Consider the following 57671-nt stretch of genomic DNA (forward strand, 5'->3'; position numbering starts at 1 on the left):
AATTGAACACGTAATGCATCAGACAAGTCATCTGCACCATCTTCAAGTTCAGCAAGTGCCGCTTCCAGTTCAGCATAATGTGAATTGATGATTTCATTTTCTTGCAGTTTCGCCGCATTGGCTTTTACAAATGCCTTGAAGTCCGCCAGACGTTCTTTGAATTTCTTCGGTGCATCAATCACCGGAAGAATTGCAGTAATGGTTTCGTTGGCATCAAGCGGTAACAGGTTCACCATTGGGCGACCTTTAGCACCACGCGACGCTTGCGGCACTTCAAATACTTTCAGACGATAGACTTTACCGACATCGGTAAAGCAAAGTACCATTGCATGGTTCGAAGTCACAATCAGATGCTGGATGTAATCATCTTCTTTCATTGAAGTTGCAGACTTACCACGACCACCACGACGCTGTGCAGCGTAATCAGAAAGTGGTTGAGTTTTCGCATAACCGGTTTTAGAAACGGTCAATACTACTTGCTCTTCAGGAATCAAATCTTCGCGTGAGAAATCGATACGTGATTCAACAATCGCGGTACGACGCGCATCGCCATATTGTTGCAGAATTAAAGCCAATTCTTCTTTAATCACTGCCATCAATAAGTTGAAATCGTTCAGAATTGCAGTTAATTCAGCAATTTGACCCAGGATTTCAGAATATTCAGCATGTAACTTGTCTTGTTCCAGACCAGTTAAGCGGTGTAAACGTAGTTCAAGAATTGCACCAACCTGTGCTGGAGATAAACGGTAAACATTACCATCTAAACCGAATCGACGGTTTGGATCTTCACCTTCAATCTCATCAGGACGTACAGAAACCGAACCCGCTTTTTCCAGTAATGCAACTACGCCACCCGCAGCCCATTCACCCGCCTGTAAACGCTCGCGCGCTTCGCCCGGGTTAGCAGAGGTCTTGATGGTTTCAATAATCGCATCGATGTTTGCGAGTGCAACGGTCAAGCCTTCCAGGATATGGCCACGTTCACGCGCTTTACGCAATTCAAACATGGTACGGCGAGTCACCACTTCTTGGCGGTGACGGATGAACGCAGCAATGATGTCTTTCAGGTTCATCAACTTCGGCTGGCCGTTGTCCAGGCAGACCATGTTGATGCTGAATGAATTTTCTAACTGGGTATTCAGGAACAGGTTATTGACAATCACTTCGGCGTTTTCACCACGCTTCAGGTCAATGGCGATACGCATCCCTTCTTTGTCCGACTCGTCACGAAGCTCAGAAATCCCTTCCAGTTTCTTCTCTTTGACTAATTCAGCAATACGTTCAATGGTTTTTGCTTTATTGACCTGATAAGGAATTTCAGTGAATACGATGGTGTTACGGCCAGTCTTCTGATCTTCTTCAATGTGATATTTACCACGAATATAAAGACGACCTTTACCGGTACGGTAAGCATCGACAATGCCGGATTTACCGTAAATGATACCGCCTGTAGGGAAATCTGGACCAGAGATATGTTCCATCAAGCCTTCAATGGAAATACTCGGGTTTTCCGCATAGGCCAAACATGCATTGATCACTTCGGTCATGTTGTGTGGCGCCATATTGGTCGCCATACCTACCGCAATACCGGTTACACCGTTAATCAGCAAGTTAGGAACACGTGTCGGCATGACTTGTGGAATGCGTTCAGAACCGTCGTAGTTGTCTTCCCACTCGACTGTGTCTTTTTCCAGATCGGCCAAAAGCTCATGGGTCAGCTTACGCATACGCACTTCGGTATAACGCATTGCTGCTGCACTATCGCCATCAACAGAACCGAAGTTACCTTGACCATCTACCAGTTGATAACGCAGGCTGAAGTCTTGTGCCATACGAACAATGGTTTCATAAACAGCAGAGTCACCATGTGGGTGATATTTACCGATCACGTCACCGACGACACGGGCTGACTTTTTGTATGCTTTATTGTAGTCATTGCCCAATTCGTGCATAGCGAAAAGCACACGACGATGAACAGGCTTTAAGCCATCTCTCACGTCAGGTAATGCACGAGAAACAATAACACTCATGGCATAGTCGAGATATGAGCTTTTGAGTTCATCCTCAATGGCAATCGGTCGGATTTCCGATACGCTCATGCATACTCCTTATTACAAACAACCGTTCAGACTGTTCGTTTTATATAATCAATCTAGCAAAAAATTAACTCAAAATAAGCTGAGTTAAAATCTAAATACAGCCGTAAATTATAGCATAAATTCTGTTGTTTTTGTGCCATATCTCTTATCTTAATCTTGTTAATTTTCTATAATTTATCGTTTATTTTTTAGGCACTTTCATTTATCGGGATTTTATGTGACTTCGTTCATTTTATTCAGTGTCTAGCTGCAAATTTTGCTGCTAAATGTTCAGGCAGCTTATTCAGTTAAAATGGTCTTTTTACCTTTAAACAAAAATATAAATCGATTAAATACAGGCTCTCCCCTAGCTACACAAATACATTAAACCTGTATCACCTTGTACCACCATAAAAGATGTACATTCGTTTGCTGCACCTACAATGCTATCTATTGAGTCAGAATAGCCACATTCTCCCCCTAGAAATAGATGAGCTACGAACATCTAGGCTAGGCATAAAAAAACGCTCCTTGCGGAGCGTTTTTTGAAGCATGTAGTGCTGAATTAGATTTTAGAAACCAATTCCGGAACTACAGTGTTCAAGTCACCTACTAACCAGTAGTCAGCTACTGCGTTAATTGGCGCTTCTTCATCTTTGTTGATCGCAACGATCACTTTAGACTCTTTCATACCCGCCAAGTGCTGGATTGCACCAGAAATACCAACAGCGATGTATAGCTCAGGCGCAACGATTTTACCCGTTTGACCGACTTGCATGTCGTTAGGAACGAAGCCGGCATCAACTGCAGCACGTGAAGCACCTTGAGCAGCGCCAAGTTTATCCGCTAATGGATCCAGGATTTTGTGATAGTTTTCACCTGAACCCACACCACGACCACCAGAAACTACGATGCGTGCAGCGGTTAATTCTGGACGTTCAGATTTCACAATTTCTTCTGAGATGAATTTAGAAAGACCCGCATCGCCAGTAGACGCAGCAGCTTCAACGCTAGCCGCACCACCCTCACTTGCTACAGCATCAAATGCCGTACCACGAACAGTCGCAACAACGATAGATTCACCTGATTCTACAGTTGCAATTGCGTTACCTGCATAGATTGGACGTTTGAAAGTTTTAGGACCTTCAACAGCGATAATGTCAGTGATCATGCTCACATCAAGAAGCGCAGCTGCACGTGGCAGAATGTTTTTACCCGTTGTGGTAGAAGCAGCAAGGATATGGGTATAGCCTTTGCCCAATTCAGCAACAAGTTTAGCCACATTTTCAGCCAACTGGTTTGCATAAGCAGCGTCGTCAGCAAGTAATACTTTGCTTACACCTGCAACTTTAGCTGCCTGGTCAGCAACAGCTTGCGCGTTCGAGCCAGCTACCAATACAGTGATATCACCACCGATTTTTTGCGCCGCAGCAACAACGTTTAAAGTAGCAGCGTTTAATGCTTTGTTGTCGTGCTCAGCGATAACTAAAATACTCATGATTTTTATCCCTCTGTATTAGATCACTTTCGCTTCATTTTTCAATTTTTCTACAAGCTCGTCTACAGACTTCACTTGTACGCCCGCTTTACGTTCAGCAGGAGCTTCAACTTTCACTGTTTTCAGTTTAGTTGTCGCAGTTACACCGAAATCTGCAGGAGACTTGATATCCAGCGGTTTTTTACGCGCTTTCATGATGTTTGGCAGAGCTGCATAACGTGGCTCGTTCAAACGTAAGTCAGTGGTGATAATTGCTGGAAGTGCAAGTTCAACAGTTTGTAGGCCACCGTCGATTTCACGAGTGACTTGTACTTTGTCGCCTTCAACTTTCACTTCAGAAGCGAATGTACCTTGACCTGCGCCAAGTAGAGCACCAAGCATCTGACCAACCTGGTTAGAGTCGTCATCAATGGCCTGTTTACCAAGAAGGATTAATTGTGGTTGTTCAGCGTCAACAACACCTTTCAGGATTTTAGCCACTTCCAAAGCACCGAGCTGGCTGTCATCAGCTTCAACCAGGATACCGCGGTCAGCACCAAGTGCCATTGAAGAACGGATTTGTTCTTGCGCTTCTTTAGGACCGATAGCAACAACAACGATTTCTGAAACAGTTCCTTTTTCTTTTAAACGAACCGCTTCTTCCACTGCGATTTCACAGAATGGGTTAATTGACATTTTAACGTTTGTTAAGTCAACACCACTGTTGTCCGGTTTAACGCGAACTTTAACGTTGGCATCAACCACACGTTTTACAGCAACAAGAGCCTTCATGTAATCCTCGGCTGTTTTAGCAAATGTAAATATTGAGAAAAGTTATAATAACTCTTCACTTAAATTTTTTTAGGTGCCCTATCTTGCAATGTGTACGGCATTTGGGTCAAGTCACAATTATCGAAACAGCTGTAAAAAAGCATCATTTTCCTTGAACTTGGCGTTCATATTTTTTTCACACACTTTTATTAAGATGAAATTCCTGAATATTTATTTATTTTTTAACCATTGATTTTTATTATTTTTTTATCTGATTAACTTCATCAAAAGTTCTGATTTAATACTTCTTTTCGATCAGTTTCTGGTAGGTCTGGCACACATTGCTGACAGAACAACCAAAGTAATGAATTGTCATTTAAGACAGATTCCGCTAAATTTTTCAGTCTGTCTGCCCTAAAATCGACCTCTTTTTCAAGTTAAAGATGTAACAAATTACTTTATTACGGCTAAATACCCTTACATACAGGCAAGCATGCCATAACAGCATACTTGTTTGACATTTATCAGTTCATGATCAGCCAGGTTGCAGCCAGCATTAACAAGCCGCCTGAAGCGCCATCAATCCATTTCTGTTTACGCTCATCAATATGGGTTTTTTGGGTCACTTTGGCAAAAATCACACTCAAACTGCCATATACCACAAAGATGAGTCCAATAAAGATCAAAGACAGAATTAAACCCTGATTCACCATGTTCCCAGCTTTATCAATAAATTGCGGTAAAATTGCAAAATAGATCAGCATACCTTTGGGGTTCAATAGCGCAGTAAAGAAACCTTTTTTAATGGGATTGGATGATGATTTTCTCTCGATAATGAATTTATTGTGACTGAACACCGACTTAATCAAACTCGCAGACAGAAACAATAGATAAGCGATCCCGAGCCAGCGAATGCTTTCAAATAACACCGGGAACGAGACTATAAGGGCTGCAATGCCCAAAGCCATCAAAACAGAATGGACCAAATAGCCCAGGCAAATCCCTACAGTTGCCAGCATGCCTGCTTTTGCATCTTTCCCCATCACTTGAGACAGGATAAACAGCATATCTGGTCCAGGGGTGAAAATAAGCGGAATAACCGTTAAGGCAAACAGTACCAATACAGACATTTTCTTTTCCCTTTCCATGTCTTGAAAGTGAAAATCAGTATCGAACAAATAGTACAAAATAGGATTTCAAATATTCTATAATTATGATTATCTTTCGAATTATATTCTAATGTATGAAACTATATTCCAAATCTGTTTTAGTGAAACTGGATCGCATTGATAAAAATATCATTCGTGCCTTGCAGAATAATGGCCGTATGCAAAATAACGATCTGGCCCGCGAAATTGGACTGTCGCCATCATCGTGTCTGCGTCGGGTGAAATTACTGGAAGAAGCAGGCGTAATTCAAAATTACACCACAGTGGTAGACCCGCAAAAAGTTGGCTTGCAGCTGATTTTGTTTTCACGCATCTGGCTGGTAGGTCAGGATGCCGAGACGATTGACTGCTTTATTGAAGCGATGAAAGAACTTCCTCAAGTGATGGAATGCTATATTATTTTGGGGGAATGTGATGCCATGCTGAAAGTGGTCGTACCCGATCTGGAAAGTTACCGTAAATTTCAGTCGGCGCATCTCACCAAGAAAAACGGCATAACCAGTGTAAAAACGGATTTACCCAGTCAGATTATTAAACAGAGTTTCCAGTTACCGTTAGATAATCTTTAGGCACGTTCATAATTTTTCAGTATGTTAAAAATTGCCGTGCAAATAAATCTGTTATTGCTTAGATTGAAAATTGAAGTGCAGCAACAAGAACTTACTTAGCTTTGAGCTTGATAACCTTATAAAACTTTAGGGCTACATCAATGATATCGCATGAAATCAGGTAGCCCTTGATCAAGTCTGCAAATTAAAAGGCTGCTTATACAGGCTGACTTTGTAAAAAGTCACGATGGATGTGGCTTAAATCAATTAAATCATAAGCCTGAAGATTAAATATTTTCCAGACTGCTAAAAAGTCTTCTTTTAAATCTACATTTGATGTGGCAATGGGACGTTCCTGCCATTGCAGGTCTGAAATCCACAGATAGGTTTGTTGGGTCACATCATTAATGGCCTGTACCTTACCTTCTGAATTGATGCCCTGGACATGCGCACCTGCAGGTAAAACCGGTTCGATATTAGGCAAACTTATTTCGACAAAATGTTTAACTTGACGAAGGCCATAACCTGCAAAAATTTCTTTTTGCGCAGCCGTTAACTGGTCATATTTCTCTAAAATATCTGCAATCATTGTTTCGCCTATCATTTTCCTTTCCAATATTTAACTGACCAGTAGTGAAAGCATACATAATTTCATCGCTATACATGATTCATGCGATTCACTGTATGGTTAGAGGTGATTCTTATACCTTATAAATTGACTTTTTATTATCCGACAATAGTTCAAAATGTCATCTTTATGCACTGATATTTTTTCATACGCTTATTTAACTTTAATGAACTCCGGTGACTGCTGCTAAAATAATTAAGCAAAGTCCAAGCCAGATTGATTCAAATTTTAACATTATTACGGTTTTTTAACCTGTGCTCGCGGATGTGCCTGATCGTACACCTGAGCCAAATGATCAAAATCAACATGGGTATATATTTGCGTGGTGGTTAAATTGCTATGTCCCAGCATTTCCTGTACCGCACGTAAATCCCGGCTGTTGGATAGCATATGACTGGCAAAGCAATGACGTAACAAATGTGGATGCAAATCAACATTCACCCCGGCACGCAGGGCTTGCAGTTTCACCCGGTTTTCAATTTGCCGCGCACCCAGCGGATTGCCCTTTTGGGTAATAAACACATGGGCATCCGGGACAAAATCACCGTGCCATAATGGATAGACTTGCAGCCACTTCATTACTGCATCTCGAGCCTTGCTGCCAAAAGGCACCACCCGGGTTTTATTGCCTTTACCAGTAATACGTAACAGCTGACGGTTAAAATCGATATCTTTAATCCGCAAACCTTGCACTTCAGCCAGACGTAAACCACTGGAATACAATAGTTCTAAAATGGCTTTATCCCGTAGCCACATTTGTTGCTGTGCTTCGGTTTCAGGTGCCGGCTGATCCAGAATCTGGTTCACGGTTTCAATATCAACCATGCCCGGAAGCGGTCTGGGAATACGTTTTAACTGAAAATCATCCGCCGGATTAAACACCAGATACCGCCCCTGCTCGGCCCATTTCATAAATTGGCGTATGGACGAGAGCATCCGCTGTAAACTGCTGGAACTTAAGCCTTGCTGTTCCACTTTATGGGCCAAATATTCACGCAGATCTGTGGTTTCGATATTGGCCAGATCCAGTTTTTTAGCTTCACAAAAGTTTAAAAAATCGGAAACGTCACGTTCATAAGCCTGCAAGGTATGTCTGGACTGATTTTGAATTTCACGTTCTTTGAGCCACATTGCGAGCAGTTCAGTTGTGTTTGTTTGTAATGACATTAACTATCCCTTGCTCTGCTTTCCAGTGAATTTAAAAAATCAGAGACCCACGCTGCTGTCTCTGTAGCGTGCTGCGCAGCGAATAAATGATCTCCGCCCTGAATAACCTGAAACGATGAGTCTTTTAATGTCTGATGTAAATACTGCCCAACAGCCACAGGGCTGATGGGATCGGCATCTCCCCATAGCAGTAATGTTTTTTGCTGAATGGCTGAAAGTTGAGAGGAATAATCCAACTGTACAGTAGAAAACCAGTCCGGGTAATTCAGGAACTGGTTTTTATAGGCCGTGCGCCAATCCTCGACTTCAAATGGACTTAAATCAATCCCGCCTGATGTCGCAATCAGTACCATAGCTTTAATTAAATTAGATTTTTTCAATGCAGCCTGTATGGCAAAAATTCCGCCCATCGACTGTGCAATCAGTACCGAATCTTGCTGAATCTGGTCCAGCACATAATCACTCAGACTATTAAAATCATATACATCATTCTGCGCTGGTTCTTGACCGAATCCAGGATAGGCAATCACTTGGACTGTATAATCTGCTGACAGCAGTTCAATCAGTGGCTGCCAAAATTCAGTACTTCCAGATGCTCCTGGAAGAAAAATCAAATGCGTCATTTAAGCTCTAGGCTAAAAGCAATAATCCGTACAGCATAACGCATTTACAGGCATAAAAAAGCACCATCATAGGGACAGTGCTTTTTTCATCAAAACATGAGTTTACTATTGGTAATAACTCAAATCGATACGACCCTGATAGACGTTTGCTGTTGGACCGGTCATCCACACCACATCACCTTCTTTCCATTCAATTTGCAGCTTGCCACCAGCCAATTCAATTTCAACATTATTAGCCAACAGACCACGGCGCATACCGGAAACTGCAGCGGCACAGGCACCTGTACCACAGGCTAAAGTTTCACCTACACCGCGTTCAAAAACACGCAAACGGGCATGCTTTTCATCAATGATTTGCATAAAACCGGCATTGACACGTTGCGGGAAACGCTCATGTGATTCTACTTGTGGTCCAATACGTGCGACATCTGCGGTAATCACATCGGGAACGATGGTCACGGCATGTGGATTGCCCATATTGACGACATCAATGGTCAACTTTTCATTGTTGGCCAGCTCAATGTCATACAAGTTTTCCGGTTCATCTGCCAAAAACGGAATTTCACTTGGCAAGAATTTAGGATAACCCATGTTCACACGAACCCAGCCATTCACACCCAGCTCAGGCTCTACAATACCGGCTTTGGTCTGCACTTTAATTTTGGTTTTGGTCGTCAGCTGACGCTCATGCACAAAACGTGCAAAACAGCGCACACCGTTTCCGCATTGCTCAACTTCTGAACCGTCAGCATTGAAAATACGATATTTAAAATCGACATTGGGTAAATCAGGCGGCTCAACAATTAGCAACTGGTCGAAACCGATGCCAAAGTGGCGATCTGCCAAACGTTGAATGGTGACAGTATCCAGGTAGGCACGCTGACTGATCAGATCAACCACCATGAAGTCATTGCCCAGACCATGCATTTTGGTAAATTCTAAAAACATCTCAGACATCTCCATTATGGCAATAAACGTTCACGTTCCCACAAAGATTCAATGCTTTCGCGCTCACGAATCAGATGTGCCTGATCACCATCCACCATCACTTCAGCAGCACGTCCGCGACTGTTATAGTTCGAGCTCATCACGAAACCGTAAGCACCCGCACCCAACACAGCCAGTACATCATTTTCTTTAATCGCCAGCTTACGCTCTTTACCGAGGAAATCGCCTGTTTCACAAATCGCGCCAACCACATCCCATTCTTTCGCTTCAACGTCAGTACGTGGAGTTACTTCCTGAATATCCATCCAGGCTTCATATAAAGCAGGACGAATCAGGTCGTTCATCGCGGCATCAATAATCGCGAAATTGCGGTGATTGGTTGGTTTGAGCAAATCGACTTTGGTCAGCAATACACCAGCATTGGCAGAAATACTGCGACCCGGCTCCATATACACTTTTAGACCGAGTTTTTCTAAAGCCGGCTTCAAGGCATTGGCATATTCTTCTACAGATGGAGGCGTTTCATCTTTATAGGTCACGCCCAAACCACCACCGATATCGATGTGTTTTAGATTGATACCTAATTCTTTAAGTTTCTCAATCATCACAATCACACGATCCAGTGCATCGACAAAAGGCTGCGTTTCAGTCAATTGTGAACCTATGTGACAGTCAATACCCACGACGTCCAGATTTGCCAATGACGCCGCATATTGATAGGTTTCAAATACAGTATCGGAAGGAATACCGAATTTATTTTCTTTTAAACCGGTTGAAATATAAGGATGGGTTTTAGCATCCACATCCGGGTTAACACGTAAAGAAATTGGTGCTTTTTTACCCACTTCAGCCGCCACTTTTTGAATGCGATCAAGCTCTGCATAAGACTCAACATTGAAACAGGCAATTCCGACTTCCAAGGCTTTTTTGATATCTGCTTCAGATTTGCCTAAACCCGAGAATACGATTTTAGAGGCATCCCCACCTGCTTTAAGCACACGAGCAAGTTCACCGCCAGTGACAATATCAAAGCCCGCGCCACGCTTGGCCAGTACATTTAACACCGCAAGGTTAGAGTTTGACTTTACCGCAAAACAGATTTGATGATCGATAAAGCTAAATGCACGATCCATATCTAAATAATGCTTTTCAAAAGTCGCTTTTGAATAAACATAAAGTGGCGTGCCAAATTGCTGCGCAAGCTGTTGTAGAGAACATTGCTCGGCATGCAAAACCCCATTGATGCGGGTAAAACTCATGAATGTATCCTTTCGATGACGCATTTAGATATTGAAAATTAATTCGTTGCAGCAGATGAAGCAGGAAGCTCTGGTGCTACTGGAGCGGCTTCTTGCTTATTTGAGGATTGCTGTTTTGAATCTACATTGGGATATAACAAATATTTTGCACGTTTGTCATAATTCGGATCACTCGGTAGCTGCAAAGCTCCAGATTGACCACAACCGACCAAGGCAAAACCTGTTGCCAATACGCTGATGCAGCAAATGACAAGACGCATCTGACCACCTATTTCATATTTTCGAAGAAGTATAACCCGATCATGCGACATGACCAAAGCACTAAACGCTAGAGATTATAGTGTGTTAAAAAAAAACGCCAGTTTCAGACTGGCGTTTTCACAAACAAAGGGCTTATTTATGTTTCGGTTTGTAGAAACCAAAGTAGCCAATAATCAAAATAATGAACCAGATCGGGCTGACCATCAGCGCTTTCATGGTATCTGCTTCTAAAGACAACACATAAATCATGCCGATAAAGAAGATGATCACCACCCAGCAGGTAAACAATCCACCAGGAAGTTTAAATGTTGATTTGGCATGCAATTCTGGACGTGTTTTGTAGTACACGATGTAGCTCCAGATAATCATTAACCAGACACAGATAAACAGGATGGTTGAAAGCGTGGTTGCTAAAGTGAAGGCTTCAACCGTATTCGGTACAAAATACTGAAGTGCAGCACCCAGTAACAAACAGATTGCCGAGAAATACAAAGCATTTGCAGGCACAGCACGTTTATTCAAATGTCCAAAAGCTTTAGGACCCTGCTCTTCACGTGATAAACCAAACAACATACGGCTGGTTGAGAACACACCACTGTTCATGGATGACATTACCGAAGACAGTACCACCAAATTCATGATAATGGCTGCAGCTGCAATACCCGCCTGACTAAACAAGTTGACGAATGGGCTGATATTCGGGTCAATTTTGTTCCACGGTGTGACCGACATGACAATGACTAGTGCCAGCACATAGAAAATGATGATACGAATAGGGATCGAGTTGACTGCTTTAGGCAAGTTCTGTTCAGGATCTTTGGTTTCAGCTGCTGTGGTACCCACCAGTTCCACACCGACGAAGGCAAAGATGGCAATCTGGAAACCAGCCAAGAAACCCGTCACGCCTGTCGGGAATATACCGCCATGTGACCAGAGATGAGTAAAGGAAGCGACTTCACCTGCGGTAGAAGAAAACCCGGTAAAGATCATCCACAAACCCACAGCAATCAATACGACAATGGCAATAATCTTGATTAAAGCAAACCAGAACTCTAACTCACCGAACAATTTAACGGTAACCAGATTCAGCCCCATAATAAACACAATGGCGGCAACACTGATCATGACCCCTTCACCAGGCGTAAACGGCAGCCCTCCGTTAAAGAACTGCAGGTAATAAATAATGGCCGACAAGTCAGCAATACCAATGGTGATCCAGCACAGCCAATAGGTCCAGCCGACAAAATAACCCGCCCACGGACCAATCAAATCGGTTGAAAAATCAATAAAAGACTTGTATTTCAGGTTAGACAGTAACAGTTCGCCAAGCGCACGCATGACCAAAAAAACCATAAAACCAATAATCATATAAATGATCAGAATAGATGGTCCGGCCAGGCTGATGGTTTTACCCGACCCCATGAACAAACCTGTACCAATGGCCCCGCCAATCGCAATAAGCTGCAAATGCCGATTCGACAGACTCCGCTGCAGTTCACCACATTCATTTGGTGAACTATGATTCTCGTTTGACATTGTTATTTTCGTCTCTCAATTTCGTGTGATAAAAGTAGCTCAAATTAAAAAAAATAAATAAAGTTTTTTGAGCGTTTGTTAAATATTTTTCAAGCTTGACTGTGTTTTTGTCGCTTTTTCACGCAATTTCGGTCCATTTTGTATTCCTTTTCTGTATTTCCCTTCAAGTTAGCAGTTTACGTGCCAAGATAAAGTTTGGCGAGAATTTATGCAAAAAATTGTATTTCCATACGGCTATTGCTACATTCTTCACCCATCCTCTGATTTATATAGATACCACTCAAATGAGCAAAGTCAAAACTGTTTACCGTTGCGAACAATGTGGAACTGACCATCCGAAATGGGCGGGACAATGTTCAGAATGTGGTGAATGGAACAGCCTGCTCGAAGTCACTCTTGCACCCGCAACAACACACCGTGCCCAGCCTAAAATGGGCGGCGGCTATGCTGGTCAGGCAGCAACCATCACCACCCTGAATAAAGTTTCTGTTTCACATGAAACACGCTTGGCTACGGGGATAGGTGAATTTGACCGCGTTCTGGGCGGTGGTCTAGTCACCGGGTCAGTGGTTCTGATTGGCGGGGATCCCGGAATTGGTAAATCCACGATTCTTTTACAAACGGCGACCCATATGGCAGCTGCGCAGAGTTCTGCACTCTATGTGACTGGTGAAGAGTCGCTGTCGCAAGTTGCTTTGCGTGCCCATCGTCTGGAGTTGCCGACAGAGCATCTTAAAGTCATGGCAGAAACCTGTGTGGAACGAATCTGCGAGGTGCTTGCGCAAGAACGTCCTGCTGTGGCTATTCTGGATTCGATTCAAACCTTATATACCGAAACCTTGCAGTCGGCACCCGGTGGTGTTTCTCAAATTCGTGAATCGGCTGCTTTACTGACCCGTTTTGCTAAAAATAGTGGCACGGCGCTTTTCATTGTGGGTCATGTGACCAAAGAAGGCGCATTGGCGGGACCCCGTGTACTGGAACACATGGTCGACTGTGTGCTGTATTTTGAAGGACAATCCGACTCACGTTACCGAATGATTCGCGCGGTGAAAAACCGTTTCGGGGCAGTCAATGAACTGGGCGTGTTTGGCATGACCGATAAAGGCTTACGTGAAGTCTCCAATCCGTCCGCTATTTTCTTAAGCCGTTATGATGAAGCCATTCCCGGTTCGATTGTAATGATCAGCCGCGAAGGCACCCGTCCCCTGTTGGTCGAAGTACAGGCTTTGGTGGATGATGCGCATGGACAACCGCGTCGTGTGGCACTCGGTCTGGAACAAAACCGCCTGAACATGCTGCTGGCTGTCATGCACCGTCACGGCGGGGTGCAAACCTCTGGACAGGATGTCTATGTCAATGTTGTTGGCGGTCTCAAAATTACCGAAACCGGCTCAGACCTGGCCGTTTTACTGGCTTGTGCTTCAAGCTTGCGTGGCAAAGCCTTGCCACAACAACTGGCGGTATTTGGTGAAGTCGGACTGTCCGGTGAAATCCGTCCGGTGCCAAATGGTCAGGAACGTTTAAAAGAAGCCATTAAGCATGGTTTTAAATACATTATTTTACCGCGTGGCAATGCGCCACAAAAACCGATTCCGAATGTACAGATCATTTCAGTAGCACGTTTGCATGAGGCCTTGACGGAGGCGATGAACTTAAGTGAAGAGTTGGCTTAAGCTTAAACATATGAAAGGTTATATAAAAAAATCACCAATTTGATATTGAAATTCGGTGCAAATGACTGCATAACTATAAAGCTCTAATTTACTTTTTTTATTTAGGAAAAATCGATGGAAGTTCGACAGCGTGGTTTGATGGCCGGTATTTTAATGGCAGCTATGGTGGTTGCACCAATGGCCGAAGCAAAGCGTGCAGGTGGCGGTAAAAGTCATGGCATGAGCCGTTCTGCTGCACCAACCCAATCTTACCAACAACCGCGTCAAGTTACTCCTGTTCAACAACCTGTTGCCCCTGCCCAACAAAAATCGGGTTCAGGTGTAGGTAAAATGGTTGCTGCTGGTGTTGCAGGTGCTGCAGTTGGTGCGGTAGCGGCAAATGCTTTAGCAGATGACAAAGCTGCAAGTGAGGCACAGACTCAACAAGAGGAAGAAAAAGGCGGAATTCCAGGCTGGATCTGGATTCTTCTGGCAGCAGCAGTCGCTTTCTTCTTGTTCCGTAAATTCGGAGCAAAAAAAAAATTAGCCACCAATAATCCGTATGCACCAAACAATGCTGGAAATACAGCACCGTTTGGTCAACAAACTGCAGCACCACGTAGTTCAAATGACAGCACCAACATTTTTGGTCAGTCTGTAGGTGGTTCTGCAGCAACTCAAGCGCCTTTTGGTGCTGCTTCAACACAAAGCGGCAATAAGCTGCCAGACGGTACTGAACCTGCTGCTTTCTTGCGTGTTGCTCGTCAACGCTTCAACCATATTCAGTCTATGAATACAGCAAGCAACATTGCTGAAATTCAACGTTATTTAACACCTGATCTGTATCAGTCGATGTATAACGACATTATGGCGAACCAGGATCAGGACGTTGCTGAATTCTCTAACCTGAATGCAATGGTGGTCGATTCTGCAACTGAAAATGGTCAATATGTGGTGAGCGTACGTTTCACAGGTACAGTAAGTGAGGATTTGAACAGCTTGCCACAGCCGTTTACTGAAATCTGGCACTTTGTAAAATCTGCCGGTTCTAATCAAGACTGGTTGGTTGCCGGTATTCAGCAAGAACTCTGAGTGTTTGTGAACACCCTCTCGGTTAAAAGCACTGACATGAATTGATGTTTTTAGTCACGATACTGTAAAAGCCAATCTTCGGATTGGCTTTTTTATTTCATTCCTTTTAGGCTATAGCAAAAGTTTTTGGATATAGGTATGTCTAACCGAATTTCTCCTCCTGCATCGCTGATGAATTTAGCCATTACAGGAAATGCAAAAGCACAATTTGAACTGGCTGAGCTGTATATGCAAAGCGAGCATGATGATGACATTATTCTTGCCGAAGAATGGGCGCTGAAAGCCGCAGAAAATGGCAATATCGAAGCGATGTACTGGCTGGGTGAAGGTTATACCGTTTATGCCAAAGACTTGGCTGAAGAAGACCCGGAAGAATCCAAAGCACATTTTGAACTTGGCTATTACTGGCTGAGCAAAGCCAATATACAGAAACACCCTGCTGCGACTTTAGAATTGGCGGGTTATTTCCGTCGTGGCGATGTGATTGAAAAAGATGTGGCCAAATCTGTGTCTTTAGTCAAGCAGGCTGCTGAATGGGGCGAAGTTCAAGCCATGCGTGATTTGGCCTTTATCTATGAAAATGGTCTAGGTATAGAAATAGATGAAGAACAAGCAGATTACTGGACTGAAAAAGCACAAGCAGCTGAAAAATAAATTAAGACTGAAAAAGCCCATCAAATGATGGGCTTTTTCAGTCTTTAAATATTAACGCTCGATATCATCATTAATATCAACCACAATTACTTGTCTGCAAATCCCTTCTGCATTTCGTTGTTGTTCAAATATAGCCGCAGGCATCGCATCAAAACTGTCAAAGAAACAGATTTCATCTTCATTGACATCATAAACAAGGGAGTGATTACCCACGCCTTCTAATGTGTCGTAATAGGCAATCATAAATTTATTTTGCTCAAATGCCTGTTGAATTTGCTGATAATTTAACGCAGCAAGAATGGGCAAATTGAGTTGCTCTGCTTCCTGGTAACTGAGCTTTTCACTCTGCTGAAGATCAGGGTCAGGATCGGTATAGAACTGCACATGAAAACCAAACTTTTTCAGACCGACAGCTAAGCCGATGGTCGTCGTGCCATTTTCTGAATCATATCTACATACCTCTACCAGCTGCTGAATATCGGCATCGATACCTAAATGTTGTAGTAGCATCCATACCGCAAAAATACCGCCATTTGCTTCTAAGTTAGCTAACTCTTCAGGTATTTCCAAAGACATAATTTTCATCCAAAATATGATTTTATTGATAATAAACAAAATGGCAGAAACTCGAAATTAAATAATTATCTAAACCTATAGAAAGTGTATAAATTTCAGATATATTAAAGATAAATAATCAAATTTCAGTAAATTAGAAATGGCATATCAAGCTACAATTTTAAATGTAATGATCGCATCACCAAGTGATGTCGCAGAAGAAAGACAACTTGTTCGTGATGCAATCTATGAATGGAATGCCATTCACTCAAAACAATTTGGTGTGATGCTAAATCCTGTCGGATGGGAAACACATGTAGCTCCTGAAATGGGAAATCGACCTCAAGAAATAATTAATAAACGTATTTTAGAAAATACAGACATTTTATTAGGCATTTTTTGGACTCGCTTAGGTACAGAAACCGGCGAATATGTCAGCGGTACCGTCGAAGAAATTTCAAGACACATAGCATCTCAAAAACTTGCATCGATTTATGTATGTGACAAACCAATTCCACCTAGTCAAATCACAGAACAGTATCAAAAATTACAAGTGCAAATTAGGGAATGGATGCCGAGTGGAGTTATAGATTTTTATAACGATTTATCTAATTTCAAACAAAAAATTAAAGATCATCTATCTCTTCATATTCAACAGAATGAATATATTCAGACTATTGTAAATGAACTTAACTTCAACGATACGCCAATTGAAACATCTACAAAACAAACTATTGAACCTAGTGATGAAATGGTTCAGATATTATTAAATGCTGGCAATGCGGAGAGTCAGATTCACTTTCGTCGATATTTGGGTGGCCAATCCTTATTCGTAGGCAATTTAGACATTAATCTTAATAAAGCTAGAGAATTAGCTAAATGGGAAGAAGCCCTTAATGAACTATTGAATTTAGGTTTAATTAAAGATCGAGGTTATAAAGGTGAATTATTTGATTTAACTAAAGAAGGTTGGGATGCTTTTGATCAATTAAAAACCCAATTAAAGGAAAATCAATAATATTGCATCTTACAACTTGGAACACTTTTAGAATCCAAGTACAATACTTCGCTAGTCGAGGGATGCTGCGACGTTTTACAGGTACGAAATGTAAAAGCGCCAGGCTCGACGATCGGTCCATCTTTTTTCTAGACAGACCAACAACGGCATCCGCGAACTGAATGATCAATTTTTGTTTTTTATAAGGAGATCGTGATGAACGCGGTTAATGCTTCATTTACAGATTATAAAGTTGCCGATATTTCCCTAGCTGACTACGGCCGTAAAGAAATCAAACTTGCTGAAGCAGAAATGCCAGCGCTGATCGGCTTACGTAAACGCTACTCAGCAGCAAAACCACTTGCAGGCGCGAAAATTCTCGGCTGTATTCACATGACCATTCAAACTGCAGTTTTAATTGAAACTTTAGTTGAATTAGGCGCTGAAGTTCGTTGGACTTCTTGCAACATCTTCTCTACTCAAGACCACGCTGCTGCTGCAATTGCTGCACGCGGTATTCCTGTTTTTGCCTGGAAAGGTGAAACTGAAGAAGAATACATGTGGTGTCTTGAACAGCAAATCAATGTCAATGGCAAACCTTGGGATGCCAACATGATTCTGGACGATGGCGGCGACTTGACTGCTCTTGTTCACGAAAAATATCCTGAAGTGTTAGCGAAAATCCATGGTGTGACTGAAGAAACCACTACGGGTGTGCAACGTCTTTATGAAATGTTACGTGACGGCACTTTAAAAGTTCCTGCAATCAACGTAAATGACTCAGTAACCAAGTCCAAAAACGACAACAAATACGGTTGCCGCCATTCTCTAAACGATGCCATCAAACGCGGTACTGACATGTTGATGTCTGGTCGTCGTGCATTGGTGATTGGTTACGGTGACGTAGGTAAAGGTTCTGCTCAATCACTTCGTCAAGAAGGTATGATTGTTCGCGTAACCGAAATCGATCCAATCTGTGCGATGCAAGCATGTATGGACGGTTATGAAGTGGTATCTCCATACAAAAACGGCGTGCAAACAGGTAAAAAAGAAGACATCAACTTAGATCTTCTTCAAAACACTGACCTGATCGTAACCACTACTGGTAACTATCACGTATGTGACTCTGCAATGTTAGATACATTAAAAGCAGGTTCAGTGGTTTGTAACATCGGTCACTTTGACACTGAAATCGATACCAACTACCTACGTGGCTACAAATGGGTTGAAGTTAAACCTCAAGTACATCAAGTGTATCGTTCAGAAAATGAAAACGATTATTTAATCCTTCTTTCTGAAGGTCGTTTAGTGAATCTGGGTAATGCGACTGGTCACCCATCACGTGTGATGGACGGTTCATTTGCTAACCAGGTATTGGCTCAAATGCACTTGTTCGCCGAAAAATTTGCTGATCTTCCTGAAGACCAAAAACAGGCTGCGATTCGTGTAGAACTGCTTCCTAAGAAACTGGACGAAGAAGTTGCTGCAGCAATGGTTGCCGGTTTCGGTGGTGTCTTGACTCAATTGACTCAAGAACAAGCGGATTATCTTGGTGTTCAAGTTGAAGGTCCATTCAAATCTGAGACTTATAAATACTAATACCCCTCACCCCATCCCTCTCCCTGAGCTTGTTTTAAGCACTGCTTTAAAACAAGTGCAAGAGAGGGTGAGCACCAGATTTATTTCCGATGGATGTTTAATGTCATCATATGAATAAATATGGCTTAAACCCTGCATAATTCAGTAATGAATTCTCCTCTCCCTTTGGGAGAGGTCAGGGAGAGGGTGAAAAATTAAAACAGTATTGATAAAAAAAGGGTTTGAAAAATGACCAAACGTGTTCCAATTTCTTTTGAGTTTTTCCCGACTAAAACTGATGCCGGGGCGGAAAAACTTCGTGTTGTTCATAAAGAATTACAACTGTTAAATCCTGAGTTCTTTTCAGTAACTTATGGTGCCGGTGGTTCCACTCGTGAACGTACACTTGCTGCAATCAATGACTTTAATGGCAAAGGCACACCTGTTGCCCCTCACCTGTCTTGTATCGGTGATGACAAAGCGCGTATTGCAGAGTTGCTGGATTTGTATAAATCACAAGGTATCGACCGTATTGTTGCACTGCGTGGTGACTTGCCTTCAGGTCAGGTTGGCCTGGGTGAATTGCCTTATGCACAGGACTTAGTTCGTTTTATCCGCGAACATTCAGGCGATCACTTCCAGATTGAGGTTGCTGCTTACCCGGAAATGCACCCACAGGCAGAAAACTTTGATAAAGACATTCAACACTTTGTCGAAAAAGCCAATGCCGGTGCCAATGCCGCTCTAACCCAGTTCTTCTTCAATCCGGATGCCTACTTCTACTTTGTAGACCGTATTCAAAAACAAGGCGTGGACATTCCGGTGGCTCCGGGCATCATGCCAATTACCAATGCCAGTAATCTGATTCGCTTCGCAGATGGTACCGGTGCAGAAATCCCGCGCTGGATTCGTAAGCAATTGGCGACTTATGGCGATGACACGGCAAGTATCAAAGCCTTTGGTCATGAAGTTGTGGTGAAATTGTGTGAACGTCTGCTTGCAGGCGGTGCACCGAGCTTGCATTTCTACACTATGAACACGACAGATCCAACACGTCAACTCGTGACTGATCTTGGTCTAGCTTAATTTATATCTGATTTGTGAGTAATACTTAAATGCCACGTTTTTATATTGAAGCTGACTTAGCAGTGGATATGAATGCTGAATTAACTGAAACGGTTTTTCATCACTGGGTCAAAGTATTACGTGCACAAGTCGGTGAAAAAGCCACCTTGTTCAATGGACGGGGTGGTGAATATGAAGTTACGCTTATTGAAGTCGCAAAAAAATCAGCCCGTGTTTCTGTCGATTCCTTCAATCCTGATGACCGTACTCCAGCTTTTAGTACCTTGCTTGGACAGGTAATGAGTAAAGGGGATCGCATGGATTATGCCATTCAAAAAGCCACTGAACTTGGCGTATCCAAAATCCAGTTGCTGACTTCTGAACGCTGTGAAATGCGCCTTAAATATGATCGTGACCAAAAGAAAATAGATCACTGGCAAGGCATTGCCATCGCTGCTTGTGAGCAATGCGGCATGAACAAAGTTCCCGAAGTGTTAGCACCTGTATCTTTACAAGACTGGTTAGAGACAGAACTCCCGACCACAAAACTGGTGCTCGCTCCGAATAAAGATCAAGTGAATGTGCTGGAAAATGCGACACAAGACATTGCGCTATTAATTGGACCTGAAGGTGGTCTAAGTGAAGCGGAAATACAATTATCCAACCAAGCAGGCTTTATAAACTGGTGTATCGGCAATCGTGTATTACGAACAGAAACGGCGCCGATTGTTGCTTTATCTATTTTAAATTATAACTTAACTGTATAGTTCATCAAAATTTGGATGAATAACTTGTGATGTGATTGATTTTTTTCAACAACATTATTACTCTTGAATTAAAGATACAAATGTATATTTAAAATACAGTTTATTTTTTTAACTCAATCAATATTTAGAAAGTAAATTTATTGCAAAATAATAATTAAGGTTTTTGCCTGTATGTCAGATCTTCAAGACGAGTATATTAAACAGCATGTGAGTGCTGCACAAATTAGCAATACAATTCGACTTAGCCGCTTCTTTATAGTCAGTATTGTGATTGTATCGGCATATGTTTATGGCATTTACCAATTTTATTTTATAAAACCTTCTTTTTATTTCAATTTTTGGTTTATAGGCACTGAACTCTTGTGTTGCCTGTGTTTACTGATTAGCAGTGTTTATTTTAAACCCGACCAATTTGCCTTGCCTCATGCGCATCGTTGGCTACAAATTCAAAGTTTAGTGATTGGTAGTTGTATTGCCTTAGGTATGGGCCTGGTTTACTACTATTTACCTCAATACAACCCTGCCTTTAGTCATGTTCATGCCTTAATTTTGTCAGCATTATTACTGATTGTGAGTCAGGCATTTGCCCTAACCTTTTTAACCCAGCGCTTAACTTATTTCTGTCTGGCGTTTATACCTGCTATTTTTCCTTATCTGGCTTCACAATTTATCAGCACAGAAACATCAGATCCTTTATTCTATCTCACCATTAATTTTGCACTGATTGTCATTTTATTATGCGCCAATATCACATCGCGTATTCATCAGCGTATTTCTGTACTGTACTCAAAAAACAATCGTTTAGTTAAAAATGCCAAACAACAGGTTTTATGGACCGATGAATTATGCAAACAATTACAAGCTGAAATTAATAAATCAAAAGATATAGAGCTGCAATTACAATTAAACAATCAGCTGCTGGAGCAAAAAGTTAAAGAACGAACTGTTGATATTGCCAAAATGAATGCCGATCTGGAAAATCAGCAACAAAATCTGGTTTTGGCGCATGAAATTGCCGGACTTCGCCCCTGGGACTGGAATATCAAAGATCGTGAAATTCTGGTGACGGACGCAAAACAGCAAAAAACCCTGAAGCCCTCTAAACTGCATCATCATCAACTGCAAAACATCATTCATCTGGATGATATTGAGCAGTTCAAGCATGCAATGAAACAACATTTACGTGGTCAGTCACCACTTTATGAAGCCAGCTATCGAATTCAGAACAGCAATGGCAAGTGGAAATGGGTCCATGATATTGGTCGGGTCATTGCTCGTGATCCGGTCAATAAAAAGCCCCTGCGCATGGTGGGTATCCGTCGTGACATTCATCAGGAACGTACCGATCAGGAACGCTTAAAATTAGCTGCCAGTGTACTTCAGCAAGCAACTGAAGGCATTTTTATTCTCGATGATCAGCTATGCTACATTGACGTCAATCCATTTTATGAACAACTCACCGGTTTTACTCACCGACATATTATTGGCAAAAATTTATTTGATATTACGGAAAATTATCAGTCACAACAAAGAAACAGCCACTACTCGATTCTTCAGCAGCTGGGAAAAATCGGTGAGTTTGATGGTGAACTGCAGGAAACATTCCTTTCAGGTGAAGAAGCAACCATCTGGATGCGCATTAATGCCATTAGCGATGAGCAGAACCGTGTTACTCACTATATCGGTATTGTCTCCGATTTAACTGAACGTAAACTGCAAGAACAACGGTTGTCTTATTTAGAAAATTACGATCCTTTAACCGATTTGCCGAACCGTTTTTATTACAACTACCAGTTACACCAATATTTAATTAGTCAAAAAGATTCCATTAAACAGCTGGCCGTTATTCGTTTAAATATCGATCGTTTCAGGCCTTTAAATGAATTTTTAAGTAATAGTGGTGGTGACGAACTGTTACGCCAAGTTGCACAAAGACTGCGACTGACCAATACCGAAGCATTATTTGTAGCGCATCTGAATGGCGATGATTTTGCAATTGTCTATGAGATTTCACCTACTCACCCGTCGATTCAACATCATTGTGAACGTATAAGTAAAGCTTTTTCCTTACCCTTTAACATTTTCGATCAGGACCATATTATCACCCTGTCCATGGGCGTTGCATTCTATCCGGAAAATGGACGTCAGCTGGATTATCTGAATAATTGCGCTGAGCAGGCCTTGACTGAAGCAAAAAACCTAGGCGGCAATGCCTGTCGTTTCTACTCCAATAAAAGTAGCGCTTTACTTGAACAAGGCATTTATCTGGAACGCGATTTGCGCCATGCCATCAATAATAACGAGCTAATTGTTTACTATCAGCCGAAAATAAATTTCAGTGATCAGAATATTTACGGTTTTGAAGCACTGGTGCGCTGGAATCATCCAAGCAAGGGCATTATTCCACCCAACCTGTTTATTCCCTTGGCAGAACAAACCAGCCTGATCTCGGATATTGGCCGGATTGTGATTCAACAAACAGCCAAACAGATCCGCTACTGGAACAATATCGGGTTTGACAATATTTGTATATCCGTCAATGTGGTGGCCCAGCAATTACAACGCGGACAATTGCTGGAAGATCTGGATCATGCCATCCAGACCTATAACATTTGTGGTTCCAGCCTGGAACTTGAAATTACCGAATCATCGTTACTGGAAAATTCAGTCACGGTGAAAAACCTGTTGAATGAAATTAAAAAACGGAAAATTCATATCTCGCTAGATGATTTTGGCACAGGCTACTCGTCCCTGTCTTATCTTGCCGATTTCCCGATTGATATACTTAAAATAGATCGCAGTTTTATATCCAAAATCGGAAAAAATAAGCAGGAAGCGATTGTCAGTGCTATGATCGCCATGGGCAAAGCCATGGGAATGATGGTGGTTGCAGAAGGTATTGAAACCAAGCAACAGCTACAGTACCTGCAAGATCTGGAATGCGATATTGCTCAAGGTTTCTTTTTTTCCAAGCCGCTTCCTGAAAAAGAAGCCACCACATACCTGGAACAACATCGACTTATACCTTCTTGATATAAGTCAACCTTTCACCCCCCAACTTTGCCTGAAAAAGACACATACGCGACTGTGATAAGGTCGCAACAAATGTTATATTCGATGCAACCAAGCAGAAAACCAGCAGCTTTGCTGAATTACTCCAGTAACAAACGAGATACAGATGGAAGATCAATCTTTAAAACAACAGGCATTGTATTATCACGAATTCCCAACACCAGGAAAAATCAGCGTCACGCCTAGCAAGCAACTGGTCAATCAACGTGACTTAGCGCTTGCCTACTCACCAGGTGTTGCTGCACCATGTCTTGAGATTGAACGTGACCCTTCAACTGCTGCCCTTTATACTGCACGCGGTAACCTTGTAGCAGTGGTGAGTAATGGTACTGCAGTACTGGGTTTAGGAAATATCGGTCCTTTGGCATCTAAACCGGTAATGGAAGGTAAAGGCGTACTGTTCAAAAAATTTGCCGGTGTCGATGTATTCGATATTGAAATTGATGAAAACGACCCTGACAAAATTGTCGACATCGTGGCCGCGCTAGAACCTACTTTTGGTGGGATTAACCTTGAAGATATCAAGGCACCAGAATGTTTCTATATCGAGCAAAAACTTCGTGAACGCATGAACATTCCAGTGTTCCACGATGACCAGCATGGTACCTCTATTATTGTGGGTGCAGCTCTTCTGAATGCATTGCAATTTAACGGCAAAAAAATTGAAGAAATCAAGATTGTTGCTTCAGGCGCAGGTGCAGCAGCACTGTCTTGCTTAAATCTTCTTTGTGCCCTGGGTGCTAAGAAAGAGAATATCATCGTTGCCGATTCACGTGGTCTATTAACCACTCAGCGTGAAGGTCTGGATGAATCTAAAAAAGCATACGTGCAAGACATCACCGCTACTCAGCTCGGTGAAGTACTTGAAGGTGCTGATATGTTCCTGGGTCTGTCAGCTGCCGGTATTCTCACCAAAGAAATGGTGAAAACCATGGCTGCAAATCCGATTATCTTTGCCTTGGCAAACCCGGATCCAGAAATTCTGCCTGAACATGCACATGAAGTTCGTGATGACGTGATCATGGCAACTGGTCGTTCAGACTATCCAAACCAGGTAAATAATGCACTGTGCTTCCCATATATCTTCCGTGGCGCGCTTGACGTTGGCGCAACCACCATCAATGAAGAAATGAAGATTGCCTGTGTACATGCCATTGCGCGCATGGCACATGTTGAAGCAGACGCAGCATCGTATGGTGAAAAATCAGCATCATTTGGCCGTGATTACTTAATCCCTCGCCCACTCGATCAACGCTTGATTCTTGAAATTGCCCCGGCAATTGCACAGGCAGCGATGGACTCAGGCGTAGCCACTCGCCCGATTCAGGACTTCTCTGCTTACCGTCAACGTCTGTCTGAGTTTGTTTACAACTCTGCATTCATGATGAAACCAATTTTCGCCCAGGCGAAAACTGATCCTAAGCGTATTGCCTATGCTGAAGGTGAAGACCTGCGTGTACTTCGTGCAGTACAAATTGCAGTCGATGAAGGTCTGGCTAAACCAATCCTTGTCGGTCGCCCTGCAGTGATTGAAGCAAATATCAAGAAATTAGGTCTACGTCTTGAAGATGGTGTGAACATCACCATCATCGATCAAGAAAAGAACCCACATTACGAAATGTTTGCTGATGACTACTACAGCATCATGCAACGTAAAGGTGTGACACCTGAGTATGCGCAACGTGAAGCACGTCGCCGTTCTACCTTAATTGCATCTATGCTGGTGAAACACGGTCTTGCAGACGGTATGCTGTGTGGTACCTACTCAAGTTACGACATTCATCTGGACTTCGTAAGCAACATCATTGGTAAGAAAGAAGGTCATAACACATTCTTTACGCTCAATGCATTAATGCTTGAAGACCGTAACCTGTTCATCGCGGATACATACATTAACCGTAACCCGACAGCTGAACAGCTTGCTGAAATGACCATTTTGGCTGCTGAAGAAGTACGTCGTTTTGGTGTAACACCACGTATCGCACTTCTTTCTCACTCAAGCTTCGGTAGCGACCAAGATGACTTAAGCGCGCAAAAAATGCGTAAAGTGTATGACATCTTGTCTGAAACTGCGCCTGAACTGGAAGTTGAAGGTGAAATGCACGGTGATGCGGCACTTGACGAAAACATCCGTCACTTTGCTTTCCCGAACTCACGTTTCAAAGGTTCTGCAAACTTGCTGATTATGCCAAACCTGGATGCAGCCAACATTTCGTTTAACCTATTGAAATCGACTTCAGGGAATAACGTTACCATTGGTCCTATCCTGTTAGGTGTATCTAAACCTGTCCACATCCTGACACCAACTACGACTACACGTCGCTTGGTGAACATGACTGCATTAACTGTTGCTGAAATTCAGGAAAATGAAAAATTAGCCCTTTGATTTAGTCAGCTAGATCACATTTTGTGACTTGAGAAAACCTCTATTCTGTAGCATGATTGCTTGAAGAATAGAGGTTTTTTCATGCAAGTTTATTTAGTAGGCGGTGCGGTTCGAGATCACTTGCTCGGACACCCCTATCACGAGAAAGATTATGTTGTGGTCGGTGCAACACCGGAACAACTTCTTGCTCAGGGCTATCAGCCTGTGGGTAAGGATTTCCCTGTTTTTTTACATCCAGAAACAAAAGAAGAATATGCACTGGCACGCACTGAACGTAAATCAGGTCGTGGCTATCATGGCTTTGAATTTTATACCGATCCGAGCGTTAGTCTTGAAGATGATCTGATTCGTCGTGACCTGACCATCAATGCCATGGCCATGGACAATGAAGGCAATATTTATGATCCTTATGCGGGTCAGCAGGACTTGGAACAACGCATTTTACGCCATGTATCCGATGCCTTTGTCGAAGATCCACTCCGTGTTCTGCGCATTGCGCGCTTTGCTGCACGTTATAAAAGTTTAGGCTTTAGCGTGGCAGAAGAAACCCTCACCTTAATGAAACAATTGGTGGAATCAGGTGAACTCAATGCGCTAATTCAGGAACGTGTCTGGAAAGAAACTTCCCGTGCGCTGATGGAAGATCATGCCGATGAATATTTTACCGTTTTACGTACCTGTGGTGCGTTAAAAGTCCTGTTCCCGGAGCTGGATGCTTTATATGGTATTCCACAGCGCCCTGAATATCATCCGGAAATTGACAGTGGCATTCATACCATGATGTCATTACAACAGGCTTGTAAAGCCGACTATTCTTTAGATGTCCGCTTCGCAGTGCTGGTTCACGACTTGGGCAAGGCCTTGACACCAGCAGATGAATTACCGCGCCATATCATGCACGAAGAACGCGGGGTCAAACCGGTGACTGAACTCTGTGACCGTCTGAAAGTCCCAACCAATACCAAACAGCTGGCCATTGCAGTCTGTAAAGAACATTTAAAATGCCATCAGGCTTTAAGCCTGAAACCAGGTACTTTATGGCGTTTACTGCAACGTCTGGATGTGTTACGTCGCCCTGAACGAGTGGAGGCGTTTATACAGGCTTGTGAATGCGACTCCCGTGGCCGTTTAGGTCTGGAAGATCGTGACTATCCTCAGGCCACTTATATACTTAAGGCAATGGAAGTGGTCCGCAATATTAAAGCGCAAGACTTACCTGCCGATGTGAAAGGTCAAGAAATTGGTGAGATGTTGATTGAGCGTCGCATTCAAGCCATTGCAGAACTGAAAGCTCGGCAAGTTGCAGTAGTGGTGTAAGTATAAAAAAGCATCTAAGGATATTGTTGTCCCATAATTTGATTAAAGACTATTTTTTGAGAAAATAGTTAATTCAAATCATCTTATTTAAGTTAGAAGCTTTCACTGCCGCAAATTTTCAATAAAATCAAAAGGCATTTGTATAGGCGATGTCTTACTTTTGAGAGGCCAAAAGTAAGCAAAAGCCTTTGTTACCCATACATAACCTCCTTGTTATGATGGGTAACGTGTGGCATCTCTGCCACACTCGCATATCCACAGCTTACTTAAATCAAACTATCCTTCACTAACAAACCTGATGGCGCATTTTTGCATCCATATCAATCCCCATAATTCCATCTTTGCACACAAATGAATCCCCCTTTCATAAAGGGAGTCAGGAGGAATTTTGGCTGATCAACAAATATGAGCAATAGCTGAAATCAGGAAATATTCGCTGGAAAAGCAATCACTTTTTCAAGCTTCATTTGCTCTGTAGCGACCATTAACAAACGGTCAATGCCTAAAGCAATACCGGAACACTCTGTCATGTGCGGTAATGCAGTAAGCAGATATTCATCAATCGGCATGACATGTAAGCCCAGTTTTGCACGTTCGGCATTATCTGCTTCAAAGCGGGAACGCAGTACATCGGCATCAATCAATTCATCATAAGCATTGGCCAATTCCAGACCTTCGATATACAGCTCGAAGCGGGCAGCTACCAGTTCCCCATCCTCATCGATTCGGGTTTTGGCCAAGGATGCCAGTTCAGCGGGGAAATCGGTTAAAAATACTGGCGTATCAAAACCCAGACTCGGTTCGACAAAATGCGAAAAAAGCAAATCGATATAACCCAGGCGGTCATCACCCAAATCCAGATTGAGTCCAACCCGGTTACAACAGTCTTTCAGATCTTTTAAGCTTGCTTGTAATGGATTGATATTCAGACGATCCATAAAGGCATGCTTATAACTTAAAATGGTGGGACGAACTTCACCAAAACGCTGTTTTAAAGTCACATTGAGCAAATCGGTTACTTCAAACATCAAATCTTTCAGGCTGAATCCGGGACGGTACCATTCCAGCATAGTGAACTCACTATTATGTTTACGTCCATGCTCATCATCACGAAAAACTTTACAGATTTGATAGATCGGACCACTACCACTGGCCAGCAGCCGCTTCATGGCAAATTCGGGCGAGGTTTGCAAATAGTGGGTGTGTAATTTGCCTTGTAAATGACGCTGTGCCTGTATAGAGGCCAGATGTACATCGGTCACTCCGGCCTGCGATAAGACTGGTGTTTCAACTTCCAGTACATTCCGTTCAGCAAAGAACTGACGGATTTGCGCATACATTTTGGCACGTGCCTGCATAGCCTTTAAATCACAAGTCGGCTGATAAGCAATAGATTGACTCATGCCTTCGGCCCTCCATGTGCTGCCCATTCACGGCGTAACGGATAAGTTTTACGCAAATAATCAAAGGCTTTTTGCTCAATCTTGCCATCTTTCAGGCAGGCCCTTAAGTTTGCATCATCACGGGCAATATCATAGATTTGAGTCAAATATTGTTTTAGCACCGCCTTTAAATCACCATCTTTAAAGTATGGTTCACAGACAGGTAATTGCGTTTCAAATTGCTTTTCAGCTGGATAATGAAAGGTGTTGCAGAATGCATCGTAGATCATTTGTGTACCACGTGCCTTTCCTTCCAAGCTATACCCGGCAATATGCGGTGTGACCAAACGAATTAAATTTAACAGCTGTTCTGAAATTTCAGGTTCGTGCTCAAATACATCGAGAACTACTGCACGCTGGGTCTGTTGAATATCGACAATTAAAGCCGATTCTTCAACCACCGGTCCTCGTGCCGAATTAATTAAAATCGCTGTAGGCTTCATCTGTGCTAAAGCTTCAGCATTGATGAGATGGTAAGTTGGATGATTGCCTGTTTTGGTTAAAGGCACATGGGTGGAAATCGCATCGGCTGTTTTTAATAGGGTATTTAAATCTACTTGCTCAATCTGTTCACGCTGTACGAAGGGATCATGACCAATCACCTTCCAGCCCAGAAGTTTAGCCATAACAGCCAGACGTGAACCGACATTGCCCAGACCGATAATGCCCAAAGTAAAGCTGTCATTGGCATCGATTAGTTCAGGTTTTAAATGCAGTAAAGCAGTAATCACATATTCCGCAACGGCCTGCGCATTACAGCCTGCGGCATTCGACCAGGCAATATTGCATTGTTCTAAAGCAGCTATATCCAGATGATCGGTGCCAATGGTCGCACTGCCGACAAATTTTAATTTTGTGTCCTGAACCAGCTCGGCATTGACTTGGGTCACAGAACGCACCAGTAACGCTTCTGCATCTTTCACATTCGCATGGGTTAAGGTTCGTCCTGCAGCCTGCTGAATTTCTCCAAAATCGGCAAAGAAATATTCAGTAAATGCCAGATTTTCATCTGCGACAATTTTCATAATGCAATCCAATGATCTTATGCTGATTATGATAACGCTTAGCACTGCATCTGACCAAGCACCTTGTAGGTATCGCTTTCTTGTATTAGATAATTTCACAAACACCATGATGCATAAAATGGATGTCATCTTTCCTGGCAGAAAAAAGGACCGAATGCTTTAACATTCCGGTCCAACAGAAGCAAAACCAATATGCATCACAAGAATGCTGCTTAAGCTACCTCTCCATCAATAATGCCTTGCAATTTTAAGGCATGCAGCTCATCTGCCGTTTTAAGACGTGACAGAATATGTTGAGTATGTTCACCCAACTGCGGTGGTGCATTGCGATATTCTACCGGTGTATCTGAAAGTTTGATTGGCGAAGCAATCACTTTGAAATTTTCATTCAAGGCACGTGGTCCATCCTGACCAAAACCAGTAATCGAGCAATACACCACATTGGGATTCAGTGCACTTAAACTTGCATAATCAAGTCCATATTTTGCCAGTGAGCCCGCTTTATAGTTTTCAATGACTACATCAGCGGTTTTGGCAATTTCCCTAATAATTTCTTGACCTTGAGCCGAGGCAATATCAACAGAAACTGAATATTTATTGCGATTAGCACACTGAAAATAGCCAGATTCACGTGTGGCATTGCCCTGCTGGTCTGGCATCCATGATGGTCCCCACATGCGGGTATCATCTCCTACCTGTGGACGTTCAATTTTGATGACTTCAGCACCTAAGTCTGCAAGAATTTGCCCACACCAAGGACGAAATGTTTGAATAAGAATATAGTTTAATTTGAATAGCGTTGTTTAAACTGCATTGCACTATATTCCAAATACGTATCCAAAGAATCCCATTTAATCCAATGTTTAAAGACCTAAATCATAAAAATTTAAGCCTTTTTTAGATAAGAATTATAGCGCCAAATTAAGATAAAAATTCTTTAATAGTTTCTTGCATACTTGTAGTAGCACGACCAATTAGCTGATGTAGGTCTTTGCTATCACTATATAAAGCGTCTTTAGATACGCCTTCATCTGAGTTCGCTAATATACTCGCAAAACCTTTTGGTATACCCACTTGTATCAAGAGCGCTTTATATTCCTCTTCCGATAAATCTTGGTAAGTTACGTCTTTTTTACTGATTTCACTTGTCCATTTTGCTACATCATTAAGGCTATAACTTGTATCACCAGCAAGTTCATAAACTTTATTTTCATGCCCTTCTTGAGTTAATACTATAGCAGCAGCTGTTGCATAATCTAAACGTGAAGCAGAAGCAATTTTGCCGTGATGAGTTGCCCCGAAAATTTTGCCCTGCTCAACTGCTTGTGCAAGTCCCATTGCATAGTTTTCGCTGTACCAGCTATTACGTAGTAGTGTATGTGGAATATTCGCTGCTTTTAAATATTGTTCAGTCTCAACATGCTCTTGTGCCAATAAAAGCGGTGATGTATCTGCTTTTAATAAACTCGTATAAGCAATAAATTTTACGTTTGCAAGTTTTGCTGCATTAATAACATTCTGGTGTTGTACTGTCCGTTGACCAATTTCACTCGATGAAATTAATAAAAGCCGATCGACACCTGCCAATTGAGCTGAAAGTTTATCTGCATCATGTCCATAATCAAAAGCACGGACTTCGATCCCTTTTGAACTTAGTTCTGATGCTTTTTCTGGATTACGCACTAATGCCACAATATTTTTTGCCTCAGTTCGTTCGAATAATTGAGAAATAATAAGTTGGCCGAGCTGACCTGATGCACCAGTAACTGCAATACGCATGATGAACTCCATCTGATGTAGTTGATATAATTTAATCATCCTAGTACCATACCTAACTAAAAGTAAGTACTTACCTAAAGGTAAGTTTAAAACAAATGTAAAATTTTGTAATTAAGGTGTTATGCGATGAAAGGATACGTTTTTTCAGCAGATTGTCCGTCTCGAAAAATTTTGTTAACACTGACTAGTCGTTGGAGCGTCTTGATTTTAGTTGCGCTTAGAAACCAACGTCTGCGTTTTAATGAATTAAAAAAAATAATTGATGGCATTAGTGAAAAGATGTTGGCTCAAACCTTAAAAACGCTTGAGCAAGATGGTTTTATCTTACGTCAGGATTATGCAGAAATACCGCCTCGTGTAGATTATCAATTAACAGAGTTTGGACGAGAGGCTGCTGAACGACTCTTTGATTTAACTACTTGGCTTGAAAATAATTTATCTAAATTATTAGAAAATCAGCCTAGTACAGACATAGTTCGGAACTGACTTGGGAAACAAAAGCATTCTCCTATGTTAAGCATTCAAACTGGCTTAGCTTAGCACCTTATGTTAGTATTATTTTAGTAGTTACTATTGGATTTATTAATTCGGATATGAGTAAAAATAGCAATCTTGAAGTCTGCCCAATCGCTAGAAGTCTTTCTGTTCTAGGCGACGCGTGGAGTATGTTGATTTTACGTGATGCTCATGCGGGTTTTACACGTTTTGATCAGTTCCGTAAAAGTTTAGGTATTGCACCAACCATGCTAACTAAACGTTTGTCTGTTTTAGTAGAGGAAGGCTTACTCGAAAAGAGACAATATTCTGAACATCCGCCGCGTGAAGAGTATCTATTAACTCAAGCAGGTCAAGATTTTCTACCAGTTCTGTTTGTGATTGGAGCATGGGGCAGAAAATATAAACCCTTTGAACAACCCGAAAAAATGGTGACTTTTCTGGATGCAGAACAAGGCACTGAAATTAAGCCGATTGTGATTGATCAAATCACTGGTGCCGAAATTGGTACTCGCCCTATTCGCCAAAAAACCGAATAAGATTTTAAATAAAAAGCACTCAATTAGAGTGCTTTTTATTGGGCTAATGTAAGGTAAATCGGTTATTTTGCCCGTGCCCGTTGGGTTGCATACGTTCCCCAACCACTACGTAAAATCGATTTAATAAATGCCCATAAACCACTTTCATGAGGTTTTGGTTCTTTAGCTTTACCCATACGTTTTAATTGTTGGGTGTACCAAAGTACTTCCATAATACCTAGACTATCGACCTTCTTAATGCCTGTTTTGATTGGATGCACCGACTGAAGACCATTTTTACCTGCCAGCAAATATTTAGGTACATCAGGTTCAATTGCCATAATTCTTGCAATCCCAATAACATCACACGCTTGAGACTGCAAAGCTTGATTCATGCCTTCTACGGTCCGAAAACCACCTGTAACCATGAGTGGTGTTTTTACGAGTTTTCTTACTTTTTCTGCGAAATCAATAAAGAAAGCTTCACGGGCAATAGTCGAAGCTTTTTGTGGCGCTTTGGCTACGCCAGATTCATAGGTGCCGCCTGATATTTCAATGAGGTCGATCCCTGCATCTGCTAAAGCCTGAATTGTTTCTAAGGAGTCCTGTTCGGTAAAGCCGCCTTTTTGAAAGTCTGCCGAGTTTAGCTTAATCGCAATCGGAAACTCTTGACCGACTTGTTTGCGGATTTCTGCATATACTTCCATTAAAAAACGACGACGTTTTTCAGGTGTACCGCCCCATTCATCATTTCTTAAATTATGTAAAGGAGATAAAAACTGATTAATCAGATAACCATGTGCAGCATGAATCTCAACGCCACTAAATCCAGCCTTTTTACAGATCGCTGCGCTACGACCAAAACGCTGAATAATATCAATAATCTCTGTATGTTTGGCTTCATCAGGCGTCGCAAATAAAGATTGCATTTCTGGCCTAAATGGCACTGCCGATGCAGAAATAGTACGGACATTTAATCCTTTGGTTGATTGTTTTCCCGGATGATTTAACTGTGCCCACAATTGAGAACCTTGATCAGTCACGGATTTTGCCCATTTTTGCAAAATCGCAAAATCACGCTCATCCTCGACTACCACATTACCAGCCTCACCTAAGGCACGTCGATCAATCATAATGTTGCCACTGATGATCATCCCAATTCCTGATGCAGCCCAGCGCTGATATAAACGCACATGTTTTTCGTTTGGGTTATTTGAATAGCTAGCCAAGGTTTCACTGGTTGCAGCCTTCGCTAGTCGGTTTGGAATGCTAAAGCCATTTGGCAACGTTAAAGGCTGATTCAAGAGATTGGTTTCTAATTGCAGTTGGGTCATGGTCTTCTCTCACACAGTTCAAGATGGTTTTGAATGGGGTTGAATAAAGTCCACTAAACTTTGAAACCACATCACATCCACAAAATTTCCGCTAATGACAAGGTCTTGTGTTTTAAGTGCAGTTAAAAAAGTGTTTACACTGTCTTTCGCTGACAACACGACAAACCCTTTGCTACCCGTTTTAAACGTAAAGGTAAAACTTGGTGACTTGGTTAGCCCTGAGTAAGAGTTAATCTTGCCATTTTTCACTTCGAAATAGCGGCCTTCACCACTCGCAGTTTGAATCTGAAAGATGACATTTTTATCTTTCACGTAAGCAGCACATTTCGGATTCTTTTTTACCGCACGCTGCATGAGCTTGGTGAGCACCCATAGCAGTAATTTAAATTTCATCATTTTTGCTTTCTTGATTCATCAAATTGACTAGCTCGAACTAATGCATTTATTCATTTAAAAACTGGATTACATGTTTTACAAAGCGTTCAGGGTATTGAAATTGGGCGCCATGTCCTGCGTCTGGATAGATAAATAGCTGCGCGTTTGGGATGTTAAGTGCCATGTGATAGGCGTTGATGGTCGGAATCATCACATCATCAACACCATTTAAAATGAAAGTAGGTTGTTTAATCTCACGTAAATGCGCAAATGGGTCTTGTTCATCAAGCTTAGCTAAAAAATGCATATTGGCTTCGATCTGTGCCTGCATGACTTCAACTGAGCTTACCTGATCTTGATTTTTACGCTCATGTCGACGTTGCCAAAATTCACGACCCGCTTGAATAGCAGCTTCAGATCGGCCAAAAAATAAAAACAGAAAGTCTTCTTCAGATGGCACAGCAGTTGTGGCATGTTTCAATACCAAAGCAGCCACGTCTGGATCATCACCTCTAGGTTTTCCACCCCGAGGGCCTGTTCCTAAAAGCATCAATTTTCTGACTAATTCAGGGTGGCGACGCACTAAATCCTGTGCTTGAAAACCACCTAAAGAGAAGCCTAATAAATCAACTTGTTTTAAGCCCAATGCACGAATGACTGCGGCTGCATCATCTGCCATGTCTTCAATACGAGTACGAGGCTGACCTGTAGATGAAGCAATGCCTCGACCATTAAACAAAATGACTTCACGCCCTTGTGCCAAACCATTGGTAATGATTGGGTCCCAGTTGTCTAAACCGCCTCGAAAGTGCTGAAGAAAAAATAGCGGTGGTTGCCCTGTGTTTGAGTTACCCCATCGACGATAGGCAAATTTTGCTCCATCAACTTCTATAAATTGTGTTTCAACAGTTTGATGATTCATTGTGGTCATCGTCGTTCGCCTATTTTTATAAATGATTAAGTTGAATTTATTTCGCCAAGAAAGCTAAAGATTGCGTTACAAAATCTTCATGGAACTGAAAAATTCCGCCATGGCCAGCATCGGGGTAAATAACAACAGAGCTATTTGGCAAACGTTTTGCCAAATCATAGGTGTTCACGGTTGGGACCATTCGGTCATGATCACCATTAGCAACTAACACAGGTTGTTGAATCACAGAAAGGTCGGAAGGTTTCTTACTGCCCCATTTTTTGAGTGCTTTAAGCTGAGCACGATAGGCAGAAATGGTGATTTCTTTATCGCGGTTTTCGGTACGTTCGTTAATACGTTGAATAAACTGTTTTGCAGCAGCTTTACCATTTTCAGTACGTGTGAAGAAAAGATAAACTTTAGGATCTTGACCAGTAGCCATTCCACGGACTAAATCCCAATTTGAAATGCGTCCTACGGTACTAATGCCTGTACCTCCCGCAGGGCCAATTCCCGACAAAATCATTTTTCGAACTAAATTTGGCTGCTTCAAAGCAATCTCTTGTGAAATCATGCCGCCCATCGAGAAGCCAAATAAATCAACTTGCTTAAAGCCTTTTGCTTGAATGAAAGCAATCGCATCGTCTGCCATTTGCTCAATTGACTGGGCTGGTTTACCTGTAGAAGCACCGACCCCACGATTATCAAACACCACCACATGATGTTTAGCCGCAATTCCATCAATAATTCGTGGGTCCCAATTATCTAGAACAGCCGCCAAGTGATTTAAGAAAATGACAGGCGTTCCACCGTTCTGTTGACCATATTCTCGGTAAGCGAAGTTAACGTCACCTGCACGAATAAATTGAGTCGGTACATTCTTCCAATTCGTATCTTGTTGAGCGTTTTGCCCTGCTTGCAAATTGCTAACAGCACTTGATAACACTTTATGTGCCTGAATTGATGGTTCACTAAAAGAAACCAATGGCACAACCTCTGCCTGAGTTAAGGGGGCACTAAAAATAGATATCGCCGTCAAACTCATAGCAACTGTATTTAATAAAAACTTCATTTCTCTAATCCTCAAATTTAATTCATTGATCTAATTCATCTGTTTTTTATGAGTGATCTTTTAAAGGGAGAAAAGATAAAAAACAGAGTTAGTATCGATTTAATACTAACTATACACAGGCAAAAATATATTGTCACTATCTTTTTAGTAGTAACTATTTTATTTTTAGATTATGATGAAAAAATCAAGCCGGAATCGATTGGTTCAGGCGACAAAATTTAAGTAAGGAACATGTATGACCAGCAGGGTAGTTCTCATTACAGGCGCATCATCGGGTATTGGGTTAGCAACCGCAGACCTTTTACATGAGGCAGGATTTATTGTTTATGGCACAAGCCGAAAAGCAAAAAACTCATCAAACTATAAATTTCATCTGATTGAGTTAGATGTAAATCAAGACGACTCGGTCACTCACGCCATTGAAAAAGTGATTGCCAATGAGGGCCGAATTGATGTCTTAATTAATAATGCTGGGTTTGCAATATCACCCGCTGGTGCTGAAGAAAGTTCAATGCAACAAGCACAGGCTATTTTTGATACTAACTTTTTCGGTGCCGTTCGAATGACTCGCGCAGTTATTCCACACATGCGTCAGAAAAACTCAGGACTTATTTTAAATATCAGTTCGATTCTTGGACTTATGCCTATGCCTTTTGGCGCTCTTTATGCTGCATCTAAACATGCACTTGAAGGTTATTCTGAATCTTTAGACCACGAGTTAAGATCACAAGGCATTCGTGTATCTCTGATTGAACCTGCTTATACCAATACTTCTTTAGGATTAAACTTACTTGAAGCAGACAATAAAGTTTCTTTTTACGATGAAGCACGTGAAAAGCTACACAAACAAATGATTCATTCAATTAATAAGTCAGATGACCCAAGTGTGGTTGCCCATACCATTTTAAATGTCATTGAAAGTCAACATGTTTTACCACGCTATACAGCAGGTAAAACTGCAAAAAACTTAAAAGCCCTTCGACGCTTTGCTCCTGTAAAAGTCTTTGACAAGTTAATTCAGCGAAGCATGAAGGTGTAGTACAGAACCAAAATCTAAAACATTAAAAAGTTCAAAATAATAGAGGTTCCAAATGAAAGCAGCTTATATAACCCGCTACGGCAATATTAATGATGTACAAATTGATGAACAACCGAAACCATCTCTAACCGAAAATGCGGTTCTTGTTAAAGTGCATGCAGCCAGTATTAACCCACTCGACTTAAGAGTTTTAGAAGGTGAATTTAAAGCAATTCTGCCCGTCCCATTTCCTTTCATCTTAGGCAATGACTTTGCAGGTACTGTCGTAGAGGTAGGCTCGAAGGTGTCGCAATTTAAAGTCGGAGATGAAGTCTATGCCAAGACAGATCTAAACGGTGCTTTTGCAGAATATACAGTCGTTCAACAGTCATCACTAGCGCTTAAGCCACAAAATATTTCGATGGAACAGGCAGCAGCCCTACCTTTAGTTGGATTAACTTCATGGCAAGCATTAGTTGAAATCGCAAAAGTTAAAGCAGGTCAAAAAGTATTAATTCATGCTGGTTCAGGCGGTGTCGGGTCAATTGCGATTCAGCTTGCCAAGTCTCTTGGTGCTACGGTTACAACCACGACAAGTGAGAAAAATATTCCTTGGGTCAAAGCATTAGGTGCAGATACGATCATTGACTATAAAACAATGGACTTTGAGCAAGAACTTAAAGACTACGATGTAGTTCTAGATACTCAAGGCGGAAAAACCTTAGAAAAATCACTAAACATTCTTAAACGCGGTGGACGTCTTATTAGTATTTCAGGACCACCAGATAAAAATTTTGCTGAAGCCATCAAAGCGAACTGGTTTCTAAAATGTGTTATTCCGCTTTTAAGTTGGTCAATCCGGCATAAAGCAAAAAAACGCGATATTTCCTATTCATTTCTGTTTATGCAGCCGAATGGTCAACAGTTATCTGAAATTTCAAAATTAGTCGAGTCTGGGAAAATAAACCCAGTGGTCGATAAGACTTATACATTTAGCGAGATTAAAGATGCTTTCCACTATGTAAATACTGGACGGGCAAAAGGAAAAATCGTTTTAAAAATTTCTGAATAAAAGTGGAGATAAATATGAATTATCAATTATTTGGTCAAACAGGTTTAAATGTTTCACAAATTGCTTTAGGGACTGGTAACTTTGGCACAGGTTGGGGGTATGGTTCCTCACCAGAAGACGCCAAATTAGTATTGGATGCATATCTGGATGTAGGCGGCAATTTTATAGACACAGCAGATGTTTATCAATTTGGACAATCTGAGCAAATTCTAGGTGACTTATTACAAGGTATTCGCCACGAGGTTGTCTTAGCCACTAAATTTTCGGATGGTGCTTCGCTTGATACCAACCAACTACATAAAGGAAATAGCCGAAAAGCAATGCTTTATTCAGTTGAGCAAAGTCTACGCAGATTGAAAACGGATTATATTGATCTTTACTGGGTACATCATCCTGATAATGTTACACCGAGCGAAGAAATTCTAAGAGGGCTAGAGGATTTGGCTCGTACCGGAAAGATTCTCTATGCAGGTTTATCAAATTTTCCAGCATGGCGACTATCTCGTGCAGCAACTATTGCAGAACTTAAAAATACAGTGCCTATTGCAGCGGCACAATTCCAACATAGTTTGGTCTGTCGTGAGCCTGAAGCCGATTTAATTCCAGCTTCTCAAGCATTAGGATTAGGGATGGTGACATGGTCTCCTTTAGGTGGAGGAATGCTCACAGGTAAATATCGTCAGGGTGAAAAAGGCCGTGAAGAAGGTTTTGGCGGCAAGGTTTTTCAGCAAGAAAACTCGATTCAACGTACAGCAATTTTAGATGCAGTGCTTTCAATTGCTGCTGAATTAAATGTATCTGCTGATCAGGTGGCAATTGCTTGGGCAGGTACACATGGAACCATTCCTATTATCGGACCAAAATCTTTACAGCAAGCAGAAAGTAATTTACATGCAATCGATGTTGTATTGTCACCTGATCAAATCCAACTACTCGATTCAGTCAGTCAAATTACAACTTCAGATCAAAAGCGATTACCTATATTAAATATTGATGTAAAGCATAAAGCCATTATTGCTTAAATTTTAGTAACTATAATTAGACATTCTCAATTCTTAGTATTCAAACTGGACTTATAGTTATGGAAGTAAATGACGTTCTCAAAGAATGGGAAGAAACTGAACAGAAAATTCTTAAGCATCTAGGCCCACCAGATTCTGTGCACTTATCAGAGTTAACTCAACGCTCAGGATTAGAAGTTTTTGAGGCTATTTTTTCTGGTGAGCTTCCCTCACCTCCAATTGGAGAAACGCTCGACTATATTCCTGTGCATATGGAATATGGGATTGCAGTCTTTCAAGGCCGGCCACAACGCAAACATTACAATCCATTAGGTAGTGTGCATGGGGGCTGGTTTTGTACTTTACTTGATTCAGCTGTTGCTTGCGCTATTCATACTACACTCCCTGCTGGGAAAGCTTATACCACGCTTGAACTCAAAGTGAATATGGTACGTGCACTAACAGATGCGACCCCTCTTGTACGGGCAGAGGGAAAAATCGTCCATGTCGGACGCCAAACAGCGACTGCTGAAGGACGAATAATAGGCCCTGATGGAAAATTATATGCACATGCGACAACGACATGCCTTATTTTCGATGCTCCTGAAAAAACGTCATAACAAATTTTAAAAACGCAGATTTTTTGATTCAACATCATTATTAAATTTAGAGGTGTAACATGACAGATAAAACTCTTTTTAGTTCCTATCAATTAGGCAACATTGAACTCAACAATCGTATTGTAATGGCTCCACTCACACGCAACCGCGCAGGGAAAGGACTTGTGCCAAGTGAGTTTGCTGCTGATTATTATGCTCAGCGTGCTAGCGCAGGTCTTATTATTACAGAAGCAACCCAAGTTTCTCCACAAGCTCAAGGATATCAAGATACACCTGGGCTATACACGACTGAACAAATTGATGCTTGGCGAAAAGTAACAAATGCCGTACATGCAAAGGGTGGAAAAATCTTTGTTCAATTATGGCATGTTGGACGAATTTCTCATGTTGATTTGCAACCTAATGGAGCAAGTCCTGTCGCCCCTTCAGCGATTCGGGCAGACACAAAGACTTTTGTAAATAATACATTTACTGAAGTATCTGAACCCAGAGCATTAGAATTATATGAAATTCCCGCCATTATTTCAGATTTCCGCCAAGCGGCAGCAAATGCCATTACTGCTGGATTTGATGGAGTTGAGATTCATGCTGCGAATGGATATTTACTAGAACAATTTATAAAAGATGGTGCCAACCAACGTACTGATATATATGGTGGATCTATCGAAAATCGAGCACGATTATTACTTGAAGTGGCTGAAGCTATAGTCAGTGAAATTGGTGCTCATCGAACAGGTGTCCGTATATCTCCTGTATCTCCTGCTAACGGTATAAGTTGTAGTGATCCTCAACCTCAGTACAATTACATTACTGAACAACTCAATCAACTCGGTATCGTCTATTTGCATGTCGTTGAAGGTGCTACAGGCGGACCACGTAACATAGCACCTTTCGATTACCCTGCTATACGCAACCGTTTTGAGCAGACCTATTTAGCCAATAATGGTTATGATTTAGAACTTGCGAATGCTCACCTTGAATCTGACGAAGCTGACCTATTTGCTTTTGGAAAATTATTTATTAGTAATCCAGACTTAGTTGAACGTTTAAAACACGGCCTTCCATTGGCTGAATTAAATCCGGCAACATTGTACGGTGGAGGGGCTGAAGGTTATACCGACTATCCCAATTATAGCGATTAAAATACATACTGACTAATTGAAAAAGGCGTCTCTAGATAGTCATTTGTTATTAATAAATTGTAGTAAGAATTTTCCTGCATTTGTATAAATAATTGATATGATCTTTGGAAAAAAATAAAGGAGGTAAATTACCTCCTTTTGCTAATTCAAAGCTTGAACCGACTGTTGCTGAATATCCTCAATAAAAACATTATATTGTTTAAATTAATCGATTTTCAGGCTCTAACTGACTTAGAATTTAAATAAAAATCATCGACTGTATCCAATTCCTGCTCAGAGTTTAGCTCAAACCTCTGATAGCCATAACCCTGTAAGGCCACTTGATCTAAAGCAGATTGGTTAAAACCACACAGTTTACTCTTCTGATAGATCTGATTTATTGAAATAAATAAATTAAAATTTAATTCAAACCAAAAGTCTTTCTAATACTTTTATCAACTGGGCCACTCGGCATGAATCGACGCAATTTACTCAATAAAGACGCTTGTCCAGATGGTGTACGGCGCATTTGCCAATCATTGAGTGCCGCTGTAACAATTGTCTCAGTAACACTATCGGGCTGAGGTGCTTGATCAATCTGTTTTAAGATGGCATGAGTAGCTAAGTTGCGCTCATTGTCATATTCAGGAATTTTTGAACTTGCTACGGGTGCATTCTTATCTAAATTGGTTTTAGTAAATGAAGGCTGAACAATTGATACGCGAATTCCAAATTGGCGAAGCTCGTGATCTAAAGACTCAGACAACCCTTCAACCGCATGTTTAGTAGCCGAATATAACCCCATATAGGGTGAAGGTAAGAAACCCAATACTGAACTAACATTTATAATTCTTCCAAAATGCTGTATTCGCATATAAGGCAATACCGCTTGTGTGGTACGCAGAATGCTAAACACATTGGTGTTAAATAAAAATTCTGCTTCTTTTATCGAGGTCTCCTCTACTGCACCAATTAAGCTTGCTCCAGCATTATTTATTAAAATATCAATATGCCCAGCTTGATCAATAATAGAATGAATCCCGAGCTGGACAGAATCTTCATCTGACACATCCATCTCAACAAGTTCAACGCCTTCTATAGGTTGAGCTTTAACCTTATTTCTGACTGTACCGAAAACTTTATGGCCGAGTTTAGCAAATTTTTCTGCTGTAACTTGCCCAATGCCAGATGAAACACCTGTAATTACAACCACTTTTGAGTTTGACATATGAACTCCAATAACTTTTTAATTTTGAAAATTTGATCATTAAACTACTGGTTTAGCCCCGATCTTGAACCAGATCGAATACATTGCTGGTAGAAAAACCAAAGTCAGAATGGTTCCTGCAAGCGTTCCACCAATGAGTGTGTAAGCAAGCGTTCCCCAAAACACTGAGTGAGTCAGAGGAATGAAAGCTAAAATGGCTGCTAAAGCTGTCAAAATTACAGGTCTGGCACGTTGTACTGTGGCCTCCACCACGGCATTTAACGGATCTAGCCCCGCTTGTTTGTTTTGCTGAATTTGTCCAATTAAGATGAGCGTGTTACGCATCAAGATTCCGGACAATGCAATCAACCCGACTAATGCATTAATACCAAAGGGCTGCTGAAATAACAGAAGCGTTGGTACCACGCCTATTAATCCCAACGGGCTGGTTAAAAACACCATAATCATTGCAGCAATAGACCTCACTTGAAGAATGATAATGAGTAGTGTCATTGCCAACATGATTGGAAAAATAGGAAGCATGGCTTTAGTGGCTTTACCTGACTCTTCAATAGAACCAGCCTCTACAATCTGATACCCCTTTGGTAGGTCTTTAATGACTGGTTGAAGCTGTTTGGTAATTGCGGTAGATACATCGGGTGGTTGTAATCCCTCAACAATATCTCCACGAATAGTCATTGTTGGCACCCGATCTCGACGACGAATGACAGGTTCTTCCATGCGAACTTCAATTTTGCCAATTTGTGCTAAAGGAATACGTTGTCCATTTGCGCCAGTCAGTGTGAAATCACCAATTTTGGCAGGGTCTAGTCTTATATCGCCTGCTGAACGAGCAATCACCTGTACGGTACGAATATCTTCGCGTACAGATGTAATTGGAATACCGGTTAACAAAAACTGTAATTGCTGTGCGACTGAACTTGATGTTAAGCCCACTGCTTGTAGACGGTCTTGTTCCAATGTGAAATGCAAGGCTGGCACACGAGTTCCCCAGTCCGTATTTACAGTTCGCATCATTTGGCTAGCATTCATAACTTGCTGAACCTGAGCTGCAATCACACGTAATTTTTCTGAATCAGGGCCTGAAACTCGGTAAGCTACTGGATATGGCGAATAGGGTCCAAACACAAGTTGTGTTACACGTAGCTGCGCTTCAGGAACCAGCCCATTTGAAATAGCTTGTCTTAAGCGGTGTTTTAAAGCTTCACGTTCTTCTTGATTGTCAGTTCGTACCACAATCTTGGCAAAGGATGGATCTGGTAATTCAGGCCCCATCGCAAAATAAAAACGAGGGGCACCTTGACCAATATACGATGTCACAATCTTTGCTTCATGTTGCTTAGATAACCAAGCCTCAACTTTGGCTGTCGCAGCACTTGTTTGTGTAATCGATGTTCCATAAGGCATCTGTACTTCAACAAGCACTTCAGGTCGGTCAGAGATTGGAAAAAATTGTTTTTTCACCAATGCCATTCCGCCTACGGCTAAAACAAATAGCCCGATAACACTGCCGGCAACAAGCCATTTACGTGCAATCACACGTTCAAGAATTTGACGGAAACGGTTATATCGTGGTGTGTCATAAATTGCAGTATGACCGCCTTCAACTTTCTTAAAGTTGGGTAACATTTTCACACCTAAATAAGGTGTAAAAACTACAGCAACAATCCATGATGCAATAAGTGCAATACCAACAATCCAAAACATATTGCTGGTATATTCACCCGCTGTAGAGCGGGCAAAACCATTTGGCATAAACCCAACAGCGGTGACTAATGTTCCAGAAAGCATCGGTGCCGCTGTGTGGCTCCATGCATAAGCGGAAGCTGCTATACGATTAAAGCCCTCTTCCATTTTTACGACCATCATTTCAATCGCAATAATGGCATCATCAACTAATAGTCCCAAAGCAAGAATAAGCGAGCCCAGTGTAATCCGGTCAAAGTTTTTACCCGTTGCCAACATCACTACAAAAACAATAGCTAATGTGAGTGGCACGGCCATAGCAACCACCACGCCAACGCGCCACCCCATGCTAATAAAGCTTACAAACATGACCACAAGCAATGCTGCAAAGAACTTAATCATGAACTCATCTACCGATGAGCTAATATTAACTGCTTGATCAGTCACTTTGCTTAAACTGATGCCCAGAGGTAAATCTTGATTAATTGAACCAACTTCTTTCTCTAATGATTTACCAAGATCTAATCCATTCCATCCTTCGCGCATCACCACGCCCAACAGTAAGGTTGGTTCCCCACCATTACGAATCATGAATGTTGCAGGATCTTCAGTACCACGTTTAACAGTCGCAATATCTGACAATTTCAAGGTGCGACCTTGAGCTGTTATCGGGGTGTCACGAATTTTTTGTAACTTGTCAAAAGCACCATCTAATCTGACAAAAACTTGAGGACCTTTGGTTTCAATGGAACCCGCGGGAGTAAGCACATTCTGATTATTCAGTGCAGCAAATACATCTTGCGGATTTATGCCTAGGGTTGCCAAACGCTCATGTGAAAACTCAATATAGATACGTTCAGATTGCTCACCAATAATATTGACTTTCTTTACGCCCGGCACATGAAGTAGCTGCTGTCGAATTGTTTCTGCATCACGCACTAATAATCTATGTGCTTCATTTTTTGCCTTCAAAGCAAATAAAGCAAAAGTTACATCCGCATATTCATCATTAACAAATGGTCCAATTACACCAGCAGGTAAGTTACTCATTTCATCATTTACTTTCTTTCTTGCTTGATAGAATTCCTCCTGAACCAGTGATGGAGACGTACTATCAAGTAAGGTTAGCGTTGTAAAAGCCAGCCCTGGTCTGGTATAGGTTTCTGTTCTATCGTACCAACGTAGCTCTTGCATCCGTTTTTCGATTTTTTCAGCAACTTGATCTTGCATCTCTTGAGCAGTTGCCCCTGGCCAAGCCGTCACAATGGTCATCACCTTCACTGTAAAAGCTGGGTCTTCAGCTCGGCCAAGCTTTAAAAAAGCAACGATGCCTGCAATTGAAATCAAAAAAATCAAAAATAGCGTGATACCGCGTTCACGCACAGCAAGGGCCGATAAGTTAAAACCTTTCTCACTCATGAGTGGTCCCCTTCATTTTCAACTGAAGGATGACTTGCTTGTGATGTAATACGTACCAATTCACCCTCTCGAAGCAAATGCGCACCTAGAGCAACAATTTTATCCCCACTTTGAATATTGCCAGTGACATACGCATATTCATCATCAAGCTGTTTAACAACAACAGGACGCCATGTTACTTTCTGAGTTTTTCCATTAATGACCCAGACTCCAGCTCCCTTGCCCTTATCAAGTAAGGAACCGACTGGCACTTGTAAAAAATGTTGTGAACTCTGATTTTGATTAGCAATACGTACAGTAACCGTTGAACCTAAAGGGGTATTTGCTAAATCGCCGTCTAAGACGAAACGTGCCTCAAAAGTACGCGTGAGTTGATCTGCTGTATTTGATAACTGTCTAAGTTTAGCTGGGACACTTATATTTTCTTTACCAAAGAGTGTAGCTTGACCAATAGCGCCTATGGCAGGACGTAATGTCTCTGGAAGCTGAATGATTGCTTCTCTTTGACCAGAATGAGCTAAGCGAATGACTGTTTGACCCGCACTGACAACCTGACCTGGTTCGACCAGTGTTTCCATAATCGTACCATCACCATCCGCAATTAAATCGGCATAATGACTCGCGTTTAATGCAACCCTAGCTTGAGCTTGAGTCGAACTGAGCTGCGCTCTCGCCGTATCCGCTGCTGCTTTAATCTGATCATAGGCAGAAGCAGAAATAGCCCCGCTTCCTCGTAAATCCTGATATCGGGCTTCATCTTTCTCTGCTTGTTCTGCACGGGCTCTGGCTGCACCCACAGCTTCTTGTTGGGCTTTGGCAGCAAGTTCTAAATCGACCGGATCAATACGCATCAGTAACTGACCGCGCTTTACTGTCTGGCCTGCTTCAACAAACCGTTTGATGACTTTACCAGAGACACGAAAACCCAGATCACTTTCTACCCGTGCCCCTATCGTGCCTGTGAATGCTCTTGAATCAGAAGTGATTTCGTCTTGTACAGTTGCAACTCGTACTAACGGCGCCGAAGTACGGGGGTCAGATTGCGTATTTTCAGCACAACCGAGCAAGAAAAAAGGAAATATACATATTGCTGTAAACGGAATAAGGCGACGATAAAGCATATTTGAGCCCCCCTTAAGAAATTAATCAGGAGACTCATTTTTAATCAAGTGACCAATTTAGTCAATAGTCACAAATCTATTATGGCGATAAACTTCTCAGTACAAGGCTAGAAAGCAAGGTTGGAGCATCAGTGTTATATGAAATACTATGTTGTAAAAGTAGTGGGTGCAGATAAGGTCTCATGACTAAATAAATAGCCTTAACTGCTTCATCAATTGGAGTTTTTCTTTCAAAATCACCTGTTTGTCGTCCTTCTTGAATAATTTTTTGTAGTACTTTAAGAATTCGATTTTCATAAGCGACCGTAGCATCCCATTTCTCAGACGCGGCTGAAGCGGCAATTTCATAAAGCTTACGCTCTTGAGAAAATAAACGAAGGCTTGCTTCAACAATTACTTTAAATAACACTCTTAATTTTTCAGCTGGATATTCAGCTTTTTGAATGGCAGTATTAACTTCATCTTCAATTTCACGTAAACAATTGGCACATATCATTTCGCCAACCGCTTGTTTAGATTCAAAAAATTTATAAATATAAGCTTTAGAAAAACCTATAGTTTTTGCAAGATCAGAAACTGTAGTTTTCTCATAACCATAGCGGCTGAAATGTTCTGTAGCAGCAACCACAATCTGATTCCTTACCTCATGATCTTCCGGTCCTCGCTTTGAAACAGGATAACTACTTTTTTCTTTACTCATATTTTTCAATTTAAACCTTTATCTGAAAGTTGCAGTTTAACTCTTGCGAAATGATATTGACAACAAGTGACTAAATTGTATTATAGTCACAATTAACTCATTGCTCAAAATCTCGTCTCGGGGGAAATATGTTATCTAGATCTATCGTTCTCCTACCAATCATCGTAAGTACTCTTACTGCATGTACCGTAGGCCCTAATTATAAACGCCCTCATATATCGCTACCCGAGCAATACCTTGGCACTCCCTTGAACTCATCAAATGACAATAGCAAAGCAGATATTGCCGTATGGTGGCAAAGTTTTAATGATCCTCAACTGACTCGATATGTCACATTAGCGTTAAAACAAAATCTTGATCTAACTCAAGCATATACTCGAGTGACTCAAGCTCAGGCTGGATTGTCGGCAGCTAATGCCTCTTTACAACCAATAGGTACTGTTGGTGCACAAGCAGCTAAAGTTTACCAATCTGTTGAAACACCGTTGGGGCAAGTTTTAAATTCAATGCCAGATTTTGACCGACATGGTCGTTCTTATGACGCAAATTTAAGTGCAACTTGGGAGTTAGATATTTTTGGAGGCCTTCGCAGAGATCGTGAAGCTGCTCTTGCAAATTATCAGTCGTCAAACGCAGGAGCCTCAGCCGTCCGTTTAATGGTCGCAGCTCAAACTGCCAATATCTATATTAATATTCGCGGCTTACAATCTCGACTAGATATTGCCCATCAACAATTACAAACTCAACAACAACTTCTTTCAACCATTAATCTTTTATACAGCAAAGGATTAGCTTCCGAATTTCAGGTCAAACAAGCTAAAGCGAATGTTGCTCAAGTTGAAGCTGTTGTTCCTGTTCTTGGAATGAATCTAGACATTGCGATGAATGCCCTCGACGTCATGCTTGGAACCGTACCGGGAACTCACCGAGCAGAACTAGCTGAAGTAAAACCAATTCCGGTTATCCCTCACATTGCCGAAACAGGAACACCTCGTGATCTTTTACGTAGACGACCGGATCTCATCATGGCTGAAAGACAATTGGCAGCTTCAAATGCACGCATTGGCAGTGCGATTTCAGAATATTACCCAAAGGTGTCTTTAGGCGGTTTGGTAGGTAGTGCAACTACAGCAAGTGGAAACTTATTTTCAAGTGGTGCAAATCAGGCTGCGGGCTTATTAGGTTTGCGCTGGCGCTTATTTGATTTTGGTCGAATCAATGCAGAAATTCGCTTAGCTAAAGGGCAAGAAGCTGAAATGCTTGCAGCCTATCAATTAGCCGTCTTACATGCAGCAGAAGATGTAGAAAATTCTTTAATAACCCTGTCCAAACAACAAGAGCAGTTAATCGCTCTTCAAGATGGAGAAAATGCATTAAAGCATGCACAGAAAATTGCTCTAATTGCCTATAAAAAAGGGATTAACAGTCGAATAGAAGTATTACAAGCAGATTCAAATGCTTTGCAATTTTCAGATAGAAAGCTTCAAGCACAAACTGATTCAGCCCTTGCCGCTGTAGCAGTTTACAAATCTCTGGGTGGCGGCTGGCAACCTCAAAAATTTTAAGACAACCCTATTGCAATTGTAGGCACATAATTCACAAAACGAGAATCTGTTATGCGAGAACAATCCGTACGCCAGTCTTTAAGTACACACGATTTAAATCATGCCATCTTAAACGCCCCAATTCCCCTTGTAGTGGCATTATAAATATAGTTTGCTTTAGACAGCATTTTTTAAACTGCATTCCTTTATCTTCCGAATACAACTTAATGAAGCCAATTCAATCCAAATTTTAATGTGGGGGTAGGTTGAGGGGTAAAACTACAGATAAAAAATAAGCCCTTGTAAAAACAAGGGCTTATTTAGATATTTGGCGGAAGCGGTGAGATTCGAACTCACGGAGGACTCACACCCTCGTCGGTTTTCAAGACCGGTGCATTAAACCGCTCTGCCACGCTTCCAATGGCGGCTATAATATAAATAAAATCCCATCTTGGCAAATACTTTTCTATATTTTTCTTACCAACCGCTTAAAATAAAAACAAAATTTGTTAATCTGCTGAATTTTCAGGCTTTTCATAACGAATTTCATTCACATACCAGAGTTTTTCACCCGATGGCGTCAGCACCTTTACTTCATCATCTACCTGCTTGCCCAGTAAAGCCCGTGCCATGGGTGAATCAATGGAAATATGCTGTGGATGATGATCATAAATTTCATCTACACCAACGATGCGCAAGGTTTTTTGCTCACCGTCCTCGTTTTCAATATCCACCCAAGCACCAAAATATACTTTGCCCTCTTGCTCAGGTGAAAAATCAATAATTTTGAGCTCTTCTAAACGCTTGCCCAAGTAACGGACACGACGGTCAATCTTGCGCAAAATTTGCTTGTTGTATAAAAAATCAGCATTTTCCGATCGATCCCCAAGACTCGCTGCCCAGTTCACTTTCCGGGTAATTTCTGGTCGCTCTTCGTGCCACAAGTATTGTAATTCTGCGACTAATTTGTCATGTCCAGCACGTGTAATTAAGTTAGATTTCATGATGATTTTTGAAGTTTTGCTTACAATTTCTTTACAAGAATGAGCTATTCTATCCCGTATTTACACACAACTAAAGTTTATAAAATTAATTCTTCAATAAAATTAATTTGTTATGCCACATTTTTCTAAAAATTTTCGTACAAAATTTGACAAGTATATTTTTCAGCCTTATTATGCGCCCATGTTTTTAGTTTGCTTAATTTTTAATCTATGTAGAAATTCTACATGATTCTCCTTTTAATCCTATGTCATTTTGAATGACGTCATGACTGCCCAACCCTTATTGAATTTATCAAACTTGTAAAAGTCTGAGGCCTGTTTGCCTTTGCTTTTAGGGCATAAATTACTTGTAGCGGAGACAACATGCACAGTAGTTCAACTTCTGGGGCGAGGCTTTGCCTTAAACCTTTAACTTCTTCTCTCTCGTTAAAAATTCTTGCATTTAGCACAGTGTTATTTCCATTTCATAGTATCAATGCAAGTAAGTCATTCCAGTACGATGCTGTGGTCAGCGGTAAACAGCTCACCGTGGTTTCAGTTGAAAACCCAACCACAGTATTTAAAGATGGCTCGCACCAGCATGGTTTTGGTTATGACCTGGCACGTAACTATGCCAACAGCTTGAATGTCAAGTTGGTGTTTAAAACCGTACCTGATAATGCCACAGCACTGAAATGGGTTTCACAAGGTAAAGCCAACTTTGCCATGACCACTGCAAATATCAGTGAAATTGAACAAAAGCGTTTAACCTCTTTTTCAGCAACCTGTGGTGATATAAACAGCCTGCAACAGAATGGTCTAAATACCAGCCTGAACTGGGTCTTTAAACATGCAAATGATCCACTTGCCCAAACTGCAAGTGGCTTTGTCTGTCAGAGCAAACAGTCTGGTGCAATTCGCCAATTGGCATCGTTCTATAATCAGAATGTGGTACAAGAACATTCATGGGATAGTATCCAACGTGACTTAAATCAGCGCATGCCGATTTATAAAGCCAGCTTTAAAAATACCGCAACAAAATATGATTTAGATTGGCATTTGCTGGCAGCAATTGGTTATCAGGAATCGTATTTAAAACCGAATTCCGTTTCCCCTACAGGTGTTCGCGGATTGATGATGCTGACCAATAGCACTGCCAAAGCCATGGGGGTCAGTAATCGAACCGATCCGGTACAAAGTATTGAAGGCGGTGCGAAATATTACGACCAGATGTTAAGTCGATTTTCAGATGTCCCTTTGCCTGACCGTAACTGGTATGCGCTGGTTGCCTATAATATGGGACCGGGGGCAGTCGAGCAGATTCAAAACCGCATTCAGGCTCAAGATAAAAATCCGAACAACTGGGTTAACTTGTATAGTTATTTAGAGCGTAACAAGGCCAGCAATGGTCGTTACCGTCAAGCGGTACAATATGTAACCCGTATTCGTGCCTATCTAGAACATATTAAAACTTCAGAGTTAGTAAATATTTAATATCTTTTAATATCTTCCAGATAAAAAAGCTTACCCCAGGGTAAGCTTTTTTGTGCTTAAAATAAGTTAAGCGATAGTTCTGAAGCAAAAAGCCCTTAAACTGTTTGCTCAAGCACTTTTTTGAATAAATCTTTTTGCTCTTGGCTTGGCTTGGCTGTTTGTAAAGCCATCAATTGTGACATATCGCCTTGAACTTTGATTTTACCAGTCATGAAGGCTTGCATTGCAGCAGCCATATCAAATTCAAGGAACACTTTACGCAGAGTTTCCCCATCCATGTTCAACGTGGTTTTCGCATTTGAAGATAGACCTTTTTTGATTGCACCACCATCAAGAGACAATTCTGTATTGCCTTGAGCATCAGACACCACCAGGTTGATGGCTAAATTTGCAAGTGCAGGTGGCAAGTTTAAATCACCAGCTTGCGCAGTTAATGTTTCTACAGTTGAAAACCAATCATCAGTTAAAAAGGCAGGCATGATCTTTCCTCAATTTATTTGTGCATTTGTGTCGCCTATCCAGACAACATCTTTGTGAAGCTATTTTGCTTGAAGCTTGTTATAGCATGTAAAATTGTTTTCTGCTTAACGTTTTTTGTACGATGCGTTCAATTTTTAAGTTTTTAATACATTTATTAAATAAATCAGATATATAAAGTTATATAAATTAGACACCAATGCTAAAATTGGTGTCTAAAAATGCGCTTAGTCCGCAACAAAACCTAAATTAACCATATTGATCCGTTTGCTTTGCCCTTCTTCTTCAGTTGAACAGCTGCCAGTGAAATCAATTTCACGTTGTGCATCCAAAGCTTCAAAGTCAAACAGTTCACGGTCGGCCAGTTGTGAAGGCGATACATTTTGCATGGCACCAAAAATACTGTGTAAACGTTTTGGATACTGCTTATCCCATTCACGCAGCATGTCGTTAATCATGGCGCGCTGTAAATTTTCCTGTGAACCGCACAAGTTACATGGAATAATCGGGAACTGGCGCATTTCTGCATATTTGATGATGTCTTTTTCTTCCACATAAGCCAGTGGACGAATCAGGATATTTTTCTTGTCAGATGACAACAGTTTCGGAGGCATAGCTTTTAAGCTGCCACCATGAAACAGGTTCAGGAAGAACGTAGCCATAATGTCATCACGGTGATGACCTAAAGCCACTTTGGTCGCGCCAATTTCCTGCGCAAAGCCATACAATGAACCACGACGTAGACGTGAACACACTGCACAATAGGTTTTACCTTCAGGCGTCAGTTTTTTGGTAATACTATAAGTGTCTTTTTCCAGAATATAATAAGGAATTTTATTTTCCTCTAAATAACGCGGCAAGACATCTTCAGGGAAACCCGGCTGCTTTTGATCCAGGTTGACTGCAACCACATCAAAGTTGATCGGTGCAATGCGTTTAAATTGCAACAAAATATCCAGCAAGGTATAACTGTCTTTACCCCCAGAAATACAGACCATTACCTTGTCGCCATCTTCGATCATTTTAAAATCACGAATGGCATGACCGACTTGACGGCGAAGCTTTTTCAACAAACGGTAATATGCCGAACTAGTGGGCAGTTCTGGTTTGAAATTAAATCCTTGTTCGGACTCAACTGGCGAGTACATAGACGAGATTTACCCATAAATAAAAATACCGCGCAATTTTATCCGATTCAGTCTGAACACGCACCAAAAGAATGTAATTTCTGCAAATTGTTTATTACTACCCTTTTCATCTAAAACTCTCACGTTTATTTTGACCTAATGAGTTCAGTTTTTAGCCACAATGCTTGCCATTTGTACTTTTCCACAGTTGTCCACAAAACCTGTGGATAACTTTGTGGATTTTAAAACACTTGACAAGGTGTCAGACCTGTTATTTAAGGCTTCTATTTAAATTGATCATTTTTTGATCAATTTAAATATTATTTAAAATCAATTGTTTATATGTGTCAAGTTATCCTGGTTAAAAAAAAATTAATATTTTTTTTGATTACTATCTCAACAAACGGTACTTGATTTTTACAAACTATTGGTAAAATTAATGGAGTAATACTTTCCATCTTGTTTTTTTTTGTTAAACTCCACTTGTACTGTTTGGAACACATGTTTTCTATTTATAAAAATGAAAAATAACTTTGTAAAAATTGGACTTTATTTTTTGGGGTGTGTAGCAGTTCAATCTGTTGCAACGACCAGTCATGCCGGCCAGACCATTTATCAATTAAAAGATTCGAATGGTACGACCTTGCTCACCAATAAGAAAAATCGTTACAACCATCTTAAAGTCGAGAAAAAAACGTATTATCCAGACAGCAATATCCATAGTTATAGTAACTGGGGTTCATCCGAAGCTTCGGTACTGCCGAGTTATAGCCGCAATAAAAATGCTTTCGATTCCATTATTAAACAGGCCGCGTCTCAACATGGCATATCTGAAGGTCTGATTAAAGCTGTCATGCATACTGAATCAGGCTTTAATGTCAATGCGCGCTCACCTGTCGGTGCCAAGGGCCTGATGCAGCTTATGCCTGCGACGGCAAGACGTTTTAATGTTTCAAATGCCTTTGATCCCTATCAAAATATTATGGGTGGAGCAAAATATTTATCCTGGTTAATGAAACGCTTTAACGGCAATACCTCACTGGTTCTGGCCAGTTACAATGCAGGTGAAGGCAATGTCGCCAAATACGGCGGCATTCCCCCTTTCAGAGAAACCCAGGACTATGTCAGACGTGTGAGCAGCCGTTTCAGCAACTTATATGCCAATGGCTTGGGTCATAGTTCGAACTCAACAAAATCTGCTTCCGATGGCGGCAAAATTGTTGCCCAGTCCGACAATGATAAATCCGCTTCATCACATGCAGCCCGTCATTATAGTTCACAGCGTCAAATTATCATGGCATCCGATGGCAGTTTCACCGATGCCCCCGGCTCCTATGCCACGGCACATGCGACAGCTTCCGCAAGAATTTCAATTGTTGACAATTAAATTGTTTTAGAAACTGTGCCATTATCGAGTTTTCTTAATTTTTCCTTGAATTTTTAAGACTTACACCTCATATTTAGAAAGATGATTTTTGATTTATAAATCAGATTATTTTTTTATTATAAGAGGATTTTCTCAATGATGCGGATTGGTTTGTTCTTGCTAACCAACCTCGCGGTACTGGTAGTAGCTGGCATTATCTTGTCACTCTTCGGTGTCGGTAGTTACCATGGCGCGGGTGGCTTAAATCTAGGCAACCTACTAGTGATCTGTTTTGTCTTTGGTATGGTTGGCTCTCTCATTTCGTTATTTATGTCGAAATGGATGGCAAAAAAATCTACCGGGACAGAGTTAATTGACCCCAATGCGCCTCGTAACCAGGCTGAAGCATGGTTATTACAAGAAATTGCGCAATTATCGCAACGTGCCGGCATTAACATGCCAGAAGTGGGTATTTTCCCATCTTATCAGTCGAATGCTTTCGCTACAGGCTGGAATAAAAACGATGCATTGGTTGCCGTTTCAACAGGCTTGCTCGAACGCATGAATAAAGATGAACTTCGTGCGGTGCTTGCGCACGAAATTGGTCACGTTGCCAATGGTGATATGGTCACGCTTGCCTTGATTCAAGGTGTAGTCAACGCCTTTGTCATGTTCTTTGCACGTGTGGTCGGTGACTTTATTGACCGCAATGTATTTGGTCGCGAAGATGGTGAAGCACCGGGACTGGCTTACTTCGCTATTACCATGGTACTGGATATCGTGTTTGGTATTCTGGCCTCAGCGATTGTCATGTGGTTCTCGCGTCACCGTGAATACCGTGCCGATGAAGCGGGTGCACGTTTAGCCGGTAAACAGGCGATGATTTCTGCCTTACTGCGTTTACAGGCAGAATCAGAATTGCCAGATCAAATGCCGAAAGAAATGAAAGCGTTCTCTATTGCAGAAGGCAAAGAACAAGGTTTCAGCTTGGCTGCATTGTTCCAGACCCACCCTAGTATTGAACAACGTGTGGCTGCATTACAACAGTTAAATTGCCCATAATCTGTTTAGACTGAATCTGTTTAGATAGACGGGATATAAAAAGCCTCCATGATGGAGGCTTTTTTGTGGCTAGATCCGCTAATAGACGGTCATTGAAATCAATGATTCACACCACTCATACACACGATATCGAGAGTAAAATCATCGATTGATTGATGTTGCATGACTTAAATATCCAGTGTTTGCCACCATTGCCATAACCAACTCAATCCCAACCACATGGCCATAATTAATAAAATGATAAAAACAACGCCTAGTAAATCAGGAAGATGCAGCCAGATCCAGGCCACAACAGGGTTACGCCAAAATACAGAAGACTGCTGCTTCTGTTCCAGACGTTCATGCAAAAAGGGATGGGTGACATGTGACTCACTACGAATCTGATATTCCTCACGAATATGATCATGCACAATGGCTAAAGCTTTGCGACTAGGACGAATAAAAACGTCAAAAATCGTTCCAGCAACGGGAATAAAACCGACCACGGCATCCATCATGGCCAACCTCAGCACTGGAGTCAGTTTACTTTGCGGTACGCCAATTTGCTTGGCTTTATAGATGGCATAACAGGTCAATGCAAATCCGGCAACATCGCCAGCCACAGGAATGGTACTTAAGGCAGCATCTGCCCCGACACCTTGTTTGGTGAATGGAATCCGTACCACCGAATCCATCATATTGGCGAACTTGGCCAAATCCCGTTCCAAACGTATGACTTCTTGCTGGCTGAGTTTTGCTTGTTCAGACATTGCCTGTCCCAGAGAATTGATCAAACTAATGGCTTGAGATTACAGTATATCTACGCGGCTTGAAGTGTAATGATGTAATGAAGCTAGGTGAGTGAAGCACAATAGCCCCTCCATCATATGCGGGATGGGCTAAAGAGATGAATAAGGTATATCAACTGCGATTCCCCCTAGACCATCTACCGAACCACTCAATAGCCCCTCTTTTGCTACAAGTCTATTGAATGGTTGAATTAAATTCAGCTTATACCTGAGTTCTGGTTTTCAACAGCGTACGAATCAGCACATACATAAAGGGAATAAAAATCAGCACCAAAACGGTGGCAAAAATTACCCCACCCACCACACTCACCCCAATTTCCTGACGGCTGGCAGCCCCTGCACCAAAGGCAAATACCAGCGGAATTACCCCTGCACCAAAGGCCAGAGAAGTCATCAGAATCGGGCGTAAACGCAGACTGGCCCCTTCCAGTGCAGCCTCAATCACACTGTGACCTTGCTGCTCGGCAAGTGAAGCAAACTCGACAATTAAAATGGCATTTTTACAGGACAAACCCATTGTGGTGAGCAAGGCAATCTGGAAATAAATGTCGTTTGGAAAACCGGCAAAATAACTGAACAGGATATTGCCGCCAATCCCCAAAGGAATGGCAGTTAATACTGCCGTAGGAATAGACCAGCTTTCGTACAGTGCCGCCAGACACAGGAAAATAAAGCCAATCGACAATATATACAGCAATATAGCCTGATTACTCGAACGTTTTTCTTCATAGGACAAACCGCTCCACGCCACATCGATACCCGGGTGCTGTGCAACTAGCTGTTCAACATCACGCATTGCCACGCCCGAGCTGACATCTTTGGCGGTATCTGCTTCCATTTGCAATGCAGTGTAGCCCATATAACGGTTCACCACATCTGGTCCGCCACTCCAGCTAACCGTGGCAAAATTGCTAAAAGACACCATCTGGTTCAAGTCATTGCGCACATACCAATATTGCAGGTCTTCAGGTTTAGAACGGAATTCGGCATCGCCCTGCATCATCACCCGTTTAATCCGGCCGCGATCAATAAAATCATTGATATAGCTGCCACCCCATGCACTCGCCAAGGTACTGTTAATGGCCGATTGTGACAGACCATTCGCCATCGCCAGTTTCTGGTCAATATTCACCTTCAACCCGGCTTTATCCGGGTTTGAGCGTTTGTCTAAATTTTCGAAGCTGGAATATTGTTTTGCCTGTTGCTGTAGCTGCTTGAACTGACTATCCAGATAGGCACGACCTTGACCATTGATATCACGAATCCAGAAATCCAACCCGTCAGTCTGGCC

The 57671-nt window shown here is 41.6% G+C and carries 51 protein-coding genes, 1 tRNA gene and 1 pseudogene (2 of these 53 cut by a window edge); 22 read left to right on the forward strand and 31 right to left on the reverse strand.

What is annotated here, in order from left to right:
- The 4 genes from gyrA to B9T38_RS07570 form a co-directional block, all read right to left on the reverse strand.
- Positions 1 to 2099, reverse strand: partial view of a DNA gyrase subunit A gene (gene gyrA, locus B9T38_RS07555; RefSeq protein WP_086196212.1) — the 5' portion only. The gene continues 907 nt to the left of window position 1, outside the view; 2099 of the gene's 3006 nt are visible here — the first part of the coding sequence; the start codon lies at positions 2097 to 2099; the stop codon falls past the left edge of the window.
- A 544-nt stretch (positions 2100 to 2643) separates the two neighbouring features.
- Positions 2644 to 3576 (reverse strand): electron transfer flavoprotein subunit alpha/FixB family protein, encoded by a 933-nt coding sequence (locus tag B9T38_RS07560; protein ID WP_086196213.1) that lies wholly within the window; start codon positions 3574 to 3576, stop codon positions 2644 to 2646.
- An 18-nt stretch (positions 3577 to 3594) separates the two neighbouring features.
- On the reverse strand, positions 3595 to 4347 hold the full coding sequence (locus tag B9T38_RS07565; protein WP_086196214.1) for an electron transfer flavoprotein subunit beta/FixA family protein: 753 nt from the start codon (positions 4345 to 4347) through the stop codon (positions 3595 to 3597).
- Positions 4348 to 4850: 503 nt separating this feature from the next.
- Positions 4851 to 5456, reverse strand: coding sequence for a LysE family translocator (locus B9T38_RS07570; RefSeq protein ID WP_086196215.1), 606 nt, complete (start codon positions 5454 to 5456; stop codon positions 4851 to 4853).
- A gap of 113 nt (positions 5457 to 5569) precedes the next feature.
- Here B9T38_RS07570 and B9T38_RS07575 point away from each other — a divergent pair, with 113 nt between their 5' ends.
- A complete protein-coding gene (locus B9T38_RS07575) occupies positions 5570 to 6064 on the forward strand; it encodes an Lrp/AsnC family transcriptional regulator (protein ID WP_086196216.1) in 495 nt (164 codons plus the stop codon).
- A 196-nt stretch (positions 6065 to 6260) separates the two neighbouring features.
- Here the strand turns inward: B9T38_RS07575 and B9T38_RS07580 are convergent, their stop codons facing one another.
- The 7 genes from B9T38_RS07580 to B9T38_RS07610 form a co-directional block, all read right to left on the reverse strand.
- Positions 6261 to 6647, reverse strand: a complete 387-nt coding sequence (locus tag B9T38_RS07580; RefSeq protein ID WP_171263202.1) for a hypothetical protein — start codon at positions 6645 to 6647, stop codon at positions 6261 to 6263.
- 261 nt (positions 6648 to 6908) lie between these two features.
- Complete coding sequence (gene xerA, locus B9T38_RS07585) at positions 6909 to 7802, reverse strand: site-specific tyrosine recombinase/integron integrase (protein ID WP_171263207.1); 894 nt, start codon at positions 7800 to 7802, stop codon at positions 6909 to 6911.
- Positions 7803 to 7837: 35 nt separating this feature from the next.
- Positions 7838 to 8461, reverse strand: a complete 624-nt coding sequence (locus B9T38_RS07590) for an alpha/beta fold hydrolase (RefSeq protein WP_086196218.1) — start codon at positions 8459 to 8461, stop codon at positions 7838 to 7840.
- 105 nt (positions 8462 to 8566) lie between these two features.
- On the reverse strand, positions 8567 to 9409 hold the full coding sequence (dapF, locus tag B9T38_RS07595; RefSeq protein ID WP_086196219.1) for a diaminopimelate epimerase: 843 nt from the start codon (positions 9407 to 9409) through the stop codon (positions 8567 to 8569).
- Positions 9410 to 9423: 14 nt separating this feature from the next.
- Positions 9424 to 10668 carry a diaminopimelate decarboxylase gene (lysA, locus tag B9T38_RS07600; protein ID WP_086196220.1) on the reverse strand — a complete coding sequence of 415 codons (1245 nt, stop codon included), beginning with the start codon at positions 10666 to 10668 and terminating at the stop codon, positions 9424 to 9426.
- A 38-nt stretch (positions 10669 to 10706) separates the two neighbouring features.
- Positions 10707 to 10928, reverse strand: a complete 222-nt coding sequence (gene lptM, locus B9T38_RS07605; RefSeq protein WP_086196221.1) for an LPS translocon maturation chaperone LptM — start codon at positions 10926 to 10928, stop codon at positions 10707 to 10709.
- 133 nt (positions 10929 to 11061) lie between these two features.
- Positions 11062 to 12465 carry an amino acid permease gene (locus B9T38_RS07610; protein ID WP_086196222.1) on the reverse strand — a complete coding sequence of 468 codons (1404 nt, stop codon included), beginning with the start codon at positions 12463 to 12465 and terminating at the stop codon, positions 11062 to 11064.
- A gap of 284 nt (positions 12466 to 12749) precedes the next feature.
- Between B9T38_RS07610 and radA the strand changes: the two genes are divergently transcribed.
- The 3 genes from radA to B9T38_RS07625 all read left to right on the forward strand — a co-directional run bounded on the left by radA (position 12750) and on the right by B9T38_RS07625 (position 15866).
- A complete protein-coding gene (radA, locus tag B9T38_RS07615; protein ID WP_086196223.1) occupies positions 12750 to 14141 on the forward strand; it encodes a DNA repair protein RadA in 1392 nt (463 codons plus the stop codon).
- A gap of 114 nt (positions 14142 to 14255) precedes the next feature.
- Positions 14256 to 15212, forward strand: coding sequence for a Tim44 domain-containing protein (locus B9T38_RS07620; RefSeq protein ID WP_086196224.1), 957 nt, complete (start codon positions 14256 to 14258; stop codon positions 15210 to 15212).
- A 138-nt stretch (positions 15213 to 15350) separates the two neighbouring features.
- Positions 15351 to 15866: a tetratricopeptide repeat protein gene (locus B9T38_RS07625; protein ID WP_086196225.1), complete on the forward strand. Its 516-nt coding sequence runs from the start codon at positions 15351 to 15353 to the stop codon at positions 15864 to 15866.
- Positions 15867 to 15917: 51 nt separating this feature from the next.
- On the opposite strand, the gene B9T38_RS07630 is transcribed toward B9T38_RS07625, so the two are convergent.
- Positions 15918 to 16442, reverse strand: a complete 525-nt coding sequence (locus B9T38_RS07630) for a cysteine peptidase family C39 domain-containing protein (protein ID WP_086196226.1) — start codon at positions 16440 to 16442, stop codon at positions 15918 to 15920.
- A 139-nt stretch (positions 16443 to 16581) separates the two neighbouring features.
- Between B9T38_RS07630 and B9T38_RS07635 the strand changes: the two genes are divergently transcribed.
- The 7 genes from B9T38_RS07635 (at position 16582) to B9T38_RS07665 (ending at position 27603) form a co-directional block, all read left to right on the forward strand.
- Positions 16582 to 17439: a DUF4062 domain-containing protein gene (locus B9T38_RS07635; RefSeq protein WP_086196227.1), complete on the forward strand. Its 858-nt coding sequence runs from the start codon at positions 16582 to 16584 to the stop codon at positions 17437 to 17439.
- Between the two features lie 195 nt (positions 17440 to 17634).
- Positions 17635 to 19017 (forward strand): adenosylhomocysteinase, encoded by a 1383-nt coding sequence (gene ahcY / locus B9T38_RS07640; protein WP_086196228.1) that lies wholly within the window; start codon positions 17635 to 17637, stop codon positions 19015 to 19017.
- A 228-nt stretch (positions 19018 to 19245) separates the two neighbouring features.
- Positions 19246 to 20082, forward strand: a complete 837-nt coding sequence (gene metF, locus B9T38_RS07645) for a methylenetetrahydrofolate reductase [NAD(P)H] (RefSeq protein WP_086196229.1) — start codon at positions 19246 to 19248, stop codon at positions 20080 to 20082.
- 29 nt (positions 20083 to 20111) lie between these two features.
- Positions 20112 to 20828, forward strand: a complete 717-nt coding sequence (locus tag B9T38_RS07650) for a 16S rRNA (uracil(1498)-N(3))-methyltransferase (RefSeq protein ID WP_086196230.1) — start codon at positions 20112 to 20114, stop codon at positions 20826 to 20828.
- A 171-nt stretch (positions 20829 to 20999) separates the two neighbouring features.
- Positions 21000 to 23861 carry a bifunctional diguanylate cyclase/phosphodiesterase gene (locus B9T38_RS07655; protein ID WP_086196231.1) on the forward strand — a complete coding sequence of 954 codons (2862 nt, stop codon included), beginning with the start codon at positions 21000 to 21002 and terminating at the stop codon, positions 23859 to 23861.
- 145 nt (positions 23862 to 24006) lie between these two features.
- Positions 24007 to 26286 carry an NADP-dependent malic enzyme gene (locus tag B9T38_RS07660; RefSeq protein WP_086196232.1) on the forward strand — a complete coding sequence of 760 codons (2280 nt, stop codon included), beginning with the start codon at positions 24007 to 24009 and terminating at the stop codon, positions 26284 to 26286.
- Positions 26287 to 26367: 81 nt separating this feature from the next.
- Positions 26368 to 27603, forward strand: a complete 1236-nt coding sequence (locus B9T38_RS07665; protein ID WP_086196233.1) for a multifunctional CCA addition/repair protein — start codon at positions 26368 to 26370, stop codon at positions 27601 to 27603.
- Between the two features lie 422 nt (positions 27604 to 28025).
- Here B9T38_RS07665 and epmA read toward each other — a convergent pair whose 3' ends face one another.
- The 4 genes from epmA to B9T38_RS07685 all read right to left on the reverse strand — a co-directional run bounded on the left by epmA (position 28026) and on the right by B9T38_RS07685 (position 31849).
- Complete coding sequence (gene epmA, locus B9T38_RS07670; RefSeq protein WP_086196234.1) at positions 28026 to 29006, reverse strand: EF-P lysine aminoacylase EpmA; 981 nt, start codon at positions 29004 to 29006, stop codon at positions 28026 to 28028.
- The gene (locus B9T38_RS07675; RefSeq protein WP_086196235.1) at positions 29003 to 30070 is read right to left on the reverse strand and encodes a 4-phosphoerythronate dehydrogenase; all 1068 of its coding nucleotides are present in this window, start codon (positions 30068 to 30070) and stop codon (positions 29003 to 29005) included. The genes epmA and B9T38_RS07675 overlap by 4 nt, the downstream gene beginning before the upstream one ends.
- A 212-nt stretch (positions 30071 to 30282) precedes the next feature.
- Positions 30283 to 30849 (reverse strand): CoA transferase, encoded by a 567-nt coding sequence (locus B9T38_RS07680; RefSeq protein ID WP_086196236.1) that lies wholly within the window; start codon positions 30847 to 30849, stop codon positions 30283 to 30285.
- A gap of 142 nt (positions 30850 to 30991) precedes the next feature.
- On the reverse strand, positions 30992 to 31849 hold the full coding sequence (locus B9T38_RS07685) for an SDR family oxidoreductase (RefSeq protein ID WP_213033055.1): 858 nt from the start codon (positions 31847 to 31849) through the stop codon (positions 30992 to 30994).
- Between the two features lie 126 nt (positions 31850 to 31975).
- On the opposite strand from B9T38_RS07685, the gene B9T38_RS07690 reads away from it, so the two are divergent.
- Entirely contained in the window at positions 31976 to 32335 is a 360-nt protein-coding gene (locus tag B9T38_RS07690) for a winged helix-turn-helix transcriptional regulator (protein WP_086196238.1), read from the forward strand.
- Positions 32336 to 32442: 107 nt separating this feature from the next.
- The gene (locus B9T38_RS07695) at positions 32443 to 32883 is read left to right on the forward strand and encodes a winged helix-turn-helix transcriptional regulator (RefSeq protein ID WP_086196239.1); all 441 of its coding nucleotides are present in this window, start codon (positions 32443 to 32445) and stop codon (positions 32881 to 32883) included.
- A gap of 62 nt (positions 32884 to 32945) precedes the next feature.
- Here B9T38_RS07695 and B9T38_RS07700 read toward each other — a convergent pair whose 3' ends face one another.
- From B9T38_RS07700 to B9T38_RS07715, 4 genes are read right to left on the reverse strand one after another with little or no spacing between them, the layout of a single operon-like run.
- Positions 32946 to 34196: an NADH:flavin oxidoreductase/NADH oxidase family protein gene (locus B9T38_RS07700; RefSeq protein WP_086196240.1), complete on the reverse strand. Its 1251-nt coding sequence runs from the start codon at positions 34194 to 34196 to the stop codon at positions 32946 to 32948.
- 18 nt (positions 34197 to 34214) lie between these two features.
- Entirely contained in the window at positions 34215 to 34592 is a 378-nt protein-coding gene (locus B9T38_RS07705) for a helicase (protein WP_086196241.1), read from the reverse strand.
- A 46-nt stretch (positions 34593 to 34638) separates the two neighbouring features.
- A complete protein-coding gene (locus B9T38_RS07710) occupies positions 34639 to 35502 on the reverse strand; it encodes an alpha/beta fold hydrolase (RefSeq protein ID WP_086196242.1) in 864 nt (287 codons plus the stop codon).
- A 37-nt stretch (positions 35503 to 35539) separates the two neighbouring features.
- Positions 35540 to 36553 carry an alpha/beta fold hydrolase gene (locus B9T38_RS07715; protein WP_086196243.1) on the reverse strand — a complete coding sequence of 338 codons (1014 nt, stop codon included), beginning with the start codon at positions 36551 to 36553 and terminating at the stop codon, positions 35540 to 35542.
- A 235-nt stretch (positions 36554 to 36788) separates the two neighbouring features.
- Here B9T38_RS07715 and B9T38_RS07720 point away from each other — a divergent pair, with 235 nt between their 5' ends.
- From B9T38_RS07720 to B9T38_RS07740, 5 genes are read left to right on the forward strand one after another with little or no spacing between them, the layout of a single operon-like run.
- A complete protein-coding gene (locus B9T38_RS07720; protein WP_086196244.1) occupies positions 36789 to 37592 on the forward strand; it encodes an oxidoreductase in 804 nt (267 codons plus the stop codon).
- A gap of 52 nt (positions 37593 to 37644) precedes the next feature.
- Complete coding sequence (locus B9T38_RS07725; protein ID WP_086196245.1) at positions 37645 to 38643, forward strand: NADP-dependent oxidoreductase; 999 nt, start codon at positions 37645 to 37647, stop codon at positions 38641 to 38643.
- 14 nt (positions 38644 to 38657) lie between these two features.
- Positions 38658 to 39665: an aldo/keto reductase gene (locus B9T38_RS07730; protein ID WP_086196246.1), complete on the forward strand. Its 1008-nt coding sequence runs from the start codon at positions 38658 to 38660 to the stop codon at positions 39663 to 39665.
- Positions 39666 to 39724: 59 nt separating this feature from the next.
- Positions 39725 to 40264 carry a PaaI family thioesterase gene (locus tag B9T38_RS07735; protein ID WP_086196247.1) on the forward strand — a complete coding sequence of 180 codons (540 nt, stop codon included), beginning with the start codon at positions 39725 to 39727 and terminating at the stop codon, positions 40262 to 40264.
- Positions 40265 to 40323: 59 nt separating this feature from the next.
- Positions 40324 to 41406, forward strand: coding sequence for an alkene reductase (locus B9T38_RS07740; protein ID WP_086196248.1), 1083 nt, complete (start codon positions 40324 to 40326; stop codon positions 41404 to 41406).
- A 242-nt stretch (positions 41407 to 41648) separates the two neighbouring features.
- On the opposite strand, the pseudogene B9T38_RS17195 reads toward B9T38_RS07740, so the two are convergent.
- The 5 genes and pseudogenes from B9T38_RS17195 to B9T38_RS07760 form a co-directional block, all read right to left on the reverse strand.
- Positions 41649 to 41780 (reverse strand): annotated as a pseudogene (locus tag B9T38_RS17195) (recombination directionality factor); the annotation flags it as partial.
- 26 nt (positions 41781 to 41806) lie between these two features.
- Positions 41807 to 42613 carry an oxidoreductase gene (locus B9T38_RS07745; protein WP_086196249.1) on the reverse strand — a complete coding sequence of 269 codons (807 nt, stop codon included), beginning with the start codon at positions 42611 to 42613 and terminating at the stop codon, positions 41807 to 41809.
- A gap of 39 nt (positions 42614 to 42652) precedes the next feature.
- Positions 42653 to 45718: an efflux RND transporter permease subunit gene (locus B9T38_RS07750; RefSeq protein ID WP_086196250.1), complete on the reverse strand. Its 3066-nt coding sequence runs from the start codon at positions 45716 to 45718 to the stop codon at positions 42653 to 42655.
- The gene (locus B9T38_RS07755) at positions 45715 to 46839 is read right to left on the reverse strand and encodes an efflux RND transporter periplasmic adaptor subunit (RefSeq protein WP_086196251.1); all 1125 of its coding nucleotides are present in this window, start codon (positions 46837 to 46839) and stop codon (positions 45715 to 45717) included. Before B9T38_RS07755 ends, B9T38_RS07750 begins: the two co-directional genes overlap by 4 nt.
- A gap of 79 nt (positions 46840 to 46918) precedes the next feature.
- Complete coding sequence (locus tag B9T38_RS07760) at positions 46919 to 47539, reverse strand: TetR/AcrR family transcriptional regulator (RefSeq protein ID WP_086196252.1); 621 nt, start codon at positions 47537 to 47539, stop codon at positions 46919 to 46921.
- A 128-nt stretch (positions 47540 to 47667) separates the two neighbouring features.
- Here B9T38_RS07760 and B9T38_RS07765 point away from each other — a divergent pair, with 128 nt between their 5' ends.
- Positions 47668 to 49104, forward strand: coding sequence for an efflux transporter outer membrane subunit (locus tag B9T38_RS07765; RefSeq protein ID WP_086196253.1), 1437 nt, complete (start codon positions 47668 to 47670; stop codon positions 49102 to 49104).
- A 308-nt stretch (positions 49105 to 49412) separates the two neighbouring features.
- Here B9T38_RS07765 and B9T38_RS07770 read toward each other — a convergent pair.
- Positions 49413 to 49502: transfer RNA gene (locus B9T38_RS07770), tRNA-Ser, on the reverse strand.
- A gap of 90 nt (positions 49503 to 49592) precedes the next feature.
- Positions 49593 to 50087: a transcription elongation factor GreB gene (gene greB, locus B9T38_RS07775; RefSeq protein ID WP_086196254.1), complete on the reverse strand. Its 495-nt coding sequence runs from the start codon at positions 50085 to 50087 to the stop codon at positions 49593 to 49595.
- Positions 50088 to 50450: 363 nt separating this feature from the next.
- Here greB and B9T38_RS07780 point away from each other — a divergent pair, with 363 nt between their 5' ends.
- Positions 50451 to 51560 (forward strand): MltF family protein, encoded by a 1110-nt coding sequence (locus tag B9T38_RS07780; protein WP_086196255.1) that lies wholly within the window; start codon positions 50451 to 50453, stop codon positions 51558 to 51560.
- A gap of 95 nt (positions 51561 to 51655) precedes the next feature.
- Here the strand turns inward: B9T38_RS07780 and B9T38_RS07785 are convergent, their stop codons facing one another.
- Positions 51656 to 52039 (reverse strand): SCP2 sterol-binding domain-containing protein, encoded by a 384-nt coding sequence (locus B9T38_RS07785; protein WP_086196256.1) that lies wholly within the window; start codon positions 52037 to 52039, stop codon positions 51656 to 51658.
- Positions 52040 to 52264: 225 nt separating this feature from the next.
- Entirely contained in the window at positions 52265 to 53185 is a 921-nt protein-coding gene (gene ttcA, locus B9T38_RS07790) for a tRNA 2-thiocytidine(32) synthetase TtcA (RefSeq protein ID WP_086196257.1), read from the reverse strand.
- Positions 53186 to 53684: 499 nt separating this feature from the next.
- On the opposite strand from ttcA, the gene B9T38_RS07795 reads away from it, so the two are divergent.
- Positions 53685 to 54551, forward strand: coding sequence for a lytic transglycosylase domain-containing protein (locus tag B9T38_RS07795; RefSeq protein WP_086196258.1), 867 nt, complete (start codon positions 53685 to 53687; stop codon positions 54549 to 54551).
- A gap of 135 nt (positions 54552 to 54686) precedes the next feature.
- Positions 54687 to 55592, forward strand: coding sequence for a protease HtpX (gene htpX, locus B9T38_RS07800; RefSeq protein ID WP_086196259.1), 906 nt, complete (start codon positions 54687 to 54689; stop codon positions 55590 to 55592).
- A 167-nt stretch (positions 55593 to 55759) separates the two neighbouring features.
- Here the strand turns inward: htpX and B9T38_RS07805 are convergent, their stop codons facing one another.
- The gene (locus B9T38_RS07805; protein ID WP_086196260.1) at positions 55760 to 56341 is read right to left on the reverse strand and encodes a DUF4112 domain-containing protein; all 582 of its coding nucleotides are present in this window, start codon (positions 56339 to 56341) and stop codon (positions 55760 to 55762) included.
- Between the two features lie 241 nt (positions 56342 to 56582).
- Positions 56583 to 57671 carry the 3' portion of a multidrug efflux RND transporter permease subunit gene (locus tag B9T38_RS07810; protein ID WP_086196261.1) on the reverse strand. The gene runs 2007 nt beyond the window's last position, so only the last 1089 of its 3096 coding nucleotides appear in the window; the start codon falls outside the window, past its right edge — the gene reads right to left on this strand; the stop codon is at positions 56583 to 56585.

The organism is Acinetobacter sp. ANC 4218 (assembly GCF_002135245.1).
In the GTDB taxonomy this organism is placed as follows: domain Bacteria; phylum Pseudomonadota; class Gammaproteobacteria; order Pseudomonadales; family Moraxellaceae; genus Acinetobacter.

Bases quoted from the DNA above. Each gene is read 5' to 3' on its own strand.
- B9T38_RS07675 (WP_086196235.1), bottom strand. From the start codon at position 30,070: ATGAAAATTGTCGCAGATGAAAATCTGGCATTTACTGAATATTTCTTT.
- metF (WP_086196229.1), top strand. From the start codon at position 19,246: ATGACCAAACGTGTTCCAATTTCTTTTGAGTTTTTCCCGACTAAAACT.
- B9T38_RS07730 (WP_086196246.1), top strand. From the start codon at position 38,658: ATGAATTATCAATTATTTGGTCAAACAGGTTTAAATGTTTCACAAATT.
- B9T38_RS07710 (WP_086196242.1), bottom strand. From the start codon at position 35,502: ATGACCACAATGAATCATCAAACTGTTGAAACACAATTTATAGAAGTT.
- B9T38_RS07655 (WP_086196231.1), top strand. From the start codon at position 21,000: ATGTCAGATCTTCAAGACGAGTATATTAAACAGCATGTGAGTGCTGCA.
- B9T38_RS07700 (WP_086196240.1), bottom strand. From the start codon at position 34,196: ATGACCCAACTGCAATTAGAAACCAATCTCTTGAATCAGCCTTTAACG.
- B9T38_RS07720 (WP_086196244.1), top strand. From the start codon at position 36,789: ATGACCAGCAGGGTAGTTCTCATTACAGGCGCATCATCGGGTATTGGG.
- lysA (WP_086196220.1), bottom strand. From the start codon at position 10,668: ATGAGTTTTACCCGCATCAATGGGGTTTTGCATGCCGAGCAATGTTCT.
- greB (WP_086196254.1), bottom strand. From the start codon at position 50,087: ATGAAATCTAACTTAATTACACGTGCTGGACATGACAAATTAGTCGCA.
- B9T38_RS07780 (WP_086196255.1), top strand. From the start codon at position 50,451: ATGCACAGTAGTTCAACTTCTGGGGCGAGGCTTTGCCTTAAACCTTTA.
- B9T38_RS07760 (WP_086196252.1), bottom strand. From the start codon at position 47,539: ATGAGTAAAGAAAAAAGTAGTTATCCTGTTTCAAAGCGAGGACCGGAA.
- B9T38_RS07610 (WP_086196222.1), bottom strand. From the start codon at position 12,465: ATGTCAAACGAGAATCATAGTTCACCAAATGAATGTGGTGAACTGCAG.
- htpX (WP_086196259.1), top strand. From the start codon at position 54,687: ATGATGCGGATTGGTTTGTTCTTGCTAACCAACCTCGCGGTACTGGTA.
- B9T38_RS07620 (WP_086196224.1), top strand. From the start codon at position 14,256: ATGGAAGTTCGACAGCGTGGTTTGATGGCCGGTATTTTAATGGCAGCT.
- lptM (WP_086196221.1), bottom strand. From the start codon at position 10,928: ATGCGTCTTGTCATTTGCTGCATCAGCGTATTGGCAACAGGTTTTGCC.
- B9T38_RS07785 (WP_086196256.1), bottom strand. From the start codon at position 52,039: ATGCCTGCCTTTTTAACTGATGATTGGTTTTCAACTGTAGAAACATTA.
- B9T38_RS07705 (WP_086196241.1), bottom strand. From the start codon at position 34,592: ATGATGAAATTTAAATTACTGCTATGGGTGCTCACCAAGCTCATGCAG.
- B9T38_RS07795 (WP_086196258.1), top strand. From the start codon at position 53,685: ATGAAAAATAACTTTGTAAAAATTGGACTTTATTTTTTGGGGTGTGTA.
- B9T38_RS07765 (WP_086196253.1), top strand. From the start codon at position 47,668: ATGTTATCTAGATCTATCGTTCTCCTACCAATCATCGTAAGTACTCTT.
- B9T38_RS07740 (WP_086196248.1), top strand. From the start codon at position 40,324: ATGACAGATAAAACTCTTTTTAGTTCCTATCAATTAGGCAACATTGAA.
- B9T38_RS07715 (WP_086196243.1), bottom strand. From the start codon at position 36,553: ATGAAGTTTTTATTAAATACAGTTGCTATGAGTTTGACGGCGATATCT.
- B9T38_RS07590 (WP_086196218.1), bottom strand. From the start codon at position 8,461: ATGACGCATTTGATTTTTCTTCCAGGAGCATCTGGAAGTACTGAATTT.
- B9T38_RS07805 (WP_086196260.1), bottom strand. From the start codon at position 56,341: ATGTCTGAACAAGCAAAACTCAGCCAGCAAGAAGTCATACGTTTGGAA.
- B9T38_RS07725 (WP_086196245.1), top strand. From the start codon at position 37,645: ATGAAAGCAGCTTATATAACCCGCTACGGCAATATTAATGATGTACAA.
- B9T38_RS07660 (WP_086196232.1), top strand. From the start codon at position 24,007: ATGGAAGATCAATCTTTAAAACAACAGGCATTGTATTATCACGAATTC.
- B9T38_RS07690 (WP_086196238.1), top strand. From the start codon at position 31,976: ATGAAAGGATACGTTTTTTCAGCAGATTGTCCGTCTCGAAAAATTTTG.
- radA (WP_086196223.1), top strand. From the start codon at position 12,750: ATGAGCAAAGTCAAAACTGTTTACCGTTGCGAACAATGTGGAACTGAC.
- B9T38_RS07635 (WP_086196227.1), top strand. From the start codon at position 16,582: ATGGCATATCAAGCTACAATTTTAAATGTAATGATCGCATCACCAAGT.
- B9T38_RS07665 (WP_086196233.1), top strand. From the start codon at position 26,368: ATGCAAGTTTATTTAGTAGGCGGTGCGGTTCGAGATCACTTGCTCGGA.
- B9T38_RS07735 (WP_086196247.1), top strand. From the start codon at position 39,725: ATGGAAGTAAATGACGTTCTCAAAGAATGGGAAGAAACTGAACAGAAA.
- xerA (WP_171263207.1), bottom strand. From the start codon at position 7,802: ATGTGGCTCAAAGAACGTGAAATTCAAAATCAGTCCAGACATACCTTG.
- dapF (WP_086196219.1), bottom strand. From the start codon at position 9,409: ATGTTTTTAGAATTTACCAAAATGCATGGTCTGGGCAATGACTTCATG.
- B9T38_RS07685 (WP_213033055.1), bottom strand. From the start codon at position 31,849: ATGCGTATTGCAGTTACTGGTGCATCAGGTCAGCTCGGCCAACTTATT.
- ahcY (WP_086196228.1), top strand. From the start codon at position 17,635: ATGAACGCGGTTAATGCTTCATTTACAGATTATAAAGTTGCCGATATT.
- B9T38_RS07580 (WP_171263202.1), bottom strand. From the start codon at position 6,647: ATGATAGGCGAAACAATGATTGCAGATATTTTAGAGAAATATGACCAG.
- B9T38_RS07650 (WP_086196230.1), top strand. From the start codon at position 20,112: ATGCCACGTTTTTATATTGAAGCTGACTTAGCAGTGGATATGAATGCT.
- B9T38_RS07565 (WP_086196214.1), bottom strand. From the start codon at position 4,347: ATGAAGGCTCTTGTTGCTGTAAAACGTGTGGTTGATGCCAACGTTAAA.
- B9T38_RS07745 (WP_086196249.1), bottom strand. From the start codon at position 42,613: ATGTCAAACTCAAAAGTGGTTGTAATTACAGGTGTTTCATCTGGCATT.
- B9T38_RS07695 (WP_086196239.1), top strand. From the start codon at position 32,443: ATGAGTAAAAATAGCAATCTTGAAGTCTGCCCAATCGCTAGAAGTCTT.
- B9T38_RS07630 (WP_086196226.1), bottom strand. From the start codon at position 16,442: ATGTCTTTGGAAATACCTGAAGAGTTAGCTAACTTAGAAGCAAATGGC.
- ttcA (WP_086196257.1), bottom strand. From the start codon at position 53,185: ATGTACTCGCCAGTTGAGTCCGAACAAGGATTTAATTTCAAACCAGAA.
- B9T38_RS07570 (WP_086196215.1), bottom strand. From the start codon at position 5,456: ATGTCTGTATTGGTACTGTTTGCCTTAACGGTTATTCCGCTTATTTTC.
- B9T38_RS07560 (WP_086196213.1), bottom strand. From the start codon at position 3,576: ATGAGTATTTTAGTTATCGCTGAGCACGACAACAAAGCATTAAACGCT.
- B9T38_RS07625 (WP_086196225.1), top strand. From the start codon at position 15,351: ATGTCTAACCGAATTTCTCCTCCTGCATCGCTGATGAATTTAGCCATT.
- B9T38_RS07575 (WP_086196216.1), top strand. From the start codon at position 5,570: ATGAAACTATATTCCAAATCTGTTTTAGTGAAACTGGATCGCATTGAT.
- epmA (WP_086196234.1), bottom strand. From the start codon at position 29,006: ATGAGTCAATCTATTGCTTATCAGCCGACTTGTGATTTAAAGGCTATG.
- B9T38_RS07755 (WP_086196251.1), bottom strand. From the start codon at position 46,839: ATGCTTTATCGTCGCCTTATTCCGTTTACAGCAATATGTATATTTCCT.
- B9T38_RS07750 (WP_086196250.1), bottom strand. From the start codon at position 45,718: ATGAGTGAGAAAGGTTTTAACTTATCGGCCCTTGCTGTGCGTGAACGC.